At 69.7% G+C, this 55,411-nt stretch carries 53 protein-coding genes, 3 pseudogenes and 1 riboswitch (1 of these 57 cut by a window edge); of the genes and pseudogenes, 20 read left to right on the forward strand and 36 right to left on the reverse strand.

Going from position 1 to position 55,411, the window contains the following annotated elements:
* Positions 1–117 precede the first annotated feature (117 nt).
* Positions 118–540: a nuclear transport factor 2 family protein gene (locus ABZV38_RS20625; RefSeq protein ID WP_356328938.1), complete on the forward strand. Its 423-nt coding sequence runs from the start codon at positions 118–120 to the stop codon at positions 538–540.
* A gap of 206 nt (positions 541–746) precedes the next feature.
* On the opposite strand, the gene ABZV38_RS20630 is transcribed toward ABZV38_RS20625, so the two are convergent.
* The 5 genes from ABZV38_RS20630 to ABZV38_RS20650 all read right to left on the reverse strand — a co-directional run bounded on the left by ABZV38_RS20630 (position 747) and on the right by ABZV38_RS20650 (position 7,681).
* Positions 747–1,085, reverse strand: a complete 339-nt coding sequence (locus ABZV38_RS20630) for a DUF6479 family protein (RefSeq protein WP_356328940.1) — start codon at positions 1,083–1,085, stop codon at positions 747–749.
* Positions 1,086–1,458: 373 nt separating this feature from the next.
* Positions 1,459–1,641 carry a hypothetical protein gene (locus ABZV38_RS20635; protein WP_356328941.1) on the reverse strand — a complete coding sequence of 61 codons (183 nt, stop codon included), beginning with the start codon at positions 1,639–1,641 and terminating at the stop codon, positions 1,459–1,461.
* Positions 1,642–1,855: 214 nt separating this feature from the next.
* A complete protein-coding gene (locus tag ABZV38_RS20640; RefSeq protein ID WP_356328942.1) occupies positions 1,856–3,301 on the reverse strand; it encodes an aldehyde dehydrogenase family protein in 1,446 nt (481 codons plus the stop codon).
* 195 nt (positions 3,302–3,496) lie between these two features.
* Positions 3,497–5,068: a PucR family transcriptional regulator gene (locus tag ABZV38_RS20645; RefSeq protein ID WP_356328944.1), complete on the reverse strand. Its 1,572-nt coding sequence runs from the start codon at positions 5,066–5,068 to the stop codon at positions 3,497–3,499.
* 174 nt (positions 5,069–5,242) lie between these two features.
* Positions 5,243–7,681: an ATP/GTP-binding protein gene (locus ABZV38_RS20650; protein WP_356328946.1), complete on the reverse strand. Its 2,439-nt coding sequence runs from the start codon at positions 7,679–7,681 to the stop codon at positions 5,243–5,245.
* Positions 7,682–7,938: 257 nt separating this feature from the next.
* Here ABZV38_RS20650 and gabT point away from each other — a divergent pair, with 257 nt between their 5' ends.
* Together gabT and ABZV38_RS20660 are read left to right on the forward strand one after the other, a co-directional pair.
* Complete coding sequence (gene gabT, locus ABZV38_RS20655; RefSeq protein WP_356328948.1) at positions 7,939–9,279, forward strand: 4-aminobutyrate--2-oxoglutarate transaminase; 1,341 nt, start codon at positions 7,939–7,941, stop codon at positions 9,277–9,279.
* Between the two features lie 123 nt (positions 9,280–9,402).
* Positions 9,403–10,227, forward strand: coding sequence for a phosphatase PAP2 family protein (locus ABZV38_RS20660; protein WP_356328950.1), 825 nt, complete (start codon positions 9,403–9,405; stop codon positions 10,225–10,227).
* On the opposite strand, the gene ABZV38_RS20665 is transcribed toward ABZV38_RS20660, so the two are convergent.
* The 8 genes from ABZV38_RS20665 to ABZV38_RS20700 all read right to left on the reverse strand — a co-directional run bounded on the left by ABZV38_RS20665 (position 10,212) and on the right by ABZV38_RS20700 (position 20,007).
* Complete coding sequence (locus ABZV38_RS20665; protein WP_356328952.1) at positions 10,212–12,035, reverse strand: glycoside hydrolase family 18 protein; 1,824 nt, start codon at positions 12,033–12,035, stop codon at positions 10,212–10,214. The two genes, ABZV38_RS20660 and ABZV38_RS20665, sit on opposite strands and share 16 nt — an antisense overlap.
* A gap of 64 nt (positions 12,036–12,099) precedes the next feature.
* Positions 12,100–12,681: a hypothetical protein gene (locus tag ABZV38_RS20670; protein ID WP_356328954.1), complete on the reverse strand. Its 582-nt coding sequence runs from the start codon at positions 12,679–12,681 to the stop codon at positions 12,100–12,102.
* 138 nt (positions 12,682–12,819) lie between these two features.
* Complete coding sequence (locus ABZV38_RS20675) at positions 12,820–14,235, reverse strand: FAD-dependent oxidoreductase (RefSeq protein WP_356328955.1); 1,416 nt, start codon at positions 14,233–14,235, stop codon at positions 12,820–12,822.
* Positions 14,236–14,258: 23 nt separating this feature from the next.
* A complete protein-coding gene (locus tag ABZV38_RS20680; RefSeq protein ID WP_356328957.1) occupies positions 14,259–15,062 on the reverse strand; it encodes an ABC transporter permease in 804 nt (267 codons plus the stop codon).
* Complete coding sequence (locus tag ABZV38_RS20685) at positions 15,062–15,994, reverse strand: ABC transporter permease (RefSeq protein ID WP_356328959.1); 933 nt, start codon at positions 15,992–15,994, stop codon at positions 15,062–15,064. The genes ABZV38_RS20680 and ABZV38_RS20685 overlap by 1 nt, the downstream gene beginning before the upstream one ends.
* Positions 15,991–17,142: an ABC transporter ATP-binding protein gene (locus ABZV38_RS20690; protein ID WP_356328960.1), complete on the reverse strand. Its 1,152-nt coding sequence runs from the start codon at positions 17,140–17,142 to the stop codon at positions 15,991–15,993. The genes ABZV38_RS20685 and ABZV38_RS20690 overlap by 4 nt, the downstream gene beginning before the upstream one ends.
* A gap of 58 nt (positions 17,143–17,200) precedes the next feature.
* On the reverse strand, positions 17,201–18,451 hold the full coding sequence (locus tag ABZV38_RS20695; protein ID WP_356328961.1) for a spermidine/putrescine ABC transporter substrate-binding protein: 1,251 nt from the start codon (positions 18,449–18,451) through the stop codon (positions 17,201–17,203).
* A 41-nt stretch (positions 18,452–18,492) separates the two neighbouring features.
* Positions 18,493–20,007 carry a gamma-aminobutyraldehyde dehydrogenase gene (locus ABZV38_RS20700; RefSeq protein ID WP_356328963.1) on the reverse strand — a complete coding sequence of 505 codons (1,515 nt, stop codon included), beginning with the start codon at positions 20,005–20,007 and terminating at the stop codon, positions 18,493–18,495.
* 206 nt (positions 20,008–20,213) lie between these two features.
* On the opposite strand from ABZV38_RS20700, the gene ABZV38_RS20705 reads away from it, so the two are divergent.
* Entirely contained in the window at positions 20,214–20,762 is a 549-nt protein-coding gene (locus tag ABZV38_RS20705) for an NADAR family protein (protein WP_356328965.1), read from the forward strand.
* Between the two features lie 82 nt (positions 20,763–20,844).
* Here the strand turns inward: ABZV38_RS20705 and ABZV38_RS20710 are convergent, their stop codons facing one another.
* Positions 20,845–21,549, reverse strand: a complete 705-nt coding sequence (locus ABZV38_RS20710; protein ID WP_356328967.1) for a DUF4190 domain-containing protein — start codon at positions 21,547–21,549, stop codon at positions 20,845–20,847.
* Between the two features lie 123 nt (positions 21,550–21,672).
* Here ABZV38_RS20710 and ABZV38_RS20715 point away from each other — a divergent pair, with 123 nt between their 5' ends.
* The 5 genes and pseudogenes from ABZV38_RS20715 to ABZV38_RS20735 form a co-directional block, all read left to right on the forward strand.
* Positions 21,673–22,707: an adenosine deaminase gene (locus ABZV38_RS20715; RefSeq protein ID WP_356328969.1), complete on the forward strand. Its 1,035-nt coding sequence runs from the start codon at positions 21,673–21,675 to the stop codon at positions 22,705–22,707.
* Between the two features lie 23 nt (positions 22,708–22,730).
* The gene (locus ABZV38_RS20720; RefSeq protein WP_356328971.1) at positions 22,731–23,435 is read left to right on the forward strand and encodes a glycerophosphodiester phosphodiesterase; all 705 of its coding nucleotides are present in this window, start codon (positions 22,731–22,733) and stop codon (positions 23,433–23,435) included.
* Positions 23,436–23,509: 74 nt separating this feature from the next.
* The gene (locus ABZV38_RS20725) at positions 23,510–24,316 is read left to right on the forward strand and encodes an SAM-dependent methyltransferase (RefSeq protein WP_356329061.1); all 807 of its coding nucleotides are present in this window, start codon (positions 23,510–23,512) and stop codon (positions 24,314–24,316) included.
* A gap of 107 nt (positions 24,317–24,423) precedes the next feature.
* Positions 24,424–25,152: pseudogene (locus ABZV38_RS20730) on the forward strand (ATP-binding protein); the annotation flags it as partial.
* Positions 25,144–25,302 (forward strand): annotated as a pseudogene (locus ABZV38_RS20735) (peptidase); the annotation flags it as partial. The pseudogenes ABZV38_RS20730 and ABZV38_RS20735, both read left to right, overlap by 9 nt.
* A gap of 1 nt (position 25,303) precedes the next feature.
* Here the strand turns inward: ABZV38_RS20735 and ABZV38_RS20740 are convergent.
* From ABZV38_RS20740 to ABZV38_RS20750, 3 genes are all read right to left on the reverse strand, one after another.
* On the reverse strand, positions 25,304–25,849 hold the full coding sequence (locus ABZV38_RS20740; RefSeq protein ID WP_356328972.1) for a hypothetical protein: 546 nt from the start codon (positions 25,847–25,849) through the stop codon (positions 25,304–25,306).
* Positions 25,850–25,903: 54 nt separating this feature from the next.
* On the reverse strand, positions 25,904–27,067 hold the full coding sequence (locus tag ABZV38_RS20745; protein ID WP_356329063.1) for a spermidine/putrescine ABC transporter substrate-binding protein: 1,164 nt from the start codon (positions 27,065–27,067) through the stop codon (positions 25,904–25,906).
* 179 nt (positions 27,068–27,246) lie between these two features.
* Positions 27,247–28,686 (reverse strand): gamma-aminobutyraldehyde dehydrogenase, encoded by a 1,440-nt coding sequence (locus tag ABZV38_RS20750; protein ID WP_356328974.1) that lies wholly within the window; start codon positions 28,684–28,686, stop codon positions 27,247–27,249.
* A 163-nt stretch (positions 28,687–28,849) separates the two neighbouring features.
* Here ABZV38_RS20750 and ABZV38_RS20755 point away from each other — a divergent pair, with 163 nt between their 5' ends.
* The 4 genes from ABZV38_RS20755 to ABZV38_RS20770 all read left to right on the forward strand — a co-directional run bounded on the left by ABZV38_RS20755 (position 28,850) and on the right by ABZV38_RS20770 (position 32,905).
* Positions 28,850–29,356, forward strand: coding sequence for an Lrp/AsnC family transcriptional regulator (locus tag ABZV38_RS20755; RefSeq protein ID WP_356328976.1), 507 nt, complete (start codon positions 28,850–28,852; stop codon positions 29,354–29,356).
* Entirely contained in the window at positions 29,341–30,720 is a 1,380-nt protein-coding gene (locus ABZV38_RS20760; RefSeq protein WP_356328977.1) for an aspartate aminotransferase family protein, read from the forward strand. Before ABZV38_RS20755 ends, ABZV38_RS20760 begins: the two co-directional genes overlap by 16 nt.
* A 281-nt stretch (positions 30,721–31,001) precedes the next feature.
* Positions 31,002–31,739 carry an ATP-binding cassette domain-containing protein gene (locus ABZV38_RS20765; RefSeq protein WP_356328978.1) on the forward strand — a complete coding sequence of 246 codons (738 nt, stop codon included), beginning with the start codon at positions 31,002–31,004 and terminating at the stop codon, positions 31,737–31,739.
* On the forward strand, positions 31,721–32,905 hold the full coding sequence (locus ABZV38_RS20770) for a hypothetical protein (protein WP_356328980.1): 1,185 nt from the start codon (positions 31,721–31,723) through the stop codon (positions 32,903–32,905). Before ABZV38_RS20765 ends, ABZV38_RS20770 begins: the two co-directional genes overlap by 19 nt.
* A gap of 34 nt (positions 32,906–32,939) precedes the next feature.
* Here ABZV38_RS20770 and ABZV38_RS20775 read toward each other — a convergent pair whose 3' ends face one another.
* Positions 32,940–33,881: a glycosyltransferase family 39 protein gene (locus tag ABZV38_RS20775; protein WP_356329065.1), complete on the reverse strand. Its 942-nt coding sequence runs from the start codon at positions 33,879–33,881 to the stop codon at positions 32,940–32,942.
* Positions 33,767–34,075 carry a hypothetical protein gene (locus tag ABZV38_RS20780; protein ID WP_356329072.1) on the reverse strand — a complete coding sequence of 103 codons (309 nt, stop codon included), beginning with the start codon at positions 34,073–34,075 and terminating at the stop codon, positions 33,767–33,769. The genes ABZV38_RS20775 and ABZV38_RS20780 overlap by 115 nt, the downstream gene beginning before the upstream one ends.
* Positions 34,076–34,152: 77 nt before the next feature.
* Here ABZV38_RS20780 and ABZV38_RS20785 point away from each other — a divergent pair, with 77 nt between their 5' ends.
* Positions 34,153–35,271 carry a Rossmann fold nucleotide-binding protein gene (locus tag ABZV38_RS20785; protein ID WP_356328982.1) on the forward strand — a complete coding sequence of 373 codons (1,119 nt, stop codon included), beginning with the start codon at positions 34,153–34,155 and terminating at the stop codon, positions 35,269–35,271.
* Positions 35,272–35,296: 25 nt separating this feature from the next.
* Here ABZV38_RS20785 and ABZV38_RS20790 read toward each other — a convergent pair whose 3' ends face one another.
* The 5 genes from ABZV38_RS20790 to rlmN all read right to left on the reverse strand — a co-directional run bounded on the left by ABZV38_RS20790 (position 35,297) and on the right by rlmN (position 41,128).
* Complete coding sequence (locus tag ABZV38_RS20790) at positions 35,297–35,749, reverse strand: SRPBCC domain-containing protein (RefSeq protein WP_356328983.1); 453 nt, start codon at positions 35,747–35,749, stop codon at positions 35,297–35,299.
* 144 nt (positions 35,750–35,893) lie between these two features.
* On the reverse strand, positions 35,894–36,919 hold the full coding sequence (locus tag ABZV38_RS20795) for an ABC transporter ATP-binding protein (protein WP_356328985.1): 1,026 nt from the start codon (positions 36,917–36,919) through the stop codon (positions 35,894–35,896).
* 22 nt (positions 36,920–36,941) lie between these two features.
* Complete coding sequence (locus tag ABZV38_RS20800) at positions 36,942–38,555, reverse strand: iron ABC transporter permease (RefSeq protein ID WP_356329067.1); 1,614 nt, start codon at positions 38,553–38,555, stop codon at positions 36,942–36,944.
* Positions 38,556–38,671: 116 nt separating this feature from the next.
* Entirely contained in the window at positions 38,672–39,793 is a 1,122-nt protein-coding gene (locus ABZV38_RS20805; protein WP_356328987.1) for a thiamine ABC transporter substrate-binding protein, read from the reverse strand.
* Between the two features lie 73 nt (positions 39,794–39,866).
* Positions 39,867–39,981, reverse strand: a riboswitch (TPP riboswitch).
* A gap of 40 nt (positions 39,982–40,021) precedes the next feature.
* On the reverse strand, positions 40,022–41,128 hold the full coding sequence (gene rlmN / locus ABZV38_RS20810; RefSeq protein ID WP_356328988.1) for a 23S rRNA (adenine(2503)-C(2))-methyltransferase RlmN: 1,107 nt from the start codon (positions 41,126–41,128) through the stop codon (positions 40,022–40,024).
* A 217-nt stretch (positions 41,129–41,345) separates the two neighbouring features.
* On the opposite strand from rlmN, the gene ABZV38_RS20815 reads away from it, so the two are divergent.
* The 4 genes from ABZV38_RS20815 (at position 41,346) to ABZV38_RS20830 (ending at position 42,869) form a co-directional block, all read left to right on the forward strand.
* On the forward strand, positions 41,346–41,591 hold the full coding sequence (locus ABZV38_RS20815; protein ID WP_356328991.1) for a hypothetical protein: 246 nt from the start codon (positions 41,346–41,348) through the stop codon (positions 41,589–41,591).
* Complete coding sequence (locus tag ABZV38_RS20820) at positions 41,564–41,680, forward strand: DUF6233 domain-containing protein (protein ID WP_356328993.1); 117 nt, start codon at positions 41,564–41,566, stop codon at positions 41,678–41,680. Before ABZV38_RS20815 ends, ABZV38_RS20820 begins: the two co-directional genes overlap by 28 nt.
* Positions 41,681–41,706: 26 nt before the next feature.
* On the forward strand, positions 41,707–41,919 hold the full coding sequence (locus ABZV38_RS20825) for a hypothetical protein (RefSeq protein ID WP_356328994.1): 213 nt from the start codon (positions 41,707–41,709) through the stop codon (positions 41,917–41,919).
* Between the two features lie 422 nt (positions 41,920–42,341).
* Positions 42,342–42,869 (forward strand): GNAT family protein, encoded by a 528-nt coding sequence (locus tag ABZV38_RS20830; RefSeq protein ID WP_356328996.1) that lies wholly within the window; start codon positions 42,342–42,344, stop codon positions 42,867–42,869.
* Here the strand turns inward: ABZV38_RS20830 and ABZV38_RS20835 are convergent, their stop codons facing one another.
* The gene (locus tag ABZV38_RS20835) at positions 42,870–43,373 is read right to left on the reverse strand and encodes a MarR family winged helix-turn-helix transcriptional regulator (RefSeq protein WP_356328998.1); all 504 of its coding nucleotides are present in this window, start codon (positions 43,371–43,373) and stop codon (positions 42,870–42,872) included.
* 208 nt (positions 43,374–43,581) lie between these two features.
* Between ABZV38_RS20835 and ABZV38_RS20840 the strand changes: the two genes are divergently transcribed.
* Positions 43,582–44,430 carry an alpha/beta hydrolase gene (locus ABZV38_RS20840; protein ID WP_356329001.1) on the forward strand — a complete coding sequence of 283 codons (849 nt, stop codon included), beginning with the start codon at positions 43,582–43,584 and terminating at the stop codon, positions 44,428–44,430.
* 136 nt (positions 44,431–44,566) lie between these two features.
* Here ABZV38_RS20840 and ABZV38_RS20845 read toward each other — a convergent pair whose 3' ends face one another.
* From ABZV38_RS20845 to rpsB, 5 genes are all read right to left on the reverse strand, one after another.
* The gene (locus ABZV38_RS20845; RefSeq protein ID WP_356329002.1) at positions 44,567–45,649 is read right to left on the reverse strand and encodes a phosphatidate cytidylyltransferase; all 1,083 of its coding nucleotides are present in this window, start codon (positions 45,647–45,649) and stop codon (positions 44,567–44,569) included.
* Complete coding sequence (frr, locus tag ABZV38_RS20850; protein WP_030928366.1) at positions 45,649–46,206, reverse strand: ribosome recycling factor; 558 nt, start codon at positions 46,204–46,206, stop codon at positions 45,649–45,651. The genes ABZV38_RS20845 and frr overlap by 1 nt, the downstream gene beginning before the upstream one ends.
* 182 nt (positions 46,207–46,388) lie before the next feature.
* Entirely contained in the window at positions 46,389–47,165 is a 777-nt protein-coding gene (gene pyrH / locus ABZV38_RS20855) for a UMP kinase (protein WP_356329003.1), read from the reverse strand.
* 160 nt (positions 47,166–47,325) lie between these two features.
* Positions 47,326–48,162: a translation elongation factor Ts gene (gene tsf / locus ABZV38_RS20860; RefSeq protein ID WP_356329005.1), complete on the reverse strand. Its 837-nt coding sequence runs from the start codon at positions 48,160–48,162 to the stop codon at positions 47,326–47,328.
* A 102-nt stretch (positions 48,163–48,264) separates the two neighbouring features.
* Positions 48,265–49,206, reverse strand: coding sequence for a 30S ribosomal protein S2 (rpsB, locus tag ABZV38_RS20865; protein WP_356329007.1), 942 nt, complete (start codon positions 49,204–49,206; stop codon positions 48,265–48,267).
* 278 nt (positions 49,207–49,484) lie between these two features.
* Here rpsB and ABZV38_RS20870 point away from each other — a divergent pair.
* Positions 49,485–50,102, forward strand: a pseudogene (locus ABZV38_RS20870) (M23 family metallopeptidase); the annotation flags it as partial.
* A 77-nt stretch (positions 50,103–50,179) separates the two neighbouring features.
* Here the strand turns inward: ABZV38_RS20870 and ABZV38_RS20875 are convergent.
* The 6 genes from ABZV38_RS20875 to ABZV38_RS20900 form a co-directional block, all read right to left on the reverse strand.
* On the reverse strand, positions 50,180–50,737 hold the full coding sequence (locus ABZV38_RS20875; protein ID WP_356329069.1) for a helix-turn-helix domain-containing protein: 558 nt from the start codon (positions 50,735–50,737) through the stop codon (positions 50,180–50,182).
* Between the two features lie 93 nt (positions 50,738–50,830).
* Positions 50,831–51,667: an RNA polymerase sigma factor WhiG gene (whiG, locus tag ABZV38_RS20880; protein ID WP_313939408.1), complete on the reverse strand. Its 837-nt coding sequence runs from the start codon at positions 51,665–51,667 to the stop codon at positions 50,831–50,833.
* Positions 51,668–51,909: 242 nt separating this feature from the next.
* Complete coding sequence (gene dprA, locus ABZV38_RS20885) at positions 51,910–53,190, reverse strand: DNA-processing protein DprA (protein WP_356329008.1); 1,281 nt, start codon at positions 53,188–53,190, stop codon at positions 51,910–51,912.
* A complete protein-coding gene (locus ABZV38_RS20890) occupies positions 53,187–54,812 on the reverse strand; it encodes a YifB family Mg chelatase-like AAA ATPase (RefSeq protein ID WP_356329010.1) in 1,626 nt (541 codons plus the stop codon). Before ABZV38_RS20890 ends, dprA begins: the two co-directional genes overlap by 4 nt.
* Entirely contained in the window at positions 54,812–55,171 is a 360-nt protein-coding gene (locus ABZV38_RS20895; RefSeq protein ID WP_356329011.1) for a YraN family protein, read from the reverse strand. Before ABZV38_RS20895 ends, ABZV38_RS20890 begins: the two co-directional genes overlap by 1 nt.
* Positions 55,172–55,299: 128 nt before the next feature.
* On the reverse strand, positions 55,300–55,411 hold the end of the coding sequence (locus ABZV38_RS20900; RefSeq protein WP_003965949.1) for a DUF2469 domain-containing protein. It continues 197 nt past the right edge of the window; the window shows 112 of its 309 coding nt (coding positions 198–309); its start codon lies beyond the right edge, outside the window; the stop codon is at positions 55,300–55,302.

The raw sequence follows: 55,411 nt of genomic DNA on the forward strand, positions 1-55,411 counted from the left end.
GCCGAAGCCCACCGCCGCTGGAACAACATCACCGCCGCCACAACCGCCTGACCAGCAACGATGCCCTACCGATCAAGAACTACAGCTGCCGTGTCAGAGCTCTGGAGAGTGGGTCCCATGGCACGCAGGAATTCCGTGGAGATCGTCGAAGCGTTCTGGGGGGAGGTCTGGAACGGCCACAACCCCGACAAGATCGACGACTTCGTCGTCGAGGACTTCGTCATCACCAACCCCGGCGGATCCATCGAAGGCCGGGAGAAATTCAAGGCGTGGGTCGCCGCTTTCCTGGACAAGGTCCACGACCTGAGGCTCGAAGTCGTCGAGTCCTTTCAGAACGAGGACGGGAGCCGGGTGGCGTCACGGTGGATCGTGCGCGGGAGGAACAATGGGCTTCTGGGCACCGAGCCCGACGGGCAGCCGATCTCCTTCAGCGGTACGGCCGTCTGGGCGGTGCGCGAGGACGGCAAGCTGCAGCACAACTGGGTGGAACGTGCCACCTGGGAGCTGTACCAGCAGCTGACGAGCACCTCAGGGCGGTGAGACGGATCAGTCCGCCTTGTGGTCACTGCCACACGGAGCCTCGCTGTCATGGAACGCACCCACTACGAGGTCAGGCAGCTCAGAGAGATCGCTGCGCCGCTCGTCACCTCCCTAACAGCCGGTGCCGTGACCTCCTAGGGCGTGTATCGAAAGTAGATCTTGACCGCGCGATGATCTCGGCAAGTGCCGCTGATGTCGCCGACCCGTCAGCCGCCGGGTCCTCCACTGCCAAAAGCCCCACCGTTGTCATCCTTGCGTATGTCCCTTGTCGAAGAGGGCCGGTTGAGCTCATATGGGCTGAGACCTTCCCCGAAATCATCTGCAGCCCTCACGTTTTCGCCGCGAAAAGGCCGCCGGCTTCGGGAGGAACGCTCGGCCCGTGGTCCCTGCTGTCGTTCCCGAGAACGACGGCGCGCGTCCCACCAGACGAGGCCAAGCAGAACAGCGACTACGACCACTGCTATACCGAGGGGGAAAATCCAGCGCACAGCCGAAGCGGCCACTGTGATGTCACTGATGGGCACCTGGCTCACAAGGTGGGTCATCTGGCCCACGTCCTTCCGGAGGGGATTCCACCGCTCACAAAGCGAGGCAGAGGCTTCCGCTCATTGGAGAGAGAGCCCGCGATGGCCGGAGCCGTGGGAAACTCCAATCCCGCCGCCCTTGGCGGGATCAAGCTCGCGGGGCCCGCCTGAACTGGACGTCCGGCAGGGCTCAAGCTCCCTGACAAGTCTACGGCGGGGAGCGTACGGGGGTCGCTAGAGCAAGCGGTACAGGACGCCGGTCACGATGACGACGATCATCAGCGTGCCGATGATCCACTGCTCGCGGTGCGGTTCTCGACGGACTCAACGGCCCAGCGGTCGAAGCGGTAGCGCAGCTGGTCGGCGGCTGTGGGGTCGATGTACCCCTTGCCCTTCACCCAGCCGAAAGGCCAGCATGACCGGCCTCTTCGACGGCCCCCTCGAAGACCTGGACCGACTCCTCGTCATCGAAGCGTTCGGTCTGCCAGTCGCCAGAGGCCGGGCCACCGTCTCTCCACTTGACCTGGTAGCTGGTTACGTGCCCGGCCTTGTTCCTACGCGGAGTCAGGGACGCCATGTGCGCAGAGTAGCGACATGCGTTCCCACGGTGTTCCCGCCACCCCATGAGAACCAGCCAAGATCCGACCATCGTCGCAGGTCAGGGTGCAGATACGCCGGAACGGCCGGAGCCCCCGCACAGTGGGCTCCGGCCGCTCGTCTGCCGCCTGCTGTCGTGCTGTCCAGGCGGATTGCAGGCAGCTGTGGTGGATCGGTTCGATCCTGCTTGCGGACTACAGGGCGAGGCCGGTGAGGACCAGTACGCGCTCGTAGGTGTAGTCGTCCATCGCGTAGCGAACACCTTCGCGGCCGACGCCGGACTGCTTGACTCCGCCGTACGGCATCTGGTCAGCGCGGTAGGAGGGGACGTCACCGATGATGACGCCGCCGACCTCAAGGGCACGGTGGGCGCGGAACGCGGTCTGCAGGTCGTGCGTGAACACGCCTGCCTGCAGGCCGTACTTGGACGAGTTCACGGAGGCGAAGGCCTCGGCTTCGCCAGTCACCTTCTGGACGGTGAGCACCGGCCCGAATACCTCCTCGGAGGCGAGGGTCACGCCGTCCGGGAGCTCCGTGAGCACGGTCGGTGCGTAGGTCGCACCATCCCGCTTGCCGCCGGCGAGCAGCTGGGCGCCGGCCTGCACGGCCTCGTCGACCCAGGACTCGACGCGCTTGGCGGCGTCCTCGTTGACCAGCGGGCCGACATCGGTCGCGGCGTCGGAGGGGTCGCCGGTGACCTGGGCCTCGACGGCCGCGACGATCTTCGGGACGAGCCGGTCGTAGACCGCGGCGTCCGCGATGACGCGCTGCACCGAGATGCAGGACTGGCCGCCCTGGTAGTTGGAGAAGGTCGCGATGCGGGTCGCGGCCCAGTCCAGGTCCTCGTCGGAGGCGTAGTCGCCGAGGACGACCGCCGCGCCGTTGCCGCCGAGCTCCAGGGTGCAGTGCTTGCGCGGCACCGACTCCATGATCGAGTAGCCGACCGCTGCGGACCCGGTGAAGGAGATCACGGGGAGCCGCTCGTCCTGCACGAGGGCGGGCATGCGGTCGTTGGGCACCGTGAGCACGGACCACGAACCGGCCGGAAGGTCCGTCTCGGCCAGCAGCTCACCGAGGATCAGCGACGAGATCGGGGTGGCCGGGGCGGGCTTCAGGATGATCGGGGCGCCGACGGCGATGGCCGGGGCCACCTTGTGGGCGCTCAGGTTCAGCGGGAAGTTGAAGGGCGCGATACCGAGGACCGTGCCGCGCGGGAAGCGTCGGGTCAGCCCGAGGCGACCGGTGCCACCGGCGTCGGTGTCGAGGCGCTGGGCGTCGCCGCTGTTGAAGCGGCGGGCTTCCTCGGAGGCGAACCGGAACACGGAGACGGCACGGCCGACCTCGCCGCGCGCCCACTTGATGGGCTTGCCGTTCTCGGCGGAGATCAGCTGGGCAATCTCCTCTGTGCGCTCCACGAGACGCCGTACGACGTGGTCGAGCGCGGCGGCGCGGACATGGGCGGGAGTCGCGGCGAACTCCTCGCGCACGGCGTGCGCGGCGGCGACGGCTTCCTCGATCTGCGCGTCGGTCGGCACGCTGACCGTGCCGACGAGACGACCGTCCCAGGGGTTGGTGACGTCGAAGCTGTCCTCGCCGGTGGCCTGGCGGCCGGCGAGCCAGAAGGCGTGGGTGGAAGTCATGGAGGTTCCGGCCCTTCGGAGTCGTGGGGTTTCCTGCCCCCCACCGTAGGGCCGTGCAACCGGCCTGGCGTTTGTCCGGCGTGGAGCGGAAGGCGGCAGGCATGCGCCGGTTTGTCGGATGACCCGGCCCACCCGGAAGGTTCACCGCGACCGTCCGGCAAGGTGTACGCGCCAAAGGGCCGGACGGGCCTCATCTCACGGCGTCGTAGGGGAGCTCGTGACCTTCAGTGCCAGCCACAGCTCCATCCGCACATCCGGGTCATCCAGGGAGCGGCCCAGGATCTCCTCCACCCGCCGCATCCGGTACCGCAGGGTGTGGCGGTGCACACCCAGGTCGGCCGCGGCCGCGTCCCACTGGCCGTGGTGGCTGAGCCAGGCCCGCAGCGAGGCGACCAGATCACCGCGGCCCTTCGCGTCGTGTTCGCGCAGGGCGCGGAGCATGCCGTCCGCGAAGGCCCGGACCGCGTCGTCCGCGAGCAGCGGCAGGACCGAGCCCGCCGCCAGCTCCTCGTGCTCGACCATGGCCCTGCCCCTGCGGCGGGCGACCGAGAGTGCCTGTTCGGCCTGCTTGTACGCGGCGGAGACAGCGGCCGGACCCGCCGGTGCGGACAGCCCGACGACCACCTCGGCACCCTCCGGCGCCGCCTGGTCATGTGGAGTTCGCTCCTCCTGGGCCTCCGCGTATGCCGTGCAGGCTGCGACGGCCGCACCGCCGTCCGCGGCGAGGACGACGAGCCGTTCTCCTTCCGGGACCATCAGCAGGGCCTCGCCGGACCGGGCAGCCGCCGACTCCATCGCCTCGCCGAGCAGTGCCGGTGTCGCCGGATCGGACGCCTCCGCGATCAGCAGACGGAACGGGGCGTCGAGCAGCCCTCCGTACAGGTCTCCGGCAACGGCCCGCGCATGGTCCGGCTGGCCGGCGAGGAGCATCCGCAGTACCGCAGCGCCCAGCCGCTGTTCGGCGCCCTGGAGGGCGCCGGAGCGGGCGGTGGTGAGGGTCAGCAGGGCGACAGCAGAGTGCACGGCGTACCGCTCGGCGGTGCCGAGGGCTGACCCGGTGCCCACGGCCAGGGCGCCGCGGGCGCGGCGGCCGGTACCCAGGGTCTGCAGCTCGACCCGGTCGTCGGTGTCGCCGACGACGATGCTCGCCGGGGCGGGGCGTTCTCGCAGGCGTTCCACATCGGGGGTGAGCCGGGTGGCTCTGCGGGCGGCCCAGTCGGGGGCGGCGGCCACGACGGCGCCGGAGGTGTCGTACAGCGCGGCCCAGCCGTCGACCTGGGCGGCGAGCCGGCTGAGAAGTTCGCCGGGGCTGTCCCCGGCGAGTGCTGCCTTGGTGAGATCGCGCTGGGCCTCGAAGCCCGCTGTCACGGCCCGGTACTGGTCGGCGGCGATCGCCGAGGAGACGGCCTTGGCGATGGCGAGGAAGGCGGTGCGGCGCGGGACTTCGAGGAGTGGCAGTCCCGCCTCCTCGGCGGCGTCGATCAGCGGCTGCGGCACTTCGTCGTAGTTGACGCCCACGGCGAAGCCGAGCCCGACGACCCCGGCGGCGGCCAGTCGGCGCACGTATCGACGCATCGCTTCGGGGTTCTCGGCATCGAGATTGCTGGCGGTGACGAGGAGGAGCTCTCCGCCCTCCATGTACGGGACGGGGTCGGCCAGCTCACTGGCATGCGCCCAGCGCACGGGCGCGTCGAGGCGGTCCGCCCCCGCACGCACCGTGAGTTTGAGCGCCGAGTGCTGGACGAGCGAGGCGAGAGTGGGGGGCATGGGGACCGCGGGACCTTCGGGAGTCGATTTCGCCGTCCCGTACGAACGGCTGCTCCCGATTCTGCCAGGGCGGCAGGGTCAGCCGTAACCACTCTCAGTGACCCGGCACCGCCGCGGCCGACCGGATCCGCTGCGGTGGACCCGGCCCGCGCGTCGTGGCCGCCCGTCCCCCGTTCAGCCGTTCAGGTTCACCAACAGGGGCGGTGCGTGCTCCCCTCGTACGGTCGTCAGGGACAGCACCGCGTGTCCGGCAGGGACGCGATGGGCCAGTTCGGAGGCCGACCAGCGTTCACGCTCGACCTGGCGTACGGTCACGGCGTCCGTGGTCACAGCCTTGCCGGTGACCAGCTTGCGGAAGGCGTGGATGGCCCGGGTCATCGGCTGGTCGGCGAAGACCGTGCGCTGGGTGACGTCCCGGGTCTCGACCCATTCCGTACCCCATGCCTCGGCGAACCGCTTCCCGTCCCAGGTGGTGATCCCGGAGAACGCCATCCGGCAGCCGACCGCACCGAGGAGCGCCGTGTGCAGGCTCTCCGGGACGTCGTCGAGGGTGCGCAGCGTGAGCACGGCCCCGGCGTGCGCGGAGCGCAGCCGCTGGATGCCCCGGACGGTGTCGGGGGTCAGCGTGCGGGTCGCGTCGTCGAGGACCAGGCAGGCGAAGAGGGAGCGGTCGGCGCGGGCAGCGGCGCTCGCGGTGAACTGGGCGAGGACCAGACGGGCCAGCATCCGCGACGCCTCGGCGTGGCCGCGTTCGGGCAGATCGATGCGGACCCGGAGCGGGTGCTCCAGGGCCCGCAGGGAGAAGGGGCGGGCCTTGCCCGTGGTGTCGAAGAAATCGGCGAATGCGGGCCGGTCGAGCAGCGCGACCCGGTCGGCGAGCGCGGGTCCCGGGTCTCCGGGAGCACCGGACTGGCGGGCGCGGGCGTCCAGTTCGCGGTGCATGCTCTGCCCGCCCGCCGCGTCGACAGCCTCGCGCAGCGCCTCGAGCGCGGCCGGGACACCGTCCAGCAGCTCCCGGAGCTCGGGGACGGCGGGGAAGCGGCCGTGGGCGGCGCGGTAGGGGCCGAGGAGCTGCGCGAGGGCGGTGGCGGCTCGCCTGTTGTCGACTTCGGGGAGGTCTCCGACGAGCCCTTCGGCCAGGACGGCCGCAGCCTCGTCGGGGTCGGTGGTGCCACCGTAGAGGTCGAGATCGTGGACGGAGGCCGGGTCGCCGACCTTGACCACGACGTCGAACCCCTCGTCGCCTCCGAGCTGGGTGCCGGTGGCGCATACCGCGACGACGGCGGTCCGCCCGGCGAGCGCCTGAAGGGCGAGGGATTCGACGACGGGCCGGATCAGCGCGCGGCTCTTGCCCGCCCCAGGCGGTCCGACGGCGAGCAGGGAGGTGCCGAGCAGCCCGGGGTCGAGGGCGATTCCGCTGCCGCGGCGCGCATAGGGGTTGCGCTCGTTGTCGTCGACCGTGCCGAGCCTGACCTGGTCGACGAGCAGGTCGTGCCGGGCGGCGCGGACCGGGAGATCGCGCGCGCCGGAGGGGTGGGTGCAGGCGGCGGCGCCGTTGCGCAGCACCGTGTCGGTGAAGGCGGGCAGCCGGGCGCTGTCGGCACGTACGGAGGTCCAGGCACGTCGGATACGGGCGTAGTCGACGTCGTTCATCCGGCCCGACCGGACTTCCTGAGCGAGTTTCGCGGCCGCCTGGTCCTGTCCGGCGGCGCGCAGGTCGGGCCACTCGGCCGGATCGTTCGCACCGCCCTCGGCGCCGCCCGCCGCCTGAGTGCCGTGCCCTGCCTCACGGGCCGTACCCCGGTCTACGCTTCCACGCGCGCCCCCAGGAGTGCCGCCATGTGCCGTCGGGGGCTGCGGCGGGCGGGCGCCGCCGGTGTTCCTGCGGCGCAGCCGGGACCATCGGCCCAGCTTCGCGAACGGCCACACGATCACCAGGGTGATCAGGGCGTACAGCGTGTACGTGACCACAGTGGTCAGGGTGCGATCGGTGCCCATCCACGGGCCGGCCACAAAGCTGAAGGTGAGCTCCATGCCCGGCACGGTCCCCGTCCACACGAGGATCCAGACCAGCAGCGCACCGGCAGCCGCACCGACCGCACGGGCGGTGGGCCCTCGGCCGGCGACCGAGCGTTCGAAAGCGGCGGGCCAGTTACCCAACCGGCCGAACCCGTAGACGATGGCTCCGATGATCAGCAGACGGTAGATTTCGAGCGCCCGTACCGCCCCATGCGTCAGCGGCTGATCGTCGAACGGTCCCCACCAGTCATGGGGCGTGAACAGCTTCAGCGGGACCCGCCAGTACGGGATGTATCCGTTGTGCCAGAGCGACCAGACGAGGATGCAGGCAAGGAGCGAGATCACCGCTCCGCTCAGCAGCGTGCGGTCGGGCGTGCGCTCCTCCTCCTCGGCGGGCCGGGCGGTGTGCCCGGACCGCCAGACGCCCGGTTCCGCGAGGGGCCTGGGGAGACGCAGCCAGTCTCCGAGGGAGGGGCCGGTGGCCGGCGCGTGGCCCGGCATGGGCGGCAGTACGGGCGGTGGCGGGCCGGCCGGGCGCGGGACCGAATGGCCGGAGCGGGTGCCGCGTGAGTCGTACGTACCCTCGGTGTCCATGTGCTGTCCCTCGTCCCCTGACCAGCGCCGACCGGTAACTACGGGCGCAGGCGCCCCGATCCCCTCAATCTAGTGCCCCGTAGCACCCCGTCAGACGCTGTCGGGCGGGATGTCTCGCCACCGGTCGCCGGGCCGTCGCTATGTCCGTGACGGACAACCGCGTCGGGCCACTTCTCCCGAACGGAACATGCCGGACCCCGGGCCTCGCCCCTAGCCTGCAGACAGAGAAGCGTCCGAAACACCCCCAGGAGCCCCTCATGACCGCAATTCCGCAGGAGCGCCGCGTCGTCACTGCCATTCCCGGCCCGAAGTCGGTGGAGCTGCAGGCCCGCCGTGTCGCGACGGTCGCCGCAGGTGTGGGCTCCACCCTGCCGGTGTTCACCGCCCGTGCAGGCGGCGGCATCATCGAGGACGTGGACGGCAACCGTCTCATCGACTTCGGATCCGGTATCGCTGTGACGTCGGTCGGCGCCTCCGCCGAGGCCGTCGTACGCCGTGCCTCCGCGCAGCTCGCCGACTTCACCCACACCTGTTTCATGGTCACGCCGTACGAGGGGTACGTCGAGGTCTGTGAGCAGCTCGCCGAGCTGACGCCGGGCGACCACGCCAAGAAGTCCGCGCTGTTCAACTCGGGTGCCGAGGCCGTCGAGAACGCCGTGAAGATCGCCCGTGCCTACACCAAGCGCACCGCGGTCGTCGTCTTCGACCACGGCTACCACGGCCGGACGAACCTGACGATGGCGCTGACCGCCAAGAACATGCCGTACAAGCAGGGCTTCGGTCCGTTCGCGCCCGAGGTCTACCGGGTCCCGGTGGCGTACGGCTACCGCTGGCCGACCGGTGCGGAGAACGCCGGTGCCGAGGCTTCCGCCCAGGCCATCGACCAGATCACGAAGCAGATCGGCGCCGACAACGTCGCCGCGATCATCATCGAGCCGGTACTCGGCGAGGGTGGCTTCATCGAGCCGGCGAAGGGCTTCCTCCCGGCGATCGCGCAGTTCGCCAAGGACAACGGCATCGTCTTCGTCGCGGACGAGATCCAGTCCGGCTTCTGCCGTACCGGCCAGTGGTTCGCCTGTGAGGACGAGGGCATCGTCCCCGACCTGATCACCACCGCCAAGGGCATTGCGGGCGGTCTGCCGCTCTCCGCCGTGACGGGCCGCGCCGAGATCATGGACGCCGCGCACGCGGGCGGCCTCGGCGGTACGTACGGCGGAAACCCGGTGGCCTGCGCGGGTGCGCTCGGCGCCATCGAGACGATGCGCGAGCTGGACCTGAACGGGAAGGCGAAGCGCATCGAGGAGGTCATGAAGGGCCGCCTCGCCGAGATGCAGGCGAAGCTGCCGAACGGCGATGTCATCGGTGACATCCGTGGCCGCGGCGCGATGATCGCGATCGAGCTGGTGAAGCCCGGCACGAAGGACCCGAACCCGGAGGCCGCCGCGACGCTCGCGAAGGCGTGCCACGCGGAGGGCGTGCTCGTCCTCACCTGTGGGACGTACGGCAACGTGCTGCGCTTCCTGCCGCCGCTGGTGATCGGCGAGGACCTGCTGGACGAGGGCCTCGACGTCATCGAGCAGGCTTTCGCCCAGATCTGATCCGATCCTGGCGCCGATCCTGACAGGACTCACGTGAGGACCTGTGAAGAACGTGTGGGGGGCCCATGGCGGGATCCGGTTCCCGCTGTCGGTCCCCCATCGGCTGCCGTACGGTTCCTGCAGATGAGAGAAACACCCCGCTCGCAGGGGACTGCGGGTGATACCGGGTCGGGGCATCCCCAGCACCGTCCTGGTCGTGCCATCGCGCACACCACTGGAGCCTCCGGCTCCGGAACTCCTCACCGATCGGATGGCCGCTCGCCCCAAACCCCCCGGGGCGCGCGGCAAACCGATCACGGCGGCCGCCCCGGAACCACCCCCCCTGTTCCGGGGCGGCCGGCTCCTCTCCTCTTCCTGGTGTCGTCGCTTTTCGCGGTCTTCGCGCTCCTCACCTGGCAGGTCGCGGCCGACGGCCCATTGCGCAGGCTGGACGAGCGGATCGGCCGGAGCATCGTCGGCCACGGCCCCGGCCGCCTCACCGAATTCCTCGCCGATCTCGGCAACATGCAGGTCGCGCTCCCGGTCCTGGGCTGCGCGATCGTCTACGCCCTGGTGCGGGGCGCACGCCGTATGCCGCTGTACGCCGTTCTCGCCATGGCCGCGGTGCCCGCGCTGATCGTCCCGCTCAAGGACTGGATCGCCCGGACGGGACCACTGGCCGAGGAGACCGGCTACTACCCGTCGGGGCACGCGGCGACGGCCACAGTGGCCTACGGAGCGGCGGCGCTGCTGATCGCGTCCCGCACAACGCGTGCGGGACGGTCGAAGCGGTCATGGATGATGCCCGTCGCCGCTGTCCTGCTGACAGTGGCGACGGGCATCGGTCTGGTGCTGCGCGGCTATCACTGGCCGCTGGATGTGCTCGGCAGCTGGTGCCTCGGCGGGCTGCTGCTTGTGGCGCTCAGCTGGTCGAGCGGTCGGTCACGGCGACGTCAGCCGCCGAAGTAGGCGTCGAAGTGCTTCGAGAACTCACCATTGTTGAAGCGGTCCCAGTTGATCGACCACGTCATCAGTCCGCGCAGTCCGGGCCAGGTCCCGTGCGTGGCGTACGAACCGCAGTCGGTCTTCTTCGTCAGGCAGTTCAGCGCCTTGGTGACCTCAGCGGGTGAGGTGTAACCGTTGCCCGCCTGGGTGGAGGCAGGAAGTCCGATGGAGACCTGGTCAGGACGGAGCGCGGGGAAGACCTTGGTGGCGTCACCGGCCACCGGGAAGCCGGTGAGCAGCATGTCGGTCATGGCGATGTGGAAGTCGGCGCCGCCCATCGAGTGGTACTGGTTGTCCAGACCCATGATGGAGCCCGAGTTGTAGTCCTGGACGTGCAGCAGGGTGAGGTCGTCACGCAGGGCGTGGATGACCGGGAGGTAGGCGCCGGCGCGCGGGTCCTGGCCGCCCCAGGGGCCCGAACCGTAGTACTGGTAGCCGAGCTGCACGAAGAACGTCTCGGGAGCCATGGTCAGCACGAACTTGTCGCCGTACTTGGCCTTGAGGGTCTTCACCGCGGAGATCAGGTTGACGATGACCGGGGTGGTCGGGCTACGGAAGTCGGTGTCGCCGGTGTTCAGCGAGAGGGAGTGGCCCTCGAAGTCGATGTCGAGACCGTCCAGACCGTAGTCGTCGATGATCTTGCTGACGGAGGAGACGAAGGTGTCACGGGCGGCGGTGGTGGAGAGCTGCACCTGACCGTTCTGGCCGCCGATGGAGATCAGCACCTTCTTGCCCGCGGCCTGCTTGGCCTTGATCGCCGCCTTGAACTCGGCCACGGACTCGACGTTCGGGCACTCGGTGACCGGGCAGAGCGAGAACCGGATGTCGCCCGAGGTGACGGAGGTCGGCTCGCCGAAGGCCAGGTCGATGACGTCCCAGGAGTCGGGGACGTCCGCCATCCGCGTGTAGCCGGAGCCGTTGGCGAAGCTGGAGTGCAGATACCCGACGAGCGCGTGGGTGGGGAGGCCCGAGCCGCCGCCTCCGCCGCCCGCCGTGGTGGTGGCGGTGACCGCTGTGGACTTGGCGGACTCACCGGCGGAGTTGGTCGCGGTGACCTGGAAGCTGTACGCGGTCGAGGCGGCCAGGCCCGCCACGGTGGCGGAGGTCCCGGTGACGGAGAGGACCTTCGTACCGCCCCGGTAGACGTTGTAGCCGGTGGCTCCCGTGGAGCCGGTCCAGGAGAGGGCGACGGAGGAGGAGGTGACCGTGCCTGCCTTCAGCCCGGCGGGGGTGGCGGGAAGCGCGACCGGGTCGCCGCCGGGGCCGACGAGGGTGAGGTCGTCGGCGTAGTACGTGGGGGTGCCGTACCACCCGTGGGTGTAGATCTTCACGGACGTCGTGGCGGCACCGGTTCTGAACGTGGTGGTGAGCTGTGTCCAGCCGGGAGAGGACGGCGTCCAGGTCGACACGTCGGTGGTGCCGGTTCCGGACGCGCCGAGGTAGACGTAGCTGCCCTGCACCCAGGCGCTCAGTGTGTATGTGGAGTCCGGCTTGACCGTCACGGTCTGGGAGCACTCGGCGTTGTCGCTGCCGGCCGGCGTCGCCTTGAGTGCCGAAGTACCGCCGTGGGTGGGTGCGCTGACGACGGCTCCGCTGCCGCCTGTGCAGCTCCAGCCGTCCAGGCCGGCCTCGAAGCCTCCGTTGCGCGCCAGATCGACGTCGGCCGCCACGGCGGCCGGCGCGGAGACTGCCAGGCCACCGGCGACGAGCAGGGCCGCCGAGAGGGCGGCCAGAAGTCCGGAAAATCGGGCGGGGGGTCCCGTGCGTTCCACAACGGCCTCCGTGCAGGGGGGAATTGAGCGTGGCGCCACAACATGGTCCAGACCAATCGGGTTGTCAAGGCCTCTGGCACCATCCCGGGTCTGCCGCGCCGGCCGTAAGCCCCACCTCACCGGCCCCCGGGGCCCCCATCAGCCCCTGGCGCCCTACCCGCCTCCTCGCCCTTGGCTCTGCCCCGTCCCCGCCCTTGCCCCTCCGGGCCGTTGCCGCCGCGGCCTCGTGCATCGCCAGCTCCAGCAGAGGCGCGTCGTTGAGCGTCCCCGAACCGTCGGGCGGGATCAGCCAGCGCACCCCGCCGGACGCCCGCCCCGGGTACGGCACGACGATCCAGGTGCCGAGTCCCGCTCCCCGTACCCCCGTTCCGATCCAGCGGGCGACCGTGCCCGGCGGCACGAAGAAGCCCATGCGGGCGTCGCCGAAGTCGGAGAGGACCGGCCCCGGCCGGTCGATGAGACGGGTGAGCACATCGAACGTCGGATAGCCGAGCTCCCGCGGAAGAATCAGTACGTCCCAGCGCCTGCCTGCGGGAAGGAGCGCAATCCCCTGGGGATTGCGCTCCCATTCCCACCGGCACGCAGCCGGATCCGGTGCCACCGAGGCAAGCCATTCGACTGCCGCCTTTACCTCCGAGCCAGTCATGGCCGGCCTCCCTTTCCGTGTGCACCGACAGTGCGTACACACGGCGAGAGGGGGTTCGGCCCGGATCATTACGCGAGTTGGGGGCACCAGTCGGAAGTGAACCGGGTCACACCGTGACCGGTCCGGCCCGGCCCGGGGTCAGCTGTCGAAGCCGAGCCCCAGCCGGTCCATCGTCCGCAGCCACAGATTGCGCCGCCCGCCATGGCTGTCCGCCCTGGCCAGGGACCGCTTCGTGAGTTCGATCCCGGCCCATGCGAACGGCTCCGGCGGGAACGGCATCGGCTTGGTGCGCACCATCTCCAGACCGGTCCGCTCGGTCCGTTCACCGGAGAGCAGATCGAGCATCACATCGGCGCCGAACCGGGTGGCTCCGACGCCCAGTCCGGTGAATCCGGCGGCGTAGGCGACCCGCCCCTGGTGGGCCGTACCGAAAAAGGCGGAGAAGCGGGAACAGGTGTCGATCGCACCGCCCCAGGCGTGACTGAAACGTACCCCTGCCAGCTGCGGGAAGCAGTCGAAGAACTGGCCGGCGAGCTTGAGGAACGTCTCCGGCCGCTGGTCGAGATCAGCGCTCAGCCGGCCGCCGTACGGATAGATCGCGTCATAGCCGCCCCACAGGATGCGGTTGTCCTCGGACAGCCGGAAGTAGTGGAACTGATTGGCGCTGTCGCCCAGTCCCTGCCGGTTCTTCCAGCCGATGGAGGCGAGCTGGTCGGCGGTGAGCGGCTCGGTCATCAGCGCGTAGTCGTGGACCGGGACGGTGTACGGACGCACCCGCTTGACCAGCGACGGGAAGATGTTCGTGCCGAGTGCGACCCGGCGGGCGAGGACCTTCCCGTACGGCGTGCGGACCGCCATCCCGGTGGCGGTTCTGGCCAGTTCGAGGCCCCGGGTGTGCTCGTACACCCGCACCCCCAGTTCGAGGCAGGCCCGCTTGAGGCCCCAGGCCAGCTTGGCGGGGTGCAGCATGGCGACTCCGCGCCGGTCCCAGAGTCCGCCGAGGAAGGTCGGTGAGTCGACTTCCGCACGCAGTGCGTCCCGGTCGAGGAATTCCACTCCGGTGAAGCCGAGCTTCTCGGCTTCCTGGTGCCATGCCCGCAGCTCTTCCAGCTGATGCGGTTCGGTGGCGACATCGATCTCGCCGGTGCGCTCGAATGCGCAGTCGATGGAATAGCGGGCGACGGCCGCCTCGATGGCGTCGAGGTTCTGCTCGCCCAGCTCTTCCAGCTTCTTGATCTCGTCCGGCCAGCGGTCCAGGCCGTTGGGGAGGCCGTGGGTGAGCGAGGCGGCGCAGAATCCGCCGTTGCGGCCCGAGGCGGCCCAGCCCACCTCGTGCCCCTCGATCAGTACGACGTCCCGTTCCGGATCGCGTTCCTTGGCGATCAGTGCGGTCCACAGTCCGCTGTATCCGCCGCCGATGACGAGCAGATCGCAGTGCTCGTCGCCGGTGAGCGCGGGAAGCGCGTCGGGCCTGCCGGGGTCGTCCAGCCAGAACGAGACCGGTCGTGCGTCGGAGAGCGATTGTGCAGCAGTACGCATGGCGGCTGGGGCCATGGTTTCCAACTCCTTCAGGACTTTCAGGGACGTGCGCTGTTTTTTCGCCGGTTCGTGACGAGCTGGCCGGCGACAACCACCAGAACGGCAATGATGAACATCGCCGTGCCGATGACGTTGATCTGCACGGGTGTGCCGCGCTGTGCCGAACCCCAGACGTACATGGGGAAGGTCACGGTCGAGCCCGCGTTGAAATTGGTGATGATGAAATCGTCGAAGGAGAGCGCGAAGGCGAGCAGCGCTCCCGCGGCGATTCCGGGGGCGGCGATCGGCAGGGTCACCCGGACGAAGGTCTGCACGGGTCCCGCGTACAGATCGCGGGCCGCCTCCTCCAGCCGCGGGTCCATCGACATCACGCGCGCCTTGACCGCCGTCACGACGAAGCTCAGACAGAACATGATGTGCGCGATGAGGATCGTCCAGAAACCCAGCTGAGCGCCCATGTTGAGGAAGAGCGTGAGCAGTGAGGCGGCCATGACGACCTCGGGCATCGCCATCGGGAGAAAGATCAGCGAGTTGATCGCGCCGCGCGCCCGGAAGCGGTAGCGGACCAGTGCGAAGGCGATCATCGTGCCGAGCGCGGTCGCGCCGATCGTCGCCCAGGTGGCGATCTGGAGGGAGAGCGAGAGCGAGCCGCACATGTCGGCGACGCCGCAGGGATCCGTCCAGGCGTCCAGCGAGAAGCGCTGCCAGGCGTAGTTGAAGCGCCCGTTCGGCTTGTTGAAGGAGAACACCATCACGACGATGTTCGGAAGGATCATGTAGGCGAGGGTCAGCAGACCCGCGATGACGATCAGATGGCGGCGGAGCCAGCGCAGTACGGGCATCAGACCAGGTCCTCCGTCCCGGAGCGGCGAATGTAGACGGTCACCATCAGCAGGACGACCGCCATGAGGATGAAGGAGAGCGCGGCTGCCATCGGGTAGTCGAGGACGCGCAGGAACTGGGTCTGGATGACGCTGCCGACCATCTTGGTGTCGGTGGAGCCCAGCAGCTCGGCGTTGACGTAGTCACCGCTGGCCGGGATGAAGGTCAGCAGCGTGCCCGAGACGACACCCGGCATGGAGAGCGGGAACGTCACCTTGCGGAAGGTGGTGGCGGGGGTGGCGTACAGATCGCCGGCCGCCTCGTGCAGCCTGCCGTCGATCCGCTCCAGCGAGGTGTAGAGCGGCAGGATCATGAACGGCAGGAAGTTGTACGTCAGACCGCAGACCACGGCCATCGGCGTGGCCAGCACCCGGTTGTTCTCGGTCCAGCCGAGCCAGCTGGTGACGTCCAGGACGTGCAGGGCGCTCAGTACGTCGACGACCGCGCCGCCGTCCGCGAGGATCGTCTTCCAGGCGAGCGTACGGATCAGGAAGCTGGTGAAGAACGGCGCGATGACCAGCACCAGCACCACATTGCGCCAGCGGCCCGCCTTGAACGCGATCAGATACGCGAGCGGGTAGCCGAGCAGCAGGCAGAGGATCGTCGCGGTGCCCGCGTACAGCAGGGACCGGATGAACTGCGGGTAGTACTCGGACAGCGCGTCCCAGTAGGTCTGGAAGTGCCAGGTGACCTCGAACCCCTTCTCCAGGGATCCCGTCTGTACGGAGGTCGATGCCTGGTAGACCATCGGCAGGGCGAAGAAGACGACCAGCCAGAGGATGCCGGGGAGCAGCAGCCAGTACGGGACGAGCCGCTTGCGGGTGGAGGCCTTGCGTACGGGGAGCTCGGCTGGGCCCTTGGACGGCGCGGGCGGCGCTTCGGTGACGGTCATGTCGCGTCCTCCACCGTCTCCACACCGGCGTCGATGTCCTGAGCCGCGTCGAGGCCGAAGGTGTGCTCCGGGTTCCAGTGCAGGACGACCTCGGTGCCGCGGGCGAGTCCCGCGCGGTGCCCGACGTTCTGCTCGTACACCTGAAGTGCCTTGCCGGCCGGGCTCTCCACCACGTACTGCGTCGAGACGCCGATGAAACTGGAGTCGACGATCCAGCCGGTTACCCGGTTACGTCCGGCGGCTATGGTGTCCGCTTCGTCGGCGGGGGCGAGGGAGATCTTCTCCGGGCGGATGCCGACCAGGATCTTGCCGCCGCGGGCGGTGGGGGCCGAGCATCGCCCGGCCGGCAGTCGCAGCGTGCTGCCGCCCGCGCCGACGAGGATGTCCGCGCCGGACTCGGCGATCTCGCCCTCGATGAGGTTGGAGGTGCCGAGGAAGTTGGCGACAAAAGTCGTCTGCGGGTTCTCGTACAGATCGGCAGGGGCGCCGAGCTGTTCGACGCGGCCCGCGTTCATCACCGCGACGGTGTCGGCCATGGTCATGGCCTCCTCCTGGTCGTGGGTGACATGGATGAACGTGATGCCGACCTCGGTCTGGATGCGCTTGAGCTCCAGCTGCATCTGGCGGCGCAGCTTGAGGTCGAGGGCGCCGAGCGGCTCGTCGAGCAGGAGCACCTGCGGGTGGTTGATCAGGGCGCGGGCGACGGCGACGCGCTGCTGCTGGCCGCCGGAGAGCTGGTGCGGTTTCCGCCTCGCGAAGTCGCCGAGCTGAACGAGCTCCAGCATGTCGTCGACCTGCTTCTTCACCGACTTGATGCCGCGCCGGCGCAGACCGAAGGCGACGTTCTCGGTGATGTCGAGGTGCGGGAAGAGCGCATAGCTCTGAAAAACGGTGTTGACGGGCCGCTTGTACGGGGGCAGGTCGGTGATGTCCCGGCCGCCGAGCGAGATGGTGCCGGTGGTGGCCTCCTCCAGCCCCGCGATCATCCGCAGGGTGGTGGTCTTGCCGCAGCCGGATGCTCCGAGCAGGGCGAAGAAGGAGCCCTGGGGGACGGTCAGGTCGAGCGGCTGGACGGCGGCGAAGGAACCGTACATCTTGCTGATCCCGGTGAGGCGGACGTCGCCGCGTTCTGTCTGCTGCTGTGTCATGGGTCGCAGTCCCAGTGGTGTCAGGGGGAGATCGGGCGAGGGGGAAAAGGCACGGCGGTCAGGCGCCGATGAGCTTGGCGAACTTCTCCTCGTACGCCGTCTCTTCCTTGCTTGTCAGCGAGCGGAAGGCGTGCGATCGGGCCGCCATCTCCTTGTCGGGGAGGATGAGTGTGTTGGCGGCCATCGCCTTGTCGATCTTGGTGAGTTCCTCGCGGACACCGTCGACCGGACAGACATAGTTGATGTACGCGGCGAGCTGGGCGGCGACCGGCGGCTCGTAGTAGTAGTCCATGAGCTTCTCGGCGTTGGTCTTGTGCCGGGCCTTGGCGGGGACCAGCATGTTGTCGCTCGACGTGATGTAACCGGCGGCCGGGATCGCGTACTTGATGTCCGGGTTTCCGGACTGGAGCTGGATGATGTCGCCGGCCCACGCGATACAGGCGGCGATGTCGCCCTTGTCGAGGTCCGCGGTGTAGTCGTTGCCGGTGAAGCGGCGGATCTGCTTCTTGTCGACGCCCTTCTGGATCCGGCCGATCGCCGCGTCGAAGTCGGCGTCCGTGAATGTCCCGGGGTCCTTGCCCATGTCGAGCAGGGTCATGCCGACGGAGTCACGCATCTCGGAGAGGAATCCGACCCTGCCCTTGAGGGAGGGGTCGTCGAGCAGCTGCGTGATGGAGTCGACCTTGCGCCCGCCGGTCGCCTTGGAGTTGTAGGCGATGACGGTCGGAATGCCCGTCCAGGGGTACGAGTAGGCGCGGCCCGGGTCCCAGTCGGGGGTGCGGAACTGGGTCGCGAGGTTGGCGAAGGCGTGCGGCAGGTTCACCGGGTCGAGCTTCTGGGCCCAGCCGAGCCGGATGATCCGCGCGGCCAGCCAGTCGGTGACGATGATGAGGTCCCGGCCGGTGTCCTGGCCCGCGGCCAGCTGCGGCTTTATCTTGCCGAAGAATTCGACGTTGTCGTTGATGTCCTCGGTGTACTTGACCTTGATCCCGGTGCGTTTCGTGAACGCCTCCAGGGTGGGCCGGTGCTTCTCGTCCTCACTGACGTCCATGTATTCGGTCCAGTTGGAGAAGTTGATCTGCTTCTCCTTGGCCGAATGGTCGTCCGAGGCCGCGGCGGCGTCCCCTTCCCGCTTCGCGGGCGGGATGCCGCATGCGCTCAGCGTCCCCAGTCCGCCGAGCGCGAGCGCGCCCATGCCGGAGGCGCGGATGAGCGAACGCCGGGTGAGGGCGCCCCTGCCACTGGTCAGACTGCGCCGCATCGCGGCCAGCTGCGTCGCAGAGAGGTGCTCGGACTCGTACTGCTCCATGCGCGTTGCCCTTTCGGGTGGGAGTGGCCGTTGCGGCCGGGCTATCGGTCCCCGAAGATCGTGCGGTGCCAGTCCTTGCGGGCGACCGCGGTGTTGTCGTACATCACATGCTTGACCTGCGTGTACTCCTCGAAGGAATACGCCGACATGTCCTTGCCGAAGCCACTGGCCTTGTAGCCGCCGTGCGGCATCTCGCTGATGATCGGAATGTGGTCGTTGACCCAGACGCAGCCCGCCTTGATCTCGCGGGTGGCACGGCTCGCGCGGTACACGTCGCGGCTCCAGGCGGAGGCGGCGAGTCCGTACGGGGTGTCGTTGGCGAGAGCGATGCCCTCGTCGTCGGTGTCGAAGGGCAGCACGACCAGGACCGGGCCGAAGATCTCCGACTGCACGATCTCGCTGTCCTGGGCGGCTCCGGCGACCAGCGTCGGCCGGTAGTACGCACCGTCCTTGAGGTCGCCGCCGGGAGCCTCGCCGCCGGTGACGACGGTGGCGTACGCACGGGCGCGCTCGACGAATCCGGCCACCCGGTCCCGCTGGGCGTGGCTGATCAGCGGGCCGAGGTCGGTCGACGGATCGAAGGGGTCGCCGAGCCGGACGGTCTCCATCAGCTCGGCGACGCCCTGGACGAAGGCGTCGTAGAGCGGGCGCTGGACGTAGGCGCGAGTGGCGGCGGTGCAGTCCTGACCGGTGTTGATGAGCGCTCCGGCGACCGCGCCGTTGACGGCGGCGTCGAGGTCGGCGTCGTCGAAGACCAGGAAGGGGGCCTTGCCGCCGAGTTCGAGGTGGAGGCGCTTGACGGTGGCGGTGGCGATCTCGGCGACCCGCTTGCCGACGGCGGTGGAGCCGGTGAACGAGGTCATCACGACGTCCGGGTGGCCGACGAGGTGCTCGCCCGCGTCCTTGCCCGCCCCGGTGACGATGTTGATCACACCGTCCGGGATGCCCGCCGCGGTGGCCGCCTGCGCGAACATCAATGAGGTCAACGGGGTGATCTCGGCGGGCTTCAGCACGATCGTGTTACCTGCCGCGATCGCCGGAAGGATCTTCCACGCGGCCATCTGGAGCGGGTAGTTCCAGGGGGCGATGGAGCCGACGACACCGATCGCCTCACGGCGTACGTACGAGGTGTGGTCGCCGTCGTACTCGCCCGCGGAGCTGCCCTCCAGATGGCGGGCGGCGCCCGCGAAGAAGGAGGTGTTGTCGATGGTGCCCGGCACGTCGAACTCGGTGGAGAGCTTGACCGGCTTGCCGCACTGGAGCGACTCGGCGTACGCGAAGTCGTCGGCCTGCTCGGCGAGTACGGCGGCGAAGCGGTGCATCGCCTCGGACCGCTCGGCCGGTGTGGCACCGGACCAGCCGGGGAAGGCCTCCCGCGCGGCAGCGACGGCCGCGTCGACATCGGCGGTGCCCGCCAGTTCGTATGTGTAGACGGTCTCGCCCGTCGCCGGGTTCACGACCGCGTGGCTGCGTCCCGACGTGCCGGACCGCAGACGTCCGTCGATGTACTGTGCGCCGTCCGCGAAGCGGTCCTGCACCTGGAAACCGTTGCCCATGACGCTCTCCTCCGCCGCTGTCCCCGTCGACCGGGGCGGCGTAGCTTTTGCTCGAATTAAGTGCCGATCCTGACAGAGGAGACCGAGCCCAACAAGTGATTCCGTTGTTGCCTTTTGGTTACGCGACGGAATCTGTCGACCATGTGTCGCGTCGGTACGGAATTACCCGTACGGAGTGTCAGTGGCGGATGCCACACTCGCATGTCATGGAGCACTTGAACGATCTTGTGGTGCGGACCGGCCGCGGCGAGAAGGTGACGTACCTGCGGTTCTGGGGGCACCGTCCGCTCCCGGACGGGCGGATCGGTGCGAGCTGTCTCAGTCAGTGGTGGCCGTCGCCGTTCACCGTCGACGGCGTGACGTATGCGTCGGCCGAGCACTGGATGATGGCCGGCAAGGCGCGGCTCTTCGGCGACGAGGAGGCGGAGCGCCGCGCCGTGTCCGCGAGCAGCCCCGCTGCGGCGAAGAAAACGGGGCGGCTGGTCCGCGGTTTCGACGGGGCCGTGTGGGAGCGGGAGCGGTTCGCCCTGGTGGTGGCGGGCAGCGTCCACAAGTTCGGCCAGAACGCCGAGCTGCGGGAGTTCCTGGTGAACACCGGGGACCGGGTGCTCGTCGAGGCCAGCCCCGTGGACCGGATCTGGGGCATCGGGCTGGCGGCGGACGATCCGCGTGCCGAGCAGCCGGCGAGCTGGCGCGGGCTGAATCTGCTGGGGTTCGCGCTGATGGAGGCCCGCAAGGAGCTGCGCACCGCATGAAACGGCCCGCGGGGCGATGGGTTTCCCCACCGCCCCGCGGGCCGTGCGTGTGCTGGCGGCTGTCCCGCTTCCGGGACGCCCCTCAGCGTGCGACGTCCACGACCAGGGATGTGCCGTACGGGTCGTCGTAGGGGTAGCTGTCGTCATTGTTGAGGTCGTCATTGGCTATCGCCCAGATCAGGAAGCCCAGGAAGGCCCCGCTGATGACGATGCCGATCGAGCCCAGAATGATGCCGGCCAGCGCCATGCCGCTGTTGGTCGCCTCGCCTCGCTTGACGCGACCGCGGCCCAGGAGACCGAAAATCAGCGCAAGGACGCCGACGACGACGCCGAGCCCCCACATGCAGAAGCCGACCACCGCGATGATGCCGAGCACCATCGACGCGATGCCGAGTCCGTTCGCGGGTCCCGGTCCGCCCCAGGGAGCCTGGCCGTAACCGGGGTAGCCCGGGTAACCGCCGTACTGCGGCTGCGGTGCGGCCGGGTACCCGTACTGTCCCGCGGGCGGCGGTGTCGTCTGGCCCGGACCGCTCGGCGCGATCGGCGGCGGCGGTACGTCGCCGGGGACCTGGCCCGCGCCGGGGCCGGTGCCCGGTGCGCCGCCGAACCCGTCGGTGGACGCGGGGCCCGGTTCTGCGGCGGGCATCGAGGTGACCGTCTGCTGGTCGTGCACCGCAGGCGGGCGAGGATCACCGGCCGGCTTCTCCAGCGGCACCCTGCTGTCCGGCGGAGCCCAGGGGTCGCGTGGCGCGGCCCCGCCCCCTGGTTGCTCTGTGTTCTCTGACATGGGCCTCCCCCATCGTGGTCCCGTCATGCTACGGCCCGCTCCCGCCGGACCGGCCCCGGCCTACGATGATCCCCGGGCCGCCGTGCGCCCGGACCGCTCAGACCTCACGTTCCGGAGGATCCGATGACCGATCTGCACCCCTTCATCGCGGGGCTGCCCAAGGCCGAACTGCATGTGCACCATGTCGGATCCGCCTCGCCCCGCATCGTCGCCGAACTGGCCGCCCACCACCCGGACTCCAAGGTCCCCACGGACCCCGAGGCGCTGGCTGACTATTTCTCCTTCACCGACTTCGCTCACTTCATCGACGTCTATCTCTCCGTCGTGGACCTGATCCGCACCCCGGAGGACGTCCGGCTGCTGACCTTCGAGGTCGCCCGTGACATGGCCCGCCAGAACATCCGGTATGCGGAGCTGACCGTCACCCCGTTCAGCTCGACCCGGCGCGGGATCCCGGAGCAGGGCTTCATGGAGGCCATCGAGGACGCCCGCAAGGCAGCCGAGGCCGAGCTCGGGGTCGTACTGCGCTGGACGTTCGACATCCCCGGCGAGGCCGGACTGGAAGCCGCCGAGGAGACCACCCGGCTCGCGGTCGGGCTGCGGCCCGAGGGGCTCGTCGCGTTCGGTCTCGGCGGCCCGGAGATCGGCGTGCCCCGCCCGCAGTTCAAGCCCTACTTCGACCGGGCGATCGCCGAGGGCCTGCACTCCGTTCCGCACGCCGGGGAGACCACGGGCCCGCAGACCATCTGGGACGCCCTCACCGAGCTGCGCGCCGAGCGCATCGGCCACGGCACCAGCGCCACCCGGGACCCGAGGCTCCTCGACCACCTCGCCGAGCACCGGATTCCGCTGGAGGTCTGCCCGACCTCGAACATCGCGACCCGTGCCGTCACCGACCTCGACCGGCACCCGGTCAAGGAGATGGTGGACGCCGGCGTTCTCGTCACCATCAACAGCGACGACCCGCCGATGTTCGGCACGGACCTCAACAACGAGTACGGGGTGGCGGCCCGTCTCCTCGGCCTGGACGAGCGGGGTCTCGCCGCACTCGCGAAGAATGCGGTGGAGGCCTCGTACCTCGACCCGGCCGGCAAGCGGACGCTGGCCGCCGAGATCGACACGTACACGACGAGCTGGCTGGAGCGCAGCGGCCGGTGACCGCAGCTGGTGACAATGGCCCCATGGCCACCTCTGTCACCGCCGTGGCTCACCGCGGCGATCCGTACCGTGTCCGCGAGAACACTCTCCCGTCGATCCGCTCCGCGATCGAACGGGGGGCGGACGCGGTCGAGATCGATGTCCGGGTCACCCGCGACGGGGTGCCCGTCCTGCTGCACGACTCCACGCTGGAACGGCTGTGGGGCCACGACCGCAGGCTGGACGGGTTCACCCACCAGGAGCTCACCGAAGTGACCGCGGGCGGTGTCCCCACCCTGCGAGAGGCACTGCTCACCGCCGGAACGCACCGCCTCATGGTCGACCTGCCCGGCTCCACCGACGATTCGGTACGCAGGACCGTCGGTGTGGTCCGCGAGTGCGGGGCCGGGGAGCGCACGTACTACTGCGCAGGCCCCGAGGCCATGCTGCGGGTGCGCGCAGCGGATCCGTCCGCCGAGATCGCCCTGACCTGGACGTCGCTCGCCCCGCCCCGCGCCGGTCTGCTGGACGCGGTGAAGCCGCGCTGGCTCAACTACCGGTTCGGACTGGTGAGCCGGGAGTTGACGGACCGTGTCCACCGGGACGGGCTGCTGGTCTCGGCCTGGACGGCCGACACCAAGCGCACCATGCGTCGCCTGATCGAGCACGGCGTCGACTCGATCACCACCAATCGGATCGACGCCTTGCACCGTTTGCTCGCCAACTCCCGGTCCGCTGAGCATTCTTGATCGATCCGGCATCATGGACGGTGCCTCATCGATCGTGATGTTGCCCCGGCGCCAGAGGAGCAGATGTGACTGATGTGACCGATCCACGCCGCAACCCCCTTTCGCCCCACGTCCGTTCCGACATCGCGCACAACGCCCGGGTCTGGAACTACTGGCTGGGCGGCAAGGACAACTACCCCGTCGACCGTGCGGTCGGCGATCAGGTCACCGGCATGTACCCGAGCATCGGCGAAGTGGCGCGCGCCGACCGGGCGTTCCTGGGGCGGGCGGTCCGTCATCTGGCCGGTGACGCGGGGATCGGCCAGTTCCTGGACATCGGCACCGGCCTGCCGACGGCGGACAACACCCATGAGGTCGCGCAGCACACCGCCCCCGACGCCCGCATCGTGTACGTCGACAACGACCCGATCGTGCTGGCGCACGCCCGCGCGCTGCTCACCAGCTCGCCGGAGGGTGCGACCGAGTACATCGACGCGGACGCCCACCACCCGGATCAGATCCTGCAGGCGGTCGAACCGACCCTCGACCTGAAGAAGCCGGTCGCGGTGATGATGCTCGGCATCCTGAACTTCGTTCTCGACACGGACGAGGCGCGGGGCATCGTACGGAAGCTGATGGACGCGATGCCGTCCGGCAGCTATCTGGTGCTCACCCACCCCACGCCGGAGCTGGGCGGCGAGGGCAACGAAGCGGCGATGCGGTTCTGGAACGAGAACGCCACACCGCCGATCACCGCCCGCAGCCGCGCCGAATTCGCCTCGTTCCTGGAGGGTCTGCAGCTCGTCGATCCCGGCATCGTGTCGTGTGCACGCTGGCGCACCGGCCCGGCCACCGAGGGCGCCGAAGTCGCCCAGTTCGGCGCAGTGGCCCGGAAGCCCTGACGGCGCCGGCCCCATGCACCTGCGTGGCATCGGCCCGAGGGCACTCGGGACGGGTCCCCCGGACCGTGGACCTCTTCATCACGCTGCTGGTGCAAGCCGCGGTGACCATGCCGTTCGTCGTCCAGCGCGGCCCGGACCTGCCGGAGGCGACGTGGGCGGCGTACGGACTGACCACCCTGAGCGTGGTGCCGCTGGTCGCGCGGCGACGGGCTCCGGTCGCCGTGCTGATCGCCGTGCTCGCTGTCGGCGGCCTGTACAAGTTCACGGTCGACGGGCCGGGCCAGCCGCTCCCGTACGCAGGACTCGTGGCGTTCTGCACGGTGGCCGAACTCTCCTCACCGGTGAAGCGGCCCGGTGGCCGTGCGCACGGCACCGGAGCGTGCCGAGGCGGCGTTCGACGCGATCTCGGAGACGGGGCGGGACGCCATGGTGCAGCCGCGCCGGATGCTCGGCGTGCTGCCCGAGAACGAGAGCCCGCGCGACGCGCCGCGGGAACCCCAGCCCGCGCCGGCCGGGCTGCCCGGCATGGTCGAGCGGGTACGCGGCAGCGGCCTGGAGATCGCGTACGAGGTCACGGGTCCGGCCCGCCCGCCCGGCCTGGACGTCGAGGCCACTGTGTACCGGATCGTGCAGGAGGCCCTGACGAACGTCGTCAAACATGCCGCCGCCACCACCGTCTGCGTACAACTGACTTATGAGCCCCTGGCGTTGCCCCTCACAGTCCCGATGACGGGCGCGGTCCCGGGACCGTCACCGGAATGGGTCTGATCGGCATCCGGGAACGCGCCTCGGCACACGGCGGCACCGCCCGCACGGGCGCGGGTCCGGGTGGCCGCTGGGGCTACAACACCGCTGTCGTGGCCACCCGTGATCTCTCCCGGACACTCGTCTACAGCGTCAACGCGACGGACGCGAAGGGCGACGGCATGAACGCCACGGCGATGAACATCGTGGTGGCCGCCTTCGGTGCCCCGTCGGCCGGGTGACTCAGACCGCCGGAGCCACCGCCGGGCCAGCCACCGGATCCGGCGTCCGTTCCATCGCCTCCAGCCGCTTGATCATCCGGTGGACGACGAGCAGCGGAATCACCCCGATGACACCGAACGACATGTCGATGACCGACCACCAGAAGGGGATCCCCCGGACCGGTCCGCAGATCAGCGCGAGCGGGATGATCCCGGCGCAGGCGATCATGCCGAACTCGATGACCCAGATGTTGCGGACCGGGTCGCGGTACGGACCGTAGAACGCGACGGCGATGACGAGATGCGCGAAGGCCAGCCAGTCGGTGCCGTACAGCACGAAGGGGTACTTCGCGTCGGCCTCGTCGAGGCCGGTCCTGACCCGGGTGATCCACTCCATCAGGGCCGGGAAGTGCTCGGGCACGGGTGAGGCCGAGGACCTCAGCAGGTCCTCGGTCCAGTGGAGTTCATGGACGAGCGGAAAGGCGGTCAGCCCGCTCAGCACCAGACAGACGATAAAGACGACCAACCACACGCGTACGCGCCTCAGCAGGGCTCTTCGCTCGCTCATGCCCGCAGCGTACGCCCGGGTTTACGTGTCCTTTACACCGCCCTGACACCTCCCTCAGAGGCCGACGATGGAGTTCCATTTCTTCGCGAACTCGGTGCGTTCCTCGGACGTGATATCGCGGGCGATCGCCAGCCGTCCGCGCATCGCGTCGTCGGGGAAGATCAGTGGATCCTCGGCGAGGGCGGCGGTCTCCTCGTCCTTGGCGGAGGCGAGCACCTCGCGGGCGGCGGGGACGGGACAGACGTAGTTGACCCAGGTAGCGAGTACCGCGGCGACCTCGGGCTCGTAGTAGTAGTCGATCAGCTTCTCGGCATTGCTCTTGTGGCGGGCAAGGTTGGGGATCATGAGTGATTCCGCCCAGAGTTCGGCTCCCTCCTCGGGCACCACGAACTCGATCTCCGGGTTGTCGGCCTGGAGCTGGATTACATCGCCCGAGTAGGCCTGGCAGGCGAGCACATCGCCGGTCGACAGGTCCTTGATGTAGTCGTTGCCGGTGAAGCGGCGGATGTGATTCTTCTTCACCAGCCTCTCCACCTGGTCGCACGTCGTGTAGAAGTCGTCCTGCGTCCAGCGGGTGATGTCGACGCCGTTGCCCTGCATCAGCAGGGCGAAGGACTCGTCGAGCCCGGACAGCAGCGTCACCTTGCCGCGCAGGTCGTCCGCCCACAGATCGCTCAGGTGCTTGATCTCGCGGCCGAGCTTCTTGCGGTTGTACGCGATGCCGGTGATCCCGGACTGCCAGGGGACGCTGTGCATTCGGCCCTGGTCGAAGGCAGGCGAACGCAGCTGCGGATCCAGGTACTTGGCGACGTTGGGCTGCTGGGTCCGGTCCATCTCCTGCACCCAGCCGAGCCGTACGAACCGGGCGGCCATCCAGTCGCTGATGACGATCAGGTCCCGGCCGGTCTGCTGGTGATTCATCAGCGCCGGGCTGATCTTCCCGAAGAACTCGTCGTTGTCGTTGATCTCCTCGGTGTACGTGACGGAGATTCCGGTGCGCTCGGTGTACGCGTCGAGGGTGGGCCGCTTGGACTCGTCCTCGTCGTCGGTGTCGATGTACAGCGGCCAGTTGGCGAAGTGCAGCGTGTGGTCGGTGGCGGAGAAGTCGCGTCCGGCGCGGTCACCGGGCCGCACATACGCCGCGGGCACTCCGCAGCCGGCCAGGGTGGCACCGGCCGCTCCAGCCCCGAAGGCGCGCAGCAGGGACCGGCGGGACATGGGGTGGTTCGGGATCGCTCGCACCTGCGCAGGATGCCGGTCGGCGGGTCGGGCGGACAATGGACCATTCGTCCAGCGGCGTGCGCTTCACCCGCACACCCTGTCGATGCCCCGTCAGGAGCGGGGCACGGAAACGGCCCCGGACCGGAGCCCGGGACCGTCACCGCATGCACGGAAGATCAGTCGTCGAGCGACGTCATGACGTGCTTGATGCGCGTGTAGTCCTCGAAGCCGTACGCGGAGAGGTCCTTGCCGTAGCCGGACTTCTTGAATCCGCCGTGCGGCATCTCGGCAACGAGCGGAATGTGGGTGTTGATCCACACACAGCCGAAGTCGAGGTTCTTGGACATCCGCATCGCCCGGGAGTGGTCCTTGGTCCACACCGACGAGGCGAGGGCGTACTCGACGCCGTTCGCGTACTCCACGGCCTGCGTCTCGTCGGTGAACGACTGGACGGTGATGACCGGGCCGAAGACCTCGTTCTGGATGATCTCGTCGTCCTGGCGCAGGCCGGAGACGACGGTCGGGGCGTAGAAGTAGCCCTTGTCGCCGACCCGGTGGCCGCCCGCCTCGACCTTGGCATGGGCGGGGAGCCGCTCGATGAAGCCGCTGACCTGCTTCAGCTGGTTGGCGTTGTTGAGCGGGCCGTACAGCACGTCCTCGTCGTCCGGCTGCCCCGTCTTCGTGTCGGCGGCGGCCTTGGCGAGCGCGGTGACGAACTCGTCGTGGATCGACTCGTGGACGAGGACGCGGGTCGCGGCCGTGCAGTCCTGGCCCGCGTTGAAGAAGCCCGCGACCGAGATGCCCTCGACGGCCTTGGCGATGTCGCTGTCCTCGAAGACGACGGCCGGGGCCTTGCCGCCGAGCTCCAGGTGGACGCGCTTGACGTCCTTGGCGGCGGACTCGGCGACCTGCATGCCGGCCCGTACCGAACCGGTGATGGAGGCCATCGCCGGGGTCGGGTGTTCGACCATCGCGCGGCCGGTGTCCCGGTCGCCGCAGATGACGTTGAAGACGCCCTTGGGCAGGATCTGGCCGATGATCTCGGCGATCAGCACGGTCGACGCCGGGGTGGTGTCGGACGGCTTGATGACGACGGTGTTGCCCGCGGCGAGCGCCGGGGCGAACTTCCAGACGGCCATCATCATCGGGTAGTTCCACGGCGCGACCTGTGCACAGACGCCGACCGGCTCGCGGCGGACGATGGAGGTCAGGCCCTCCATGTATTCGCCGGCCGAGCGGCCTTCGAGCATCCGCGCCGCACCCGCGAAGAAGCGGATCTGGTCCACCATCGGCGGGATCTCTTCGGTGCGGGTGAGTTCGAGCGGCTTGCCGGTGTTCTCGGACTCGGCGGCGATCAGGTCCTCCGCACGCTCCTCGAAGGCGTCCGCGATCTTCAGCAGGGCCCTCTGGCGCTCGGCGGGCGTGGCGTCGCGCCAGGCAGGGAAGGCGGCGGCCGCGGCAGCCATGGCGGCATCGACATCGGCCTGGCCGGAGAGCGGCGAGGTCGCGTAGACCTCTTCCGTAGTCGGGTTGACCACGTCAATGGTCCGCCCGTCCGCGGCGTCCCGGAACTCTCCGTTGATGTAGTTGCGCAGACGGCGCACCTCGGTGGTCACAACCACCCCTCCTGTCGACACGTCCAATGGGTGAGATGTCCAGCCTAGTCGCTGGGGTAACGCTTTCGACATACCCAACCGCCGCGAACTTCGGATTCAGTGAGATCCAGGCCTTCAGACAACGAATTTCATCGATCCAGGGTTGCCAGACAGACGAGTCGCGGTGCACAGTGGATCCGTGGCCAGTCGCAGCGCAGACTCCAGGACCGGGAACGGATCGTCACCAGCGGTCGATGCCGTGTCCCTCGCAATCATCGAGCAGCTCCAGGACGACGGGCGTCGTCCGTACGCCGCGATCGGCAAGGCCGTGGGCCTCTCCGAGGCGGCCGTACGGCAGCGCGTTCAGAAGCTGCTCGACCAGGGCGTGATGCAGATCGTCGCCGTCACGGACCCGCTCACCGTGGGGTTCCGGCGGCAGGCCATGGTCGGCATCAACGTCGAAGGCGACCTCGATCCCGTCGCGGAGGCGCTGTCGGCCATGGCCGAGTGCGAGTACGTGGTGATGACCGCAGGCTCCTTCGACCTGATGGTGGAGATCGTCTGCGAGGACGACGACCACATGCTGGAAACGATCAACAAACGCATCCGGGCCATCCCCGGCGTGCGCTCCACCGAGAGTTTCGTCTACCTGAAGCTCAAGAAGCAGACCTATATGTGGGGAACCCGATAGCCGTGAGCAAGGACCTCAGCCGAACCGCGTACGACCACCTGTGGATGCACTTCACCCGCATGTCGGACTACGAGAACGCGCCCGTTCCCACCATCGTGCGTGGCGAGGGCACCTACATCTACGACGACCAGGGCAAGCGCTACCTCGACGGCCTGTCCGGCCTGTTCGTGGTCAACGCCGGTCACGGCCGTCACGAGCTCGCCGAGGCGGCGTACAAGCAGGGCCAGGAACTGGCCTTCTTCCCGGTGTGGTCCTACGCCCACCCGAAGGCGGTCGAGCTGGCGGAGCGTCTCGCCGACTACGCGCCGGGTGACCTCAACAAGGTCTTCTTCACCACCGGTGGCGGCGAGGCCGTCGAGACAGCCTGGAAGCTCGCCAAGCAGTACTTCAAGCTCAAGGGCAAGCCGACCAAGTACAAGGTCATCTCGCGTGCCGTCGCCTACCACGGCACCCCGCAGGGCGCCCTGTCGATCACCGGTCTGCCGGCCCTGAAGGCCCCGTTCGAGCCGCTGGTTCCCGGTGCGCACAAGGTGCCGAACACCAACATCTACCGGGCCTCGATACACGGCGACGACCCGGAGGCCTTCGGCCGCTGGGCCGCCGACCAGATCGAGCAGGAGATCCTGTTCGAGGGCGCGGAAACGGTCGCCGCGGTCTTCCTGGAGCCCGTACAGAACGCCGGTGGCTGCTTCCCGCCGCCGCCCGGATACTTCCAGCGTGTGCGCGAGATCTGCGACAAGTACGACGTGCTGCTCGTCTCCGACGAGGTCATCTGCGCCTTCGGCCGCCTCGGCACGATGTTCGCCTGCGACAAGTTCGGCTATGTGCCGGACATGATCACCTGCGCCAAGGGCATGACGTCGGGCTACTCCCCGATCGGCGCCTGCATCGTCTCGGACCGCATCGCCGAGCCGTTCTACGAGGGCGGCAACACCTTCCTGCACGGCTACACCTTCGGTGGCCACCCGGTCTCCGCGGCGGTCGGCCTCGCCAACCTCGACATCTTCGAGCGCGAGGGTCTCAACCAGCACGTCCTGGACAACGAGAACGCGTTCTTCACGACGCTGCAGAAGCTGCACGACCTGCCGATCGTCGGCGACGTCCGCGGCAACGGCTTCTTCTACGGCATCGAGCTGGTGAAGGACAAGGCCACCAAGGAGACCTTCACCGACGAGGAGACCGAGCGCGTCCTGTACGGCTTCCTCTCCAAGGCGCTGTACGAGAACGGTCTGTACTGCCGGGCCGACGACCGCGGCGACCCGGTCGTCCAGCTCGCCCCGCCGCTGATCTCCGACCAGTCGACGTTCGACGAGATCGAGTCCATCCTTCGGTCGGTCCTGACGGAGGCCTGGACGAAGCTCTGATCCGAACGGTGATCCGGTTCGTGGGTCGATCGGCCGATCGACCACGGATCGACTGACCGATTGACCACGGCCGGATCATTGCTCACCCCTGCTTCCAGCAGTCATTTCATACGGTCCACGCGGCCCGGATGCGCCCATTCGAGTGGGAAGGTGCGCACCCGGGCCGCGTGGTGCCGCGATGCCGTGGTTCGAATCCTTACGGTGCCCAGGTGACCGATCGGCCCCCTCTTCGTTCCCCCGTACAGGGGACGGGAATTCTGATCTGAACCGAGGTGTACGCCATGGTGGCTCCGCCGGACAACGATGTGATCTGGGCGCGTTCCCTGCACCACTCCCACAACGGCTCACCCGCGCTCGGCGGGATCTCCCTGGAGGTCCGCCACGGCGAGATCCTCGCCGTGACCGGTCCGCGCGGCAGCGGCAAAACGACTCTGCTGCACTGCCTCTCCGGTCAACTGGTGCCCCAGCAGGGCGAGGTGTGGTTCAACAGTGTCCCGGTCCACACCATGGGTCCGCGGCTGCGCGAGCGGCTGCGCCGGGACCGGTTCGGCTGGATCGCGCCCGAACCCCAGCTCGTACCGGAGCTGAACACCTGGGAGAACACGGCGCTTCCCCTGCTGCTGCGCGGCACCTCGCACCGGGTCGCGAAGAAGGCCGCCATGGAGTGGCTGGAGCGACTCGACATCGGCATGTGCGCCAAGAAGCGGCCGCACACGCTGCTCCAGGGGCAGCGCCAGCGGATCGCCGTCGCCCGTGCGCTGACCGGCACACCCACGGTGATCTTCGCCGACGAGCCGACCGCGTCACTGCACCACGCCGACCGCTCCCATGTGCTGCGGACCCTCACGAGCGCGGCCCGCTCGCACGGCATCACGGTCGTGCTCGCCACCCATGACGCGGAGGTCGCCTCGCTCGCCGACCGTACGGTCCCGCTGCTGGACGGACGCCGTGTCACCACCGTCGCCCTGCCCTCCGCGTCCGATACGGAAGGCCGCGCGGCGTGCTCGCTCTCCGTCTAGCCCGCGGCACCCATCCTCTGGTCCTGGTGCGGCGACTGCTGGTCGCGGCCGCCTCCGCCGGGGTCGGCTTCCTGCTGCTGTGCACCCTGGGGTACGCGTCCACGCATCCGGCATACTCGACCGCCGCGGCGCTGCGGCTGCTGTGGTGCTTCGTACCGCTGGCCGCCACCGTGCACTTCGCGGTCGCGGTGGCCCGCACGGATCCCAGTACGCGCCCGCGTTCGGGACTGTCCGCCGTCGGTCTCGGGCCGTTCCGGCTCAGTGTGCTGGCCGCGGTCTCCACCGCCGTGTCCTGCACCCTCGGGTCGACGGTGGCGCTGCTCTTCTTCCTGCATCTGCGCGGCGATCTGACCGGGCTGCCGTTCCACGGGGCGGCGGCCGGACTGCTCGGCGCGGGCGCCCCGTTGCCGGTGGCCGCGGCCCTCGTGCTGCTGGCGCTGGCACCGGTGGCCGCGGCGACGGCAAGCGCGATGGCGCTGCGCACCCAGCCGGTGCGGGTGGCGGAGCCGGAGGACGACGAGCAGGACATCGTGCCGGACGAGCAGATGCCGGCGCCGGCACCGGCGCCGACCGGACTGCCGTGGGGTGTGGCGCTGACGGCGGTCGGACTCACGGTCGAGGCGTACTCGAGCCGTGATGGCGCGGGCAGCGCGTTCCCCCTGCCGGGGAAGTTCGACACCACGCCGGCGTGGGTGCTGGCGGGATGGTCGCTGACCGCGATCGGTCTGGCCATGGCAGGCCCCGGACTGACGCACCTCGCCGGACGGCTGCTGCAGTCGATGCGCCCCGGAGCCGTACGTCTGCTGGCCGGAAGAATGCTGATGGACGAGGCGCACCGGATCGGCCGGCCGCTGGGAGCGATCTGCGCGGTGCTCTCCGCGGTGATCGCGGCTTTCGCGCTGTACGGGACGGGACCGCGTCCCTTCGGCCCGCTCACCGCGCTCGGCGCCGTCCTCGTGCTGGGCTGTACGACGGCGACGCTGCTGACCTCCGCCCTGGAGGCGAAGCAGGCCCGCGCCCACACGGTTCGGATGCTGCTGCGGCTCGGTGCCCCGGCCTCGGCGCTGCGGGCCGCGACGGCCCTGCGCGTCGCCGTCCTGCTGGTCGTGTTCGTCCCGATCACCTGGGCGGTCGCCGAATTGGCCGCGCTGCCGCTGACCCGCTGACGGGCCGTCGGCCAGCCGTGGAGCCGGCCGACGGTCAGCCGAGATGCCGGAAGGCGGGCCAGATCTCCGGCCAGGGCTTGCGCAGGCCCCGGCAGATCCAGACCTGCGCGCCCTGTTCCTCGTTGTCGACCCCGTACCCGTTGTCGATCCGGGCGGCGGGTTCCACCTCGCGCCAGTGGCGCCGCAGTTCGCCTGCGCTCCGGGCCCCGAAGAAGAGCGTCACGGCGCTGCGGTCCGAGGGCGGCGGCCCCCACCGGTGGTAGGCGTTGTGCCCGCTGTACGCGGTCGGCAGCCCGTACGCGTCGCCGTACCGCGCGAGCGCCCCCGCCTCGCCGTAGTTGCGGGTCACGATCGTCGTCGCTCCGCGCTCCGCGGTCGGCAGCGTCCGGTACACCCGGCCCACGGTCGCAGCGAGTTGTGGCCAGCCGACCGTCTCGGCGCTGTCACCGTTGACGGCCGGCTGCGGACTGCCCGCGAACACGGCCAGCGGTACGACGGGCAGGGAGATCAGGAGCGCGAGCGCCGCACCCGCCGGCAGCCACGGGGTACGCAGAACCGTGCGTGGACCTGCCGCGAGCAGCCCGGCGACCAGGGCGACGACAAAGAAGGCCACCAGGTACTTGTTGAGCAGCCCGACGCCGGTGAGCCCGATCACCAGCCACAGCCGGTGCGCGCGGGTGCGTACCAGGCGGACCACGAGCCAGCTGATGAGCGTCCAGACCAGCAGGTCGAGGGTGGTCGTGGAGAGCAGGTGCCCGGAGATGACGGTGAGTGGGGCAACCGCCCAGGCAAGGGCGGCGAGCGTCTGTGCGCGGGCGCCGCCGCCGAGTTCCCGGGCGATCAGCCCGACGAGCAGCACGGTCAGGGCGACCGCGACGGCGGAGGCGGTACGCAGCGCGGTCGGCGAGTCCCCGAGGAGCGCGGTCTCGGCGCGGGCCGGAAGGACGACAAGCGGCGGCTGGTCGTCGTATCCCAGGCCAGGTGGTCGCCTGCGGCCCGGTAGTACAGCTCGTCGCGGTGGTAGCCGTAGCGGCCACCGAGTGCGAGAAGGAGTGCCCCGGTCCCGGCAGAGACGGCGGCGATGCGACGCAGCGCGAGGGGAGGCGGGACCGGTGACAGGGGCGTGCGCACCACTTGGTCCCGGTCCGCCCCCGGAGTCACGTCCGTCACGGTGCCACCTCCCGACTCGGGGGCATATGACCGTACGAATGGAGCGGTACGCCCCGGACGCTACGTAGCATGACAGCGTGGACAACCCGGACGACAATGTTCCTGCACCCGGCATCGAGATCGAGTCGGTCGCCGAGTTCGACGCGGCGGTCGCGGCAGGGACACTGGCCGGACATCGCGTCCAGTCCGTCGACCTGACGGACCGCAGCGCCGTGCTGCTCGCCACCGACACGTCCGGCGCCGTCTTCCTCGGCTGCCGGATGACGCCCGAAGCGTCGGCGAAGGTACGCGCCGAGGGCGCGTTCGTCTTCCCACCCGTGCCGGGGTTGCCCTTCGACCCGTACCGCGGCCTGCTCTACTCCCCCGACGCGCTCTACGAAGGACTCGCGGACGGGGGCTACGAGGCGACACCCGACGCCCGCGCGTACCGATGGTTCCAGCAGACCCGGGCGAACGGCGACACCTTCGCCTCGATGCTGCGGGCGCTCCACGACGACGCGGTCTCCGACGCGCTGGACGAACTTCTCACCGGGACCCGGGTGGTCGGGGTGATGGGCGGCCACGCGACGCCCCGCGGCAGCGCCGCCTACGCGGCCGCGGCCCGGCTGGGCAGAACGCTGGCGCGCAGCGGACTGACGGTGGCCACCGGCGGTGGCCCCGGCGCCATGGAGGCGGCGAACCTCGGCGCCTATGCGGCTCCGCATCCCGATCCGATGCTGGGCAAGGCCTGCGAACTCCTGGCGGCCGTACCGTCGTTCACCCCGTCGATCACCGACTGGGCGCTGGCCGCCTTCGCCGTACGGCAGCAGTGGCCGGCGGGCGGCGGCTCGGTCTCGATCCCCACCTGGTTCTACGGCCACGAGCCGCCGAACCCGTTCGCGGACCACATCGCCAAGTACTTCGCCAATGCGCTGCGCGAGGACGGGCTGCTCGCCCGCTCCACCGCGGGCGTGATCTTCCTGCCGGGCGCCGCCGGAACCGTGCAGGAGATCTTCGACAACACGACGCCGAACTACTACGGCTCACGCGGCACACCGACCCCGATGGTGCTGGTCGGCAGCGCCCACTGGACAGAGGAACTGCCCACCTGGCCCCTGCTCCGGGCGCTCGCCGTGGGCCGGCCGATGGAGTCCCGTATCGCGCTGGTCGACACGGTGGACGAGGCCCCCGAGGCACTCGCCCGGCTGACCGCCTGAGGGGCGGGCCGAGAGGCTGTCCGGTTCAGATCACCGCGAGCCGGTTGACCAGCGCGTCGAAGAAGGCCTCCCAGCCGTCCTCGGCCGCCGCGTACTGCTCGGGCGTGAGGTGGCCGCCGCGCTGCTGGAAGACCATCTCGGTGGTCTTGCGGCCGCGCTCGGCGAAGGTGACGGTGACGATCTCGCCCTCGATGTCGGCGGGCGCGCCGGCGTCCTTCAGCGTGAAGACCAGCCGCTCCGGCGCGACCACCTCACGGTAGATCCCGTGGAACGGCATCTCGGTGCCCGGCACCACGATGACCAGGCTCCACGTGCCCCCCGGCCTGACGTCCATCGACACCCGGTCGAGCGGCACATCGGCGTCCCCGCCGTACCAGGCGGCGAAGTGCTCGGGGGTCGTCCAGGCCTCGAAGACCTGTTCCCGTGGGGCGTCGAAGACGCGGGTGATGTCGATGCCCTCGCGTGCCGTTCCAGTCATGTCCCTGCCCTTTCGGAGTCGTTCCGGATCTTCCCCGGTCGCAGGAGGTGTTCCCCGAAACGGCCGAAACTGCTCTTCCGGGACACCCGGTAGTGCTCCGCCCACGGCGAGGCGTCGCCGACGGCGCCCTGCCGCGGCGCGTGATCAGCCGGCCGCGGGCAGCACCACCGTCTCCGACGCGTCGAACGTCACGCCGACCGTCGCACCTTCCTGGGGGGTGTCCCTCAGCGGACACTCCGCCTCCAGGACCGGGCCGCTGTCGGGGTGCAGTGTCACGGCGACGTGGTTGCCCCGGAAGGTGCGGGCGCCGACCGTGCAGCGCAGGCCGTCCGCCGGGTCGCCGACCCTTACACCCGCCGGACGCACCAGCAGAGCGCACGGGCCCTGCGGCGCCCCGTCCGGCACCGGCACCTTGCCCCACGCCGTGGCCGCGGCAGCGCCGGTCACCATCGCATCCACCACATTGTCGAAACCGAGGAACCGGGCGACGAACGCGGAGGCGGGGCGCTGCCAGACCTCCAGCGGAGTGCCCACCTGGGCGATACCTCCGTCGCGCATCACGACGACCCGGTCGGCGAGGGCGAACGCCTCGCCCTGGTCATGAGTGACGGCGAGCACCGTCGTACCCAAGCGGGCAAACAGTGTGCGCAGTTCGACAACAAGGCGTTCGCGCAGGCTGCGGTCGAGCTGGCCGAGCGGTTCGTCGAGCATCAGCAGCTTCGGCCGCGGGGCGAGCGCCCGTGCGAGGGCGACACGCTGCTGCTCGCCGCCGGACAGTGCGGCGACAGCGCGTCGTTCGGCGCCGGGCAGGCCCACCAGTTCGAGGAGTTCGACGACCCTTCGGTCCTGGTCGCCGCGGGTCACTCCGTGCATCCGCAGCCCGAAGGCGACGTTCGCGCCGACGTCCCGGTGCGGGAACAGCTGATGATCCTGGAACATCAGCCCCAGACCGCGCCGGTGCACCGGTACATCGGTCTGGTCGACGCCGTCGAGGAGCACCCGGCCGCCGTCCGGCGGGTGCAGTCCGGCGACCACCCGCAGCAGTGTCGACTTGCCGCTGCCGCTCGGCCCCAGCACACAGACGATCTCGTGGTCCGCGACCTCCAGATCCACCGCGTCGAGCGCCGCCCGCTTCCCGAAGAGGACGGTGGCGGCTTCCAGTGTCAGCATGTCCAGAACACCCCGAGCATCTTCAGAACTCCCCGGACCGGTCCGGACGGATACGTTCGAGCAGCAGCAGCGCTACCGCGCACACCAGCATCAGAATGGTGCTGAGGGCCATCGCCTGGCCGTAGTTGAGCTCCCCGGACCGCCCGAGCAGCCGGGCCACGGCGACCGGCAGCGTCGGGTTGTCGGGCCGCGCGATGAACACCGTCGCCCCGAACTCGCCGAGCGACACGGCGAATGCGAAGCCCGCCGCGACCAGCAGCGCCCGCCGCACCAGCGGCAGGTCGACCTCGCGCCAGGCTCTGAGCGGTGACGCGCCGAGCACCGCCGCCGCCTCGCGCAGCCGCCCGTCCACCGCCCGCAGGACGGGCAGCATCGTGCGTACGACGAACGGCACACCGACCAGCGCCTGGGCCAGCGGCACCAGGATCCAGGAGGTCCGCAGATCCAGCGGGGGCTTGTCCAGCGTGATCAGGAAGCCGAAGCCGACGGTGACCGCGGACACTCCGAGCGGCAGCATCAGCAGCGCGTCGAAACCGCGGACGAGCCGCCCGGCCCGCCTCGTCAGCGCCGCCGACGCGAGCCCGCCGACGACCAGCGCGATCACGGTCGCGACCAGGGCGTACTGCAGTGAGTTCCAGATCGCTTCGAGCGGCGCGACCAGGAAGGTGCTGCCCCCGGCGTCCGCGGACTGCAGGGCGCGGTAGTAGTCGAAGCCGTGGCCGCCGGGCACGTTCAGCGAGCGCTCCACCAGCACACCGAGCGGCAGCAGGATCAGCACCAGCACGGTCAGCAGGACCCCGCCGAGCAGCGCCCACTGCTCGGCGCCGCGCGGCCTGCGGGCGGTCTGCGCCGGGTCGACCAGCTTCAGTGCCGTCTCCCTGCGCCGCACGGTCCACGCGTGTACGGCCAGGATCGCGCCGACGGCGGCGAACTGCACCATCGTCAGCACGGCGGCCGTCGGGAGGTCGAGCAGCTGGGCGGTCTGCCGGTAGATCTCCACCTCCAGCGTGGAGTACGCCGGACCGCCGAGGATCTGTACGACCCCGAAGGAGGTGAACGTGAAGAGGAAGACCATCAGTGCTGCGGCGGCCACGGCGGGCGCGAGGGCCGGCAGCGTCACCCGCCGCCACGCCACGAACCGTCCGGCGCCCAGCACCCGGGCGGCCTCCTCCTGCCGTGGGTCGAGCTGCGACCACAGACCGCCTACGGTCCGTACGACCACCGCGTAGTTGAAGAAGACATGGGCCAGCAGGATCGCCCACACGGTGGTGTCGAGCCGTATGCCCGCCAGTTCGTCGAGGAAGCCGCCGCGTCCCAGCAGCGCCAGAAAGGCCGTCCCGACGACGACGGTCGGCAGGACGAACGGCACGGTGACGACCGCCCGCAGCACCTGTTTGCCGGGGAAGTCGAAACGGGCGAAGACATAGGCGCCGGGCAGCGCGATCAGCAGAGTCAGCGCGGTCGAGGCGAGCGCCTGCCAGGTGGTGAACCAGAGGACGTCGAGGATGTCCGGCCGGGCCAGCACCTCGCCGATCCGGCCGAACTGCCAGACGCCTTCGGCCTTCAGCCCGCGGCCGACGATCGCGCCGACGGGGTAGGCGAAGAACAGCGCGAAGAACGCGACGGGCACGGCCATCAGGCCGAGCCGCACCGCGCTACCGCGCCACGCCTGCGGGCGCGCGGCGCTCGCGCGCCCCGGCCGGGCGCGCGGACCCTTCTCGCGCGCGCCCGGTCCGGCTACGGGCGTCTTCGCTACTTCACTACGAGCGAGGACCACGACTGGACCCACTGCTCACGGTTCTTGGCGATGGTGTCGGGAGCCACGGTGGTCGGCTTGTCGACCGTCGCGCCGAACTCCGTGAAAATCTCCGGCAGCTTCGCGTCCTCGGTGACCGGGCTCACGAACATGTTGAGCGGCATGTCCTCCTGGAACTTCTTGCTGATCAGGAAGTCCAGCAGGGCCTTGCCGCCCGCCTCGTTCTTCGCGCCGTTCAGCAGACCCGCGAACTCGATCTGGCGGAAGCAGGTGCCGGTCGCGACCCCCGTCGGGGCCTCGGTCGGCTGCGGCTTCGCGTACAGCACCTCGGCCGGCGGGCTGGAGGCGTACGACACGACGAGCGGCCGGTCGGCCTTGGCCTTCCTGCCGCCCGCGGAGCCGGAGAACTCCTCGTTGTACGCCTGCTCCCAGCCGTCGACGACCTTGACGCCGTTGCTCTTCAGTTTTTTCCAGTAATCCTGGTAGCCGCTCTCGCCGTAGGTGGCGACGGTGCCCAGCAGGAAGCCGAGCCCGGGCGACGAGGTCGCGGCGTTCTCCGTGACGAGGAGGTTCTTGTACGCGGGCTTCGCCAGATCGTCGAAGGTCGTCGGCGGCGCGAGCTTCTTGTCGGCGAAGTACTTCTTGTCGTAGTTGATGCAGATGTCGCCGGTGTCGATCGGGGTGACCCGGTGCTTGGCCGCGTCGAGCTGGGTGTCGGTCGCGACCCGGTCGCTGCCCTTCGCCTCGTAGGGCGTGAACAGGCCGTTGTCGAGGGCGCGGGAGAGCAGCGTGTTGTCGACGCCGAAGAACACATCGCCGCGCGGGGAGCCCTTGGTCAGGATCTCCTGGTTGAGTGCGGCGCCGGCGTCCCCGCTCTTGAGCACCTTGACGTTGTAGCCGGTCTCCTCGGTGAACGCCTTCAGTACGTCCTTGGAGGCGTTGAAGGAGTCATGGCTGACCAGGGTCACGGTCTTGGACCCGGAGCCCTTCGTGCCGCCGGCCCCGGAGGCCGAGTCGTCGGAACTGCCGCAGCCGGCGAGTGCCGTGACACCGAGCGCGGCGGCGACGGCCGTTGCCGCAAGCTGCTTGGTGCGGCGCGTGGTACGGGTGGTGCTCATTGTTGATTCCTCCTGGGTTTGACCAGGAAGAGACGCTGCCCTGCCCACCGGGAGGCGGGCAGGGCGCAACAGCATGAGTTGATGACCGAACTTCCTACCCGGAATGACCCGGGCGAGGTTCAGAGGGTCTGCGGCCAGCCTGTCCGGTGCCGCACTCTCAGCGCTGTGGCGCTCCCCTGTCGGAATATGAAATTGATTTCGGCCCAGATTACACGGGCCGTTTCGGCCTCAGCGCTCGGATGCCGCCAGCTGCCCACACGCCCCGTCGATCTCCTGACCGCGGGTGTCCCGCACGGTCACGGGCACCCCATGGGAAGCGATCGCCTCGACGAACGCCTTCTCGTCCTCGGGCCGCGAGGCCGTCCACTTCGAGCCGGGCGTCGGGTTCAGCGGGATCAGATTGACATGCACGCGCCTGCTCTTGAGGAGCCGTCCGAGCAGGTCACCACGCCAGGCCTGGTCGTTGATGTCGCGGATCATCGCGTACTCGATGGAGATCCGGCGGCCGGACTTCTCCGCGTACTCCCATGCCGCGTCGAGCACCTCGCGCACCTCCCAGCGCGTATTCACCGGCACGAGCGTGTCCCGCAGCTCGTCGTCCGGCGCATGCAGCGAGACCGCGAGCCGGCACTTGAAGCCCTCGTCGGCGAAGCGCAGCATGGCCGGCACCAGGCCCACGGTGGAGACGGTGATCCCGCGCTGCGAGAGACCGAGACCGTCCGGCTCGGGGTCGGTCAGCCGGCGGATCGCGCCGACCACCCGCTTGTAGTTGGCCAAGGGCTCGCCCATGCCCATGAAGACGATGTTGGAGAGCCGCGCGGGCCCGCCCGGCACCTCTCCGTCACGCAGTGCCCGCATGCCGTCCACGATCTGGTGGACGATCTCGGCGGTCGACAGATTGCGGTCCAGACCGGCCTGCCCCGTCGCGCAGAACGGGCAGTTCATCCCGCATCCGGCCTGCGACGAGATGCACATCGTCACCCGCTCCGGGTAGCGCATGAGGACGGACTCGACCAGCGTCCCGTCATGCAGCTTCCACAGCGTCTTACGGGTGGTGTCGTCGTCGCAGCTGATGTGCCGGACCACGGACATCAGGTCGGGGAACATCGCCTCGGCGAGCTTGTCCCGCGAACCGGCCGGGATGTTGGTCCACTCGGCCGGGTCGTGCGCGTACCGCGCGAAGTAGTGCTGCGACAGCTGCTGCGCACGGAAGGGCTTCTCGCCGATCGCGGCTACGGCCTCCTTGCGCTCGGCGGGCGTGAGGTCGGCGAGGTGCCGCGGCGGCTTCTTGGCTCCGCGGGGCGCGACGAAAGTGAGTTCTCCGGGCTTAGGCATGGTTCATCCAGTGTGGCAGACACGCCGTGGCAGGAGAGGCCTTCGCCAGCTCAGAAGGGGTGAGGAGCACACACGCCCGGTCGTCGTCGGTGTCATCAGTCGACGTCGGCGGCCTGTGACGGCCCAGAGACGGCCCAGCCGTCCCGGGGGACAGTGACCGATTCCACGACAGGGAGGTGGTGCGCACAGCGGTCCACCGAGACCTAGAATCGAATATGTGTCCGAAAATCTATCCCGTCTGGATCGCCTGCGGATCGTGCGCGAGTGGCAGGCGTACCAGCTCGGCCGGACCGATCGGACGATCGCCGGGCTGGAGAAAAAGGAGGCCGCAGCCGCCCGGGCAGCACGCACCCTGCCGCCGCCGGCGCCCGACTGGAAGCTCTCCCTGCTGCGCGCGCGGCCCACGCCGACGCCGTCCACACAGGCGACTGCGGCATGGGCGGCAAGAGAACCAAGCCGATGACCCGGGAGCAGGCCCTGCGTGCGCTCACGGAGGACGGCATCACGGCCTGCCCGTACTGCCGGCCGGACAGAGAGCTTGGAGTGCTGTGACCCGCGGACTGCCGGAGCCTGAGGACATGCGCGAAACACCCATCGTCATCCACCGCACAGCCGGAACAGGCGGACGCCGGGTGGCGATCCGCGCCCGGATCGCGGGCCTCGCCCACAGCGACGACGACGTGATCGAGTTCCTGCGCCGCGCGGGCCTGCCGGACGCCGGTGACGTGCTGGACGATCCACGATGGGTGGAATGGCAGGGCGGCCGCCCACACGAGTACGGCGCGGCCTGAGGCAGCGCCCCATTGCTCGCGTGCCACAGCTGTCCATAGCCGTTGACGCCATCGCCCGCCCCAGGCGGCCCAGTAGGGCGCGGTACCGGTACCTGTCGGCCCACCCGCCGTGGCGGCCGATGCGCCGCCCGGCCGTGCACAGTGGACACGACCGGGCCCGCCTGTCGTTCTCGGCCCGCACGCCGCAGGAGGCGAGGTCGCCGGTCACCGCGAGCGGTCGTGGCGGGGGGCTAGGCTCTCTCCGGCGGATCATTGGCGGAGCCATGAGCGGATCGCTGCTGCGGTGACTGTGCCGTGGAAGACGTGGGCCCGCTTGTCGTAACGGGTCCGACTCGATCTCCGGCGGGCGCAGGGTGCGGCGGCGCGGGCACCCTCGCATAGGCGGGCCGCCTCATCCGACGCACCGCGACGAGGATCAGGTCATGCGCAGCAGCACCAGGATCCGCCTGATCGAGCCCACCGACGCCGCCCCGATCGCCGCTCATCGGGTGCGGGACTTCGAGGCTTTCCGGCCGTGGGAACCGGCCCAGCCGGCCGACTTCTTCACGCCGGAGGGCCAGGCGGAGCGGATCGACAGCCTGCTGGCCGGATACCGGGCCGGCGCGGTCTGGCCGGGCGTGGTGCTCGCCGACGACCAGGTGATCGGGCAGGTCACCGTCGGAGGCATCCTGCCGCAGCCGCACCTGCGCCGCGGCTCCGTCGGATACTGGATCGCCAGCGTCGCCCAGAATCAAGGGCACGCCGGGCACGCCGTCGGGCTTGCACTCCGGGTGATGGCGGACGAACTCGGGTTGCACCGCGCCGAAGCGTCCACCAATCTGGAGAATCTGCCGTCGCAGCGGGTGCTGCGCCGCAACGGGTTCAGCCCGTACGGCGTCGCGCACTCCTCGATCTTTCTCGACGGGAGCTGGCGGGACGGGCTGCTGTGGGAGCGGGTCCTCGGCGACTAGCTAGGAGGCCGTTTCCGTCGGCCTGGCACCGGTGGTGTGGCGGATGACGTTGCCTGTCGCCCGGCGGAGCAGGTCTTGTGCGGTCCCGACCTCCTCGTGGGTCAGTCCGATGGCGTCTCCGATCGCCGGCGGGACGGTGAAGATCCGTCGGCGAAGCGCGACCCGCTCCGGCGTGAGTGCCACTTCCACCACCCGCTCGTCGTCAGCCCGTCGCTGCCGCTTGAGCAGACCGTTGGCCTCCAGGCGCTTGATCAGCGGCGTGACCGTCCCGTAGTCCAGTTGCAGGGCGGCCACCAGGTCCTTGACGGATGCGGTGCCGTGCTGCCAGAGCACAAGCATGACCAGGTACTGGGGGTAGGTCAGCCCCACGGCGTCGAGCAGGGGCCGGTAGACGCCGGTGATGGCCCGTGAGGCCGCGTACAGGGTGAAGCAGAGTTGGTCATCCAGGAGCAGTGAGGGCTCCACGGGGTCACCGGGTTCGGGCGCGCGGCTGTCGGCGATCACGGTCGCCCCCCTTCCTTGGCTGTCGGGTGATCGAAGCAGAAGCCATTCTCACACCTACCACGAGGGCTATGGTCTCGCCCACAGGTGTATTGCGCACAATACAAATGGACGCTAGGTTTCTCGGCATCGCCCCGGGCGGGCACCACAGAACCGCCGACCCTGGGCGATGCCAAGCGCAGTACCCCGCCGTATGCCAAGGAGAACGACCATGAACCTCAAGACCGTCTTCCATCCCACCCGCAAGCACGCCGTCGTCCTGGGCGCCGCCGCGGGCGTGGCTGCGCTCACCCTGGCGGCCACGGCTCCGGCCAACGCCGCCAAGGCAGAGCACCGCCCGGTGGAGGAGAAGCCCACGGTCGTGCTGGTCCACGGCGCGTTCGTCGACGCCTCCAGCTGGAACGGCGTGATCAAGCGCCTGCAGCACGACGGCTATCCGGTGGTGGCCCCGGCCAACCCGCTGCGCGGACTGGCGAGCGACTCGGACTACATACACAGCGTCCTCAAGAGCGTGCAGGGACCGGTCGTCCTCGCCGGCCACTCCTACGGCGGCTCCGTGATCAGCCAGGCCGCCGCCGACGCCCCGAACGTCAAGGCGCTGGTCTACATCGCCGCCTTCGCTCCCGAGAAGGGCGAGAGCGCAGGGGAACTGGGCGAGAAGTTCCCCGGAGCCTCGCTCCCCTCGGCCCTCAACGCCGTGCCCTTCCCGCTCCCCGGCGGCGGCACCGGCACCGACCTGTACATCAAGGCCGACAAGTTCCACGACGTGTTCGCCGCCGACGTGCCGAAGTCGGTCACCGACCTGGCGGCCGCCACCCAGCGCCCGGTGGCCGCGTCGGTCTTCGGCGACAAGGCCACCGAGGCCGCCTGGAAGACCATCCCGTCCTGGGACCTGATCACCACGCAGGACAAGGCCATCGTGCCGGACGGGCAGCGCTTCATGGCCAAGCGCGCCCACGCGCACACCGTCGAGATCAAGTCCTCCCACGCCGTCACGCTCTCCCAGCCCGGCGCGGTCACCCGCCTGATCGAGCAGGCCGCCCGGGCCACCTCCCGCTGACCCTGCACGACCCGCCGCGACCGCCGCGGCATGGTTCTTCCGGTGTCGCGAACAGAAGAGTGAGGGCCCGCCGCCCTTTGGGCAACGGTCCCTCACTCGTAAAAACACAGGTCAGGATGGGTGGCGACCGAACTGTTCAGCTGGAGCCGACGAAAAGCACCAACAGCAGCCAGACCACCGGAGCCGTCGGCAGCAGCGAGTCCAGCCGGTCCATGATCCCGCCGTGCCCCGGCAGCAGCGTGCCCATGTCCTTGATCCCGAGATCCCGCTTGATCATGGACTCGCCCAGGTCGCCGAGAGTGGCGCTGGCGGCGACGGCAAGGCCCAGCAGCAGCCCCTGCCACCAGGTACCGCCGTCGATCAGGAACTGCATGCACAGTGCACCGGCGACCATCGCGAAGGCGACCGCCCCGAACAGGCCCTCGCGGGTCTTGCCGGGGCTGATCCGCGGCGCGAGCTTGTGCTTGCCGAAGCGCCAGCCGACGGCGTACGCCCCCGTGTCGCTGACCACGGTCAGCAGCAGGAAGGTGAGGACCCGCTGCGGCCCGTCGTCCGCGCTCAGCAGCATCGCGACGAAGGTGGCCAGGAACGGTACGTAGAACGCCGCAAAGACCCCGGCCGTGACGTCCTTGAGGTACCCCTCCGGCGGTTCGGTCATCCGCCAGACGAGCACCGCCAGAGCGGTCAGCGCCGTCGCGACCCACGCGCCCTCGGCGCCGCGGACATAACCGGCCACGACCATCGCCGCGCCGCCGACCGCGAGAGGCACGAGGGGCGCCTTGATGCCCTTGCGCTCCTCGAGCCGGGAGGTGAGTTCCCAGAGGCCCACGACGACGGCGATCGCTATCACGCCGATGAAGACAGCCTTGACGATGAAGAGCGAAGCGACGATGACGGCACCGAGCCCCACGCCGACCCCTATGGCGGCTCGCAGATCACGGCCCGCACGTTTCTTCTGCGGGGGCGGCGGGGGGGACATGGGCTCCTGCGGCTTCTCGTCACGGAACAGGGGGCCACCGCCCCGGCGGGCGGCTCCCCCGTCCCACTCGGCACGGTCGTCAGCGTCTCTACCTGCGTCGGGAACGTCCGGCACGATGGGCATGGGCCGAGTTTGCTGGGCGTGATGCACATCGTATGCAGGACCCGCCGGAGCAGCCTGCATCTCGGGCGTACCCCAGTAGCCGGCTTCCTGCGGGGCGCCCCAGGAAGAGTCGTTCATCAGACTTCGAGCAGCTCGGCTTCCTTGTGCTTGAGCAGCTCGTCGACCTGCGCGACGTACTTCGCGGTGGTGTCGTCGAGCTCCTTCTCGGCGCGGCGCACCTCGTCCTCGCCGGACTCCTTGTCCTTGACCAGCTTGTCCAGGGTCTCCTTGGCCTTGCGGCGGACGGCCCGGATCGAGATCTTGGAGTCCTCGGCCTTCGTCTTCGCGACCTTGATGTAGTCGCGGCGACGCTCCTCGGTGAGGTCGGGGAAGTTCACCCGGATGATATTGCCGTCGTTGCTCGGGTTGACGCCGAGGTCGGAGTCGCGGATCGCCTGCTCGATGTTGCGCAGAGCACTCTTGTCGAACGGCGTCACGACGGCCATCCGCGGCTCGGGAACCGAGAAAGAGGCCAGCTGGTTGATCGGGGTCAGCGCGCCGTAGTAGTCGGCGACGATCTTGTTGAACATCGCCGGGTGCGCACGGCCGGTGCGGATCGCGGCGAAGTCCTCTTTCGCGACCACGACGGCCTTCTCCATCTTCTCCTCGGCCTCGAGGAGGGTTTCTTCGATCACCACGTGCTCCTGCGTGTCTAGAGTGGGCCCGGCGTGCTCTGGCCCGGCGGGTCCTGCGTCGCGTCCTCACCTGCACGGTGTCCGACCGGCAGGCCGTTGTCCATCCTTCGGGGCCCCTCCAGGAGTGTTACCGGAGAGCCCCGGGACTGCACCGGGATCCCCCGGAGCCGTCCCCCCGGTTCTCAGGCCCGGGTGCCCTGGTCGCTCACGAGCGTGCCGATCTTCTCACCCTTGACGGCACGGGCGATATTGCCGGTCGCAGTGAGCTCGAAGACAAGGATCGGCAGCTGGTTGTCACGGCAGAGCGTGATGGCGGTGGCGTCGGCGACCTTGAGATCGCGGGCGAGCACCTCGCTGTACTCCAGAGCGTCGAACTTCACCGCGTCGGGGTTGGTCTTGGGGTCGGAGTCGTAAACCCCGTCCACACCGTTCTTGCCCATCAGCAGAGCCTCGGCGTCGATCTCCAGAGCACGCTGGGCGGCAGTGGTGTCGGTGGAGAAGTACGGCATGCCCATACCGGCACCGAAGATGACGACGCGGCCCTTCTCCAGGTGGCGCACGGCGCGCAGCGGGATGTACGGCTCCGCGACCTGGCCCATGGTGATGGCGGTCTGGACCCGGGAGTCGATGCCCTCCTTCTCCAGGAAGTCCTGGAGCGCAAGGCAGTTCATGACCGTGCCGAGCATGCCCATGTAGTCGGAGCGCGCCCGGTCCATGCCGCGCTGCTGGAGCTCGGCGCCGCGGAAGAAGTTGCCGCCGCCGATGACGATCGCGATTTCCGCACCGCCCCGGACGACCGCCGCGATTTCCCGGGCGATGGCGTGTACGACGTCGGGGTCGACACCGAGACCCCCGCCGCCGGCGAACGCCTCGCCGGACAGCTTCAGCATGAAGCGCCCGGGCACCTTGCCGTCCTCGCGCTTGTGGTCACCTTTTGCGGCGTCCGCGCCCTTGTTCATGGAGTTTCTCCTCGTGCACATACGAAGAAGGCCATTGCCGGTGGGTCTGGTGTCCCTCAGCGGCAATGGCCTCCTCGTCAGATCTGCGGTCGTACGGCAGGTGTGCGGCCGTACGACTGCACTAGACCCTATCGGGGTCCACCGTTGTTCGCGGACGGACTCAGATGCCGACCTTGATGCGCGAGAAGCGCTTCAGGGTGACACCGGCCTCGTCCAGGACCTTCTGGACAGACTTCTTGTTGTCCTTGGCGAAGGCCTGCTCCAGGACGACAACGTCCTTGAAGAAGCCGTTGACGCGACCCTCGACGATCTTCGGAAGGGCAGCCTCGGGCTTGCCCTCCTCGCGAGAGGTGGCCTCGGCGACCCGACGCTCGTTCTCGACCGTCTCGGCCGGGACCTCGTCGCGGTTGAGGTACTTCGGGGCGAAGGCGGCGATGTGCTGCGCAACGTCCTTGGCGACCTCGGCGTTCTCCTTGTCCAGCTCGACGAGCACGCCGACCTGAGGCGGGAGGTCGGGCATGGTGCGGTGCATGTACGCAGCCACGTAACCGCCGGTGAACTGCGCGAAGCGGTCCAGGACGATCTTCTCGCCGAGGTTGGCGTTGGCCTCGTCGACGTACGCCTGGACGGTCTTGCCGGCCTCGATCTCGGAGCCGAGCAGTGCGGCCAGGTCGGCCGGCGAGGTCGCGGCGACGTGGGCGGCGAGCGCGTCGGCGACGGCGAGGAACTTCTCGCCCTTGGCGACGAAGTCCGTCTCGCACTTGAGCTCGAGCAGAACGCCGGAGGTCTTGTCCTCGGAGATGAGGGAGACAACGGCGCCGTTCTCGGCAGAACGGCCCTCGCGCTTGGCGACGCCCTTCTGGCCCTTGATGCGGAGGGCCTCGACGGCCTTGTCGACGCTGCCGTCGGCCTCGTCGAGCGCCTTCTTGCAGTCCATCATGCCGGCGCCGGTGAGCTCACGGAGCTTCTTGACGTCAGCGGCGGTGTAGTTCGCCATGAGTCTGTGTTTCTCTCTCGAAGTCTGAAAGATCTACGGGTGAACGGCGGGGGCGGTGCTTGTGGCACCGGCCCCCGCCGTCATTCAGCCGTGACGCAGTGGTCAGGCCTGCTCGGCGTCCGCGGCCGGAGCCTCGGCAGCGGCCTCAGCCGGAGCCTCGGCAGCGGCCTCGGCCGGCGTCTCGACAGCGGCCTCGGCCGGCGTCTCGGCGGCGTCCGCGACCTTCTCGGTCTCGGCGGACGTCTGCACCTCGGCGTCGTCCTTCTTCTCGCCCTCGAGCAGGTCGCGCTCCCACTCGGCGAGCGGCTCGCCGGCGGCCTTCTCGCCCGGCTTCGAGTCGCCGGTCGCGGCGCCGGAACGGGCGATGAGGCCCTCGGCGACGGCGTCGGCGATCACGCGGGTGAGCAGGGTGACGGAGCGGATCGCGTCGTCGTTGCCCGGGATCTTGTAGTCGACCTCGTCGGGGTCGCAGTTGGTGTCGAGGATCGCGACGACCGGGATGTGGAGCTTGCGCGCCTCACCGACGGCGATGTGCTCCTTCTTGGTGTCGACGATCCAGACGGCGCTGGGCACCTTCTGCATCTCGCGGATACCACCGAGGGTCTTCTCCAGCTTGGCCTTCTCGCGGGAGAGAACCAGGAGCTCCTTCTTGGTGAGACCGGAGGCGGCCACGTCCTCGAAGTCGATCTGCTCAAGCTCCTTCAGACGCTGAAGGCGCTTGTAGACGGTGGAGAAGTTGGTGAGCATGCCACCGAGCCAACGCTGGTTGACGTACGGCATGCCGACGCGCGTCGCCTGCTCGGCGATGGCCTCCTGGGCCTGCTTCTTCGTACCCACGAACATGATGGAGCCGCCGTGCGCGACGGTCTCCTTGACGAACTCGTAGGCGCGGTCGATGTACGACAGCGACTGGAGCAGGTCGATGATGTAGATGCCGTTGCGCTCGGTGAAGATGAAGCGCTTCATCTTCGGGTTCCAGCGACGGGTCTGGTGACCGAAGTGGACGCCGCTTTCCAGCAGCTCCCGCATCGTGACGACGGCCATGGCCGTACTCCTTGAGGTGCTCGGTTGTCGCGACCGCAGGATTGCTGTCGCGCCTGACGCCCCGACGCGCCGTGCCACGAGGGACCGAGGAGCGCGGCCACCGTCCGCAGAGAGGGAGGTGGCGGGGCGTGCGAAGTCGACCCGGTGACCCGGATCGCCACAAGAAGTGTACGGGACCCATCGGGTGCCGGGTGACGGCGATGTCCACAACCGGCCGGCAGTCCACAGATCCGGTCCATGATCCCCCTGGATCCGCGGGATGCGGGACGGTTCCGGTCATGCCGTACACACCTGAACCGCCTGCTGCCCGGCGCGGCGCGGCGAGCGGTCCCCATCAGGCGCGCACTGTGCTCGCGGTGGTGGTCCTGGCCGTACTCACGCTGCTGTGCAGCGCGTATGCCGCCACCGCTGCCACCACTGCCACCACTGCCGACGACTCCGCGCCCGGGGCCGAGCACGTGTGGCCACTCGAGGGGCGCCCTGTGGTCGTACGGGGGTGGGAGCCGCCGGCCAGTGTCTACGGACGGGGACACCGTGGCGTCGATCTCGCTGCCGGACCTGGTGCCCCGGTGCGCGCCGCCGCCTCAGGACGGGTCTCCTTCGCGGGACGCGTCGCGGGGCGCGGGGTGGTCGCGATCGAGGTGGCGGGGACGGGTGATCCTCCGCTGCGCATCACGTACGAGCCGGTCCGCGCACTGGTCGCGCAGGGCGAGGAGGCCGTCGCGGGGCAGGTGGTTGCAGTCCTGGAAGCCGGGCCGTTCCACTGTGCGTCCGGGTGTCTGCACTGGGGGCTGCGGCGCGGTCACGCGTATCTGGACCCGCTGTCCTTGCTGCCGCCGTCACTGCTTCGGCGGGGCCCGTCCCGGCTGCTGCCGGTGTTCGGCGTACCGGAACCGAGGCCGGACACGCCGGGCGCCATCGGATACGCGGCCCCTGCCGTGCTGCTCGGCACGGCGGTCCTCCGGTCCGGGCGTCAGCCCCGGACGCCCCGCAGGATCATGGCGACGGCGGTGTCCGCGATCACGTCCGGCGCCTCCGCCACGCTCAGCTCGATACGGCGCACCGCGGCGTCCACCGAGCCCTGCAACAGCATCGCCGCGAGCCTCGGCTGCTCGTGGCCGAGGTCGCCGAGCGCCTCGACGATCATGGCGATCAGCCCGCCGTGTGCGGCCCGGATCTTCTCGCGTGCGCCGGCGTCCAGCTCGCTCGCGGAGATGGCGACGACCGCCCGGTGCCGACGGTCCCCGACCAGGTCGAGCTGGCGGCGCACATACGCCTCGACTTTTCCCTCGGGGGTCTCGGCCCGGTCCATGGCGCGCTCGACCTCGGCCGCCCAGACGGGGAAGTCGACGGCGCACAGCTCCTCGACGACGGCCGCGCGGGAGCGGAAGTACTCGTAGACGGAGGACCTGGCGAGACCTGTGCGCTCGGCGAGAGCGGGGAAGGTCAACGCTTCCGTACCACCCTCGGACAACAGGGATCGGGCAGCGTCCAGGAGGGCGCCGCGCTGCATGGTCCGGTGCTCGGCCACAGAGGCCGCTCGAATCCTGGGCACGGGTCCACTGTACGGCGGCACCTGTGGGTGAGAGGGGCGGGCGGCACCGATCGCCGGCCGAGCGCCGTCTCAGCGTCCGGCGTCGGCCAGTTTCGCGCGGAGTTGCAGCACCGATTTGGTGTGGATCTGGCTGACCCGGCTCTCGGTCACCCCGAGCACGTTGCCGATCTCGGCAAGGGTGAGGCCCTCGTAGTAGTAAAGGGTGACGACCGTCTTCTCGCGGTCCGGGAGTGTGTTGATCGCCCGGGCGAGCAGCCGTCTGAGCTCACGGTCCTCGGCGACCTCCACGGGGTTGTCGGCGGCGGTGTCCTCCAGCGTATCCATCAGGCTCAGCCGGTCACCGCCCTCGCCGCCGACATGCAGGAGCTCCTCCAGCGCAACCACGTTCGCCAGCGACAACTGGCTGAAAACCGCGTGCAGTTCTTCCAGCGTGATGCCCATCTCGGCCGCGACCTCCGGCTCGGAGGGGGTACGCCGCAACTGCGCCTCCAGCGTGGCATAGGCGCGCTCCACGGCCCGCGCCTTCTGCCGCACGGAACGCGGGATCCAGTCCAGCGCCCGGAGTTCGTCGATCATCGCGCCGCGGATGCGGGTGATTGCGTACGTCTCGAACTTGATGGCCCGTTCGATGTCGAACTTCTCGATCGCGTCGATCAGCCCGAAGACTCCCGAGGAGACGAAGTCCGCCTGCTCGACATTGGACGGCAGTCCCACGCTCACCCGGCCCGCGACGTACTTCACCAGCGGCGAGTAGTGCAGGATCAGCTGCTCCCGCAGCCGCTCATCACCCGTGGACTTGTATGAACGCCACAACTCGTCGAGCGAGGAGGGGGCAGGAGGGCGCACAGTGCCACGCGCAGCCGGTGGTACTGGCGCACGGTCAGACCCGGAGGTGTGCTGGGGCATGTGGTGCCTTGAGCCGTTCTGCTGTGGAGTGCTGGGGGACTTGTGTCTGGGCCGGAATCCTTGTGAGCGTAGCGTGACTGAAGTGTTGCGGTGCGCGAAGGATAGAGGATCGACGCCGGGCACTTCCGGACGAATGGACATGACTACGCTCCGGGACCGTCACCGTGTGGGCCGGTCCCGGAGGCGTCACTGAAGGATCCGCCGAGGTCATCGGCATCACCTTTTCACCCGAATGCTCCAGGTCAAGGACCGCCTCGCCGCGGGGCGCCGATGCGTGTCGGGCGCGGCGTCAACCGCCAGCCTTCGCCATCGCGTTCGACGAACCCCAGTGAGTGCAGTTCGTACAATCTGCCGAGTGCTTCGTCGACACTGGTTCCAGCCGTCCGGGCGGCGTCCCTTCCGCTGACGGAGCCTTGGGAGGGCAGGGCGTCGAGAACCCGGGCGGAGACGGTGTCCAGCAGGTCCCTCGGGAGTACGGGTCCGCGCCGGGCCGGGGCGAGGTCGCCGATCTCCCCCACCAGTTCGGCGACTTCCGCAGCATCGGTGACCAGGATTCCCTCGCCCCTCAGGAGCTCGTGGACCCCGGCCGACAGTCCGCTGGTGGCGGGACCCGGCACCCCCATGGTGAAGCGGCCGAGCCGTTGCGCACTGCGTGCGGTGACCAGTGAGCCGCTCCGGTACTCGGCCTCGACCACGACCGTCCCGCGGGTCAGCGCGGCGATCACCCGGTTCCGGAGGATGAATCTGCTGCGCGTCGGATGATCGGCCGGTGGCAGCTCTCCGATGACCAGCCCCTGTTCCGCCACACGCCCGATCAGCTCGGCATGTCCTCGGGGATAGGCGACGTCCACCCCGCAGGCCAGGACCGCCATGGTCGCCCCGCCGGCCGCCAGGGCCCCGCGATGGGCCGCCCCGTCCACCCCGAACGCGGCACCCGACACCACCACCCACCCCAGCTCCGCCAGCCCCGCCCCGAGGCTCGCCGCCATATGCGCCCCGTACGGTGTGCAGGCCCGGGCGCCCACCACCGCGACCGAGCGCAGCGCCCAGAGCCGCAGATCGGGCCGTCCCCGAACCCAGAGGCCGGTCGGCCGGGAGTCGCCCAGGTCGTCGAGCTGACTGGGCCACTCACGGTCGCCGGGGCAGACGAAGCGTCCGCCCACCGCGGCGACCGATGCCAGGTCCCGCTCGGGGTCGGCGGCCTCGGCACGCAACCGGTAGCCGGACAGCCGCTTCGCGGTCATACCGCGCAGCTGTTCCGCGGTCCCGTCCCGGGCCGTGATCCGCCCTATCAGTTCGGCTGCGCCGACTTCACGCAGCCAGCGGCCACCGCGTTCGTCGCCCGGCTCGAAGACACGGGTCAGGGCGGCCCGCGCCAGCCGCTCCCGGTCGCCCACCGCCGGGAGCGCCCGCCCAGCTTCCCCGCTGCACTCCCGGCTCCCCGGCACCCTGGTGCCCCGTCCCTCGTCAAGACCCTCCGGCGCCCTGATGCCCGGTCCCTCGCCGAGGCCCATCGGCGTCATGAGGCCCGGTCCAGCACCGAGGCCCCCCGCGAAATCCCCGTCCGCAGTTCCAGGGCCACCGCGATGTCGGACGCCTCCGGGCGATCGGCACCGCGCAGGTCGGCGAGGGTCCATGCCACCCGCAGGACCCGGTCGAGTCCCCGCGCGGTGAGCAGTCCACGCTCCATGTCCCGTTCCGCCGCCATGAGCGCCCCAGGTGCCGCAAGCAGCCGGGTCCGCAGCTCATGGCCGGGGACCTCGCTGTTGGTCGTCCAGTGCGTGCCCGCGAGCCGGTCCGCGGCCCGTCTCCTCGCCTCGTGTACCCGGGCGGCGACATCGACGGTCGACTCGCCCCGGCCGCCCAGCCCCATCAGGTCCTGGCGCTTGACCGGTGCGACGCGCACCCGCAGATCCACCCGGTCGAGCAGGGGCCCGGAGAGTCTCGCCTGGTAGCGACGGACCGACGAGGGCGGGCACTCGCAGGCGGCGCCGGTGAGGGTGTGGCGTCCACACGGACACGGGTTGGCGGCCAGCACCATCAGGAAGCGGGCGGGCAGCCGCACCACGCCGGCACTGCGCGCCACCACCACATGGCCCGATTCCAGCGGCTGACGCAGCGCGTCCAGGGCCCGCACGGAGAACTCCGGCGCCTCGTCCAGAAAGAGCACACCGCGATGGGCCAGCGAGACCGCGCCGGGCCGCGGCAGTCCGTTGCCCCCACCGACCAGCGACTGCATCGTTGCCGAGTGGTGGGGTGCGCAGTACGGCGCCCGGGAGACCAGCGGTTCACCGGGCGGCAGGATGCCCGCCACCGAGTGCACCGCGGTCACTTCGAGGGATTCCTGCCTGGTCAGCGGAGGCAGAATCGCAGACAGCCGCTCGGCCAGCATGGTCTTGCCGGCGCCCGGCGGTCCGGAGAGCAGCAGATGGTGACCGCCCGCCGCGGCGACCTCCAGGGCCTTGCGCGGCAACTCCTGGCCTGCGACGTCCGCCAGGTCCGGCCGGTGTCCCCCGCCCTGTGCGGAGTTCAGCGCCAGTCCGGTGCCGATACCCGCACCCGGCACCATCAGCCCCGCGAGCATGGTGTCGGGGCGCCCTTCCTCGTGGATCTCCGGCTCGTCGGGCACCGGTTCGTCGCTGAGCACGGCGATCAACTGCCTCAGGCTCCGTACCCCGAGGACCGACACCCCCGGCACCAGCGCCGCTTCGCCGGCGGTCTGTTCGGGGACGACGACCTTGCGGTATCCCGCCTCCGCTGCGGCGAGTACGGCGGGCAGCACTCCGCGCACGGGCCGCACCCGGCCGTCGAGCCCGAGTTCCCCGATCATCACCACATCCGTGATGGCCGCGGGGGCGATCCGCTCGGCCGCGCCCAGCACGGCACACGCGACGGCCAGGTCGAATCCGCTGCCGCCCTTGGGCACGGATGCCGGGGAGAGCCCGACCGTGAGTTTCTTCTGCGGCCACTCGGCCCCGGAGTTGACCACCGCGGCCCTGACCCGGTCCCGGCTCTCCACCAGGCTCTTGTCCGGCAGCCCGACCAGCGTGAACGCCGCCACCCCCGGCTCCAGGTCCGCCTGGACCTCCACCACCACGCCTTCGACGCCGACCAGCGCCACCGAGCACGCCCGCGCGAACCCCATCAGGCCACCCCCCGCGCGTGCTCGGCGGCCGGCGCTCCGCGCCTCGGCACCACCACGCCGACCAGGTCGATCCGCACCCCGCCCGGCGGCGGACCGCCGTTCCGGTCGAGCCAGATCTCGGCCAGCCGTCGCAGCCGGTCCGCCTTGACCGGGGTGACGGCCGCCATCGGATGCTCGAACGCCCCTGCCCTGCGGGTCTTGACCTCGCAGACGACCAACGCGTCGCCGTCCATGGCGACGATGTCGATCTCACCGGCGCGACAGCGCCAGTTCCGTTCCAGTACGGCCATGCCGGCGTCGGTCAGCAGCCGCGCCGCCAGATCCTCGCCGTACCGCCCGAGTGCCCCCCGTGCGTTCATGTCGGCACCACCTCCGGCACCGACTCTGACGTGCCCGACCCCGACCAGTGGATCTTGGTGGACAACTCAGCGACTGTGGATAACCCGGCCACCCGTAAGGAGGACCGACCGAGGGGCGCCCCAGCGGCTCAGCCGCCCGGCAGTTCGAGGTCGCTCTTGTTGAGCTCCTCGATGTTGACATCCTTGAACGTCAGCACGCGTACCTGTTTGACGAATCGTGCGGGCCGGTACATGTCCCAG

This window comes from Streptomyces sp. NPDC005181 (assembly GCF_040608395.1).
Classification (GTDB): Bacteria; Actinomycetota; Actinomycetes; order Streptomycetales; family Streptomycetaceae; genus Streptomyces.

What these genes read in the sequence shown, in the direction of transcription:
- ABZV38_RS20740 (WP_356328972.1), bottom strand. Translation starts at nt 25,849, where the DNA reads ATGAGCGAGCGAAGAGCCCTGCTGAGGCGCGTACGCGTGTGGTTGGTC.
- ABZV38_RS20890 (WP_356329010.1), bottom strand. Translation starts at nt 54,812, where the DNA reads ATGGGGTTCGCGCGGGCGTGCTCGGTGGCGCTGGTCGGCGTCGAAGGC.
- ABZV38_RS20690 (WP_356328960.1), bottom strand. Translation starts at nt 17,142, where the DNA reads ATGACACAGCAGCAGACAGAACGCGGCGACGTCCGCCTCACCGGGATC.
- rlmN (WP_356328988.1), bottom strand. Translation starts at nt 41,128, where the DNA reads ATGCCTAAGCCCGGAGAACTCACTTTCGTCGCGCCCCGCGGAGCCAAG.
- ABZV38_RS20765 (WP_356328978.1), top strand. Translation starts at nt 31,002, where the DNA reads ATGGTGGCTCCGCCGGACAACGATGTGATCTGGGCGCGTTCCCTGCAC.
- ABZV38_RS20695 (WP_356328961.1), bottom strand. Translation starts at nt 18,451, where the DNA reads ATGGAGCAGTACGAGTCCGAGCACCTCTCTGCGACGCAGCTGGCCGCG.
- ABZV38_RS20840 (WP_356329001.1), top strand. Translation starts at nt 43,582, where the DNA reads ATGAACCTCAAGACCGTCTTCCATCCCACCCGCAAGCACGCCGTCGTC.
- pyrH (WP_356329003.1), bottom strand. Translation starts at nt 47,165, where the DNA reads ATGAACAAGGGCGCGGACGCCGCAAAAGGTGACCACAAGCGCGAGGAC.
- ABZV38_RS20670 (WP_356328954.1), bottom strand. Translation starts at nt 12,681, where the DNA reads ATGACTGGCTCGGAGGTAAAGGCGGCAGTCGAATGGCTTGCCTCGGTG.
- ABZV38_RS20645 (WP_356328944.1), bottom strand. Translation starts at nt 5,068, where the DNA reads ATGCCCCCCACTCTCGCCTCGCTCGTCCAGCACTCGGCGCTCAAACTC.
- ABZV38_RS20660 (WP_356328950.1), top strand. Translation starts at nt 9,403, where the DNA reads ATGAGAGAAACACCCCGCTCGCAGGGGACTGCGGGTGATACCGGGTCG.
- ABZV38_RS20820 (WP_356328993.1), top strand. Translation starts at nt 41,564, where the DNA reads ATGGGCGGCAAGAGAACCAAGCCGATGACCCGGGAGCAGGCCCTGCGT.
- ABZV38_RS20705 (WP_356328965.1), top strand. Translation starts at nt 20,214, where the DNA reads ATGGAGCACTTGAACGATCTTGTGGTGCGGACCGGCCGCGGCGAGAAG.
- ABZV38_RS20635 (WP_356328941.1), bottom strand. Translation starts at nt 1,641, where the DNA reads ATGGCGTCCCTGACTCCGCGTAGGAACAAGGCCGGGCACGTAACCAGC.
- ABZV38_RS20830 (WP_356328996.1), top strand. Translation starts at nt 42,342, where the DNA reads ATGCGCAGCAGCACCAGGATCCGCCTGATCGAGCCCACCGACGCCGCC.
- ABZV38_RS20650 (WP_356328946.1), bottom strand. Translation starts at nt 7,681, where the DNA reads ATGGACACCGAGGGTACGTACGACTCACGCGGCACCCGCTCCGGCCAT.
- ABZV38_RS20630 (WP_356328940.1), bottom strand. Translation starts at nt 1,085, where the DNA reads ATGACCCACCTTGTGAGCCAGGTGCCCATCAGTGACATCACAGTGGCC.
- ABZV38_RS20675 (WP_356328955.1), bottom strand. Translation starts at nt 14,235, where the DNA reads ATGGCCCCAGCCGCCATGCGTACTGCTGCACAATCGCTCTCCGACGCA.
- ABZV38_RS20685 (WP_356328959.1), bottom strand. Translation starts at nt 15,994, where the DNA reads ATGACCGTCACCGAAGCGCCGCCCGCGCCGTCCAAGGGCCCAGCCGAG.
- gabT (WP_356328948.1), top strand. Translation starts at nt 7,939, where the DNA reads ATGACCGCAATTCCGCAGGAGCGCCGCGTCGTCACTGCCATTCCCGGC.
- ABZV38_RS20795 (WP_356328985.1), bottom strand. Translation starts at nt 36,919, where the DNA reads ATGCTGACACTGGAAGCCGCCACCGTCCTCTTCGGGAAGCGGGCGGCG.
- dprA (WP_356329008.1), bottom strand. Translation starts at nt 53,190, where the DNA reads ATGACGCCGATGGGCCTCGGCGAGGGACCGGGCATCAGGGCGCCGGAG.
- ABZV38_RS20745 (WP_356329063.1), bottom strand. Translation starts at nt 27,067, where the DNA reads ATGTCCCGCCGGTCCCTGCTGCGCGCCTTCGGGGCTGGAGCGGCCGGT.
- ABZV38_RS20700 (WP_356328963.1), bottom strand. Translation starts at nt 20,007, where the DNA reads ATGGGCAACGGTTTCCAGGTGCAGGACCGCTTCGCGGACGGCGCACAG.
- ABZV38_RS20640 (WP_356328942.1), bottom strand. Translation starts at nt 3,301, where the DNA reads ATGACTTCCACCCACGCCTTCTGGCTCGCCGGCCGCCAGGCCACCGGC.
- ABZV38_RS20895 (WP_356329011.1), bottom strand. Translation starts at nt 55,171, where the DNA reads ATGAACGCACGGGGGGCACTCGGGCGGTACGGCGAGGATCTGGCGGCG.
- ABZV38_RS20825 (WP_356328994.1), top strand. Translation starts at nt 41,707, where the DNA reads ATGCGCGAAACACCCATCGTCATCCACCGCACAGCCGGAACAGGCGGA.
- ABZV38_RS20845 (WP_356329002.1), bottom strand. Translation starts at nt 45,649, where the DNA reads ATGAACGACTCTTCCTGGGGCGCCCCGCAGGAAGCCGGCTACTGGGGT.
- tsf (WP_356329005.1), bottom strand. Translation starts at nt 48,162, where the DNA reads ATGGCGAACTACACCGCCGCTGACGTCAAGAAGCTCCGTGAGCTCACC.
- ABZV38_RS20800 (WP_356329067.1), bottom strand. Translation starts at nt 38,555, where the DNA reads ATGGCCGTGCCCGTCGCGTTCTTCGCGCTGTTCTTCGCCTACCCCGTC.
- ABZV38_RS20805 (WP_356328987.1), bottom strand. Translation starts at nt 39,793, where the DNA reads ATGAGCACCACCCGTACCACGCGCCGCACCAAGCAGCTTGCGGCAACG.
- ABZV38_RS20680 (WP_356328957.1), bottom strand. Translation starts at nt 15,062, where the DNA reads ATGCCCGTACTGCGCTGGCTCCGCCGCCATCTGATCGTCATCGCGGGT.
- ABZV38_RS20625 (WP_356328938.1), top strand. Translation starts at nt 118, where the DNA reads ATGGCACGCAGGAATTCCGTGGAGATCGTCGAAGCGTTCTGGGGGGAG.
- ABZV38_RS20790 (WP_356328983.1), bottom strand. Translation starts at nt 35,749, where the DNA reads ATGACTGGAACGGCACGCGAGGGCATCGACATCACCCGCGTCTTCGAC.
- rpsB (WP_356329007.1), bottom strand. Translation starts at nt 49,206, where the DNA reads ATGGCCGTCGTCACGATGCGGGAGCTGCTGGAAAGCGGCGTCCACTTC.
- whiG (WP_313939408.1), bottom strand. Translation starts at nt 51,667, where the DNA reads ATGCCCCAGCACACCTCCGGGTCTGACCGTGCGCCAGTACCACCGGCT.
- ABZV38_RS20720 (WP_356328971.1), top strand. Translation starts at nt 22,731, where the DNA reads ATGGCCACCTCTGTCACCGCCGTGGCTCACCGCGGCGATCCGTACCGT.
- ABZV38_RS20715 (WP_356328969.1), top strand. Translation starts at nt 21,673, where the DNA reads ATGACCGATCTGCACCCCTTCATCGCGGGGCTGCCCAAGGCCGAACTG.
- ABZV38_RS20710 (WP_356328967.1), bottom strand. Translation starts at nt 21,549, where the DNA reads ATGTCAGAGAACACAGAGCAACCAGGGGGCGGGGCCGCGCCACGCGAC.